This window comes from Pirellulaceae bacterium (assembly GCA_029243025.1).
In the GTDB taxonomy this organism is placed as follows: Bacteria; Planctomycetota; Planctomycetia; order Pirellulales; family Pirellulaceae.
In genome coordinates, this window is sequence record JAQWSU010000024.1 from 57672 (window position 1) to 115342 (window position 57671).

36 protein-coding genes (2 of these 36 cut by a window edge) are annotated in these 57671 nt (G+C 53.7%); 22 read left to right on the top strand and 14 right to left on the bottom strand.

The genetic code is table 11. The features are described 5' to 3' along the window. Positions 1-668, top strand: partial view of a CRTAC1 family protein gene (locus tag P8N76_11370; protein ID MDG2382261.1) — the end only. It extends 790 nt beyond the left edge of the window; 668 of the gene's 1458 nt are visible here — the last part of the coding sequence; its start codon lies beyond the left edge, outside the window; the stop codon is at positions 666-668. Between the two features lie 305 nt (positions 669-973). On the opposite strand, the gene P8N76_11375 is transcribed toward P8N76_11370, so the two are convergent. The 3 genes from P8N76_11375 to P8N76_11385 all read right to left on the bottom strand — a co-directional run bounded on the left by P8N76_11375 (position 974) and on the right by P8N76_11385 (position 6193). Beyond that, positions 974-2578, bottom strand: coding sequence for an alkaline phosphatase D family protein (locus tag P8N76_11375; GenBank protein ID MDG2382262.1), 1605 nt, complete (start codon positions 2576-2578; stop codon positions 974-976). A gap of 509 nt (positions 2579-3087) precedes the next feature. Further along, a complete protein-coding gene (locus P8N76_11380; GenBank protein MDG2382263.1) occupies positions 3088-4488 on the bottom strand; it encodes a serine hydrolase in 1401 nt (466 codons plus the stop codon). A 70-nt stretch (positions 4489-4558) separates the two neighbouring features. Beyond that, positions 4559-6193: a hypothetical protein gene (locus P8N76_11385; GenBank protein MDG2382264.1), complete on the bottom strand. Its 1635-nt coding sequence runs from the start codon at positions 6191-6193 to the stop codon at positions 4559-4561. A 304-nt stretch (positions 6194-6497) separates the two neighbouring features. Here P8N76_11385 and P8N76_11390 point away from each other — a divergent pair, with 304 nt between their 5' ends. Next, positions 6498-7007, top strand: a complete 510-nt coding sequence (locus tag P8N76_11390; protein MDG2382265.1) for a hypothetical protein — start codon at positions 6498-6500, stop codon at positions 7005-7007. A gap of 258 nt (positions 7008-7265) precedes the next feature. On the opposite strand, the gene P8N76_11395 is transcribed toward P8N76_11390, so the two are convergent. The 4 genes from P8N76_11395 to P8N76_11410 form a co-directional block, all read right to left on the bottom strand. Beyond that, positions 7266-8231 (bottom strand): hypothetical protein, encoded by a 966-nt coding sequence (locus P8N76_11395; protein MDG2382266.1) that lies wholly within the window; start codon positions 8229-8231, stop codon positions 7266-7268. Next, positions 8228-9604, bottom strand: a complete 1377-nt coding sequence (locus P8N76_11400; GenBank protein ID MDG2382267.1) for a DUF1501 domain-containing protein — start codon at positions 9602-9604, stop codon at positions 8228-8230. The genes P8N76_11395 and P8N76_11400 overlap by 4 nt, the downstream gene beginning before the upstream one ends. A gap of 83 nt (positions 9605-9687) precedes the next feature. Then, a complete protein-coding gene (locus tag P8N76_11405; GenBank protein ID MDG2382268.1) occupies positions 9688-11892 on the bottom strand; it encodes a DUF1553 domain-containing protein in 2205 nt (734 codons plus the stop codon). A gap of 64 nt (positions 11893-11956) precedes the next feature. Next, the gene (locus P8N76_11410) at positions 11957-13489 is read right to left on the bottom strand and encodes a hypothetical protein (GenBank protein MDG2382269.1); all 1533 of its coding nucleotides are present in this window, start codon (positions 13487-13489) and stop codon (positions 11957-11959) included. 904 nt (positions 13490-14393) lie between these two features. On the opposite strand from P8N76_11410, the gene P8N76_11415 reads away from it, so the two are divergent. Beyond that, positions 14394-15824 carry an arylsulfatase gene (locus P8N76_11415; protein MDG2382270.1) on the top strand — a complete coding sequence of 477 codons (1431 nt, stop codon included), beginning with the start codon at positions 14394-14396 and terminating at the stop codon, positions 15822-15824. Between the two features lie 41 nt (positions 15825-15865). On the opposite strand, the gene P8N76_11420 is transcribed toward P8N76_11415, so the two are convergent. From P8N76_11420 to P8N76_11435, 4 genes are all read right to left on the bottom strand, one after another. Then, a complete protein-coding gene (locus P8N76_11420; protein ID MDG2382271.1) occupies positions 15866-16651 on the bottom strand; it encodes a ZIP family metal transporter in 786 nt (261 codons plus the stop codon). A gap of 327 nt (positions 16652-16978) precedes the next feature. Continuing rightward, positions 16979-17458 (bottom strand): 6-carboxytetrahydropterin synthase, encoded by a 480-nt coding sequence (locus tag P8N76_11425; protein MDG2382272.1) that lies wholly within the window; start codon positions 17456-17458, stop codon positions 16979-16981. Between the two features lie 230 nt (positions 17459-17688). Further along, entirely contained in the window at positions 17689-19353 is a 1665-nt protein-coding gene (locus P8N76_11430) for a formylmethanofuran dehydrogenase subunit A (protein ID MDG2382273.1), read from the bottom strand. Between the two features lie 684 nt (positions 19354-20037). After that, positions 20038-22338 (bottom strand): CRTAC1 family protein, encoded by a 2301-nt coding sequence (locus tag P8N76_11435; GenBank protein ID MDG2382274.1) that lies wholly within the window; start codon positions 22336-22338, stop codon positions 20038-20040. Positions 22339-22675: 337 nt separating this feature from the next. On the opposite strand from P8N76_11435, the gene P8N76_11440 reads away from it, so the two are divergent. From P8N76_11440 to P8N76_11490, 11 genes are all read left to right on the top strand, one after another. After that, entirely contained in the window at positions 22676-22858 is a 183-nt protein-coding gene (locus tag P8N76_11440) for a hypothetical protein (protein MDG2382275.1), read from the top strand. Positions 22859-23001: 143 nt separating this feature from the next. Then, positions 23002-23412, top strand: coding sequence for a hypothetical protein (locus P8N76_11445; protein ID MDG2382276.1), 411 nt, complete (start codon positions 23002-23004; stop codon positions 23410-23412). Between the two features lie 37 nt (positions 23413-23449). Further along, positions 23450-23908: a hypothetical protein gene (locus P8N76_11450; protein ID MDG2382277.1), complete on the top strand. Its 459-nt coding sequence runs from the start codon at positions 23450-23452 to the stop codon at positions 23906-23908. Positions 23909-24253: 345 nt separating this feature from the next. After that, the gene (locus P8N76_11455) at positions 24254-24595 is read left to right on the top strand and encodes a hypothetical protein (protein MDG2382278.1); all 342 of its coding nucleotides are present in this window, start codon (positions 24254-24256) and stop codon (positions 24593-24595) included. A gap of 23 nt (positions 24596-24618) precedes the next feature. Beyond that, complete coding sequence (locus P8N76_11460; GenBank protein MDG2382279.1) at positions 24619-29166, top strand: HEAT repeat domain-containing protein; 4548 nt, start codon at positions 24619-24621, stop codon at positions 29164-29166. 452 nt (positions 29167-29618) lie between these two features. Beyond that, entirely contained in the window at positions 29619-30203 is a 585-nt protein-coding gene (locus tag P8N76_11465; GenBank protein ID MDG2382280.1) for a lamin tail domain-containing protein, read from the top strand. Between the two features lie 3 nt (positions 30204-30206). After that, complete coding sequence (locus P8N76_11470; GenBank protein MDG2382281.1) at positions 30207-30836, top strand: hypothetical protein; 630 nt, start codon at positions 30207-30209, stop codon at positions 30834-30836. Positions 30837-30913: 77 nt separating this feature from the next. Next, positions 30914-34483, top strand: a complete 3570-nt coding sequence (locus P8N76_11475) for a CotH kinase family protein (GenBank protein MDG2382282.1) — start codon at positions 30914-30916, stop codon at positions 34481-34483. A 184-nt stretch (positions 34484-34667) separates the two neighbouring features. Next, positions 34668-35741 (top strand): homocysteine S-methyltransferase family protein, encoded by a 1074-nt coding sequence (locus tag P8N76_11480; GenBank protein MDG2382283.1) that lies wholly within the window; start codon positions 34668-34670, stop codon positions 35739-35741. A gap of 83 nt (positions 35742-35824) precedes the next feature. Next, a complete protein-coding gene (solA, locus tag P8N76_11485) occupies positions 35825-37012 on the top strand; it encodes an N-methyl-L-tryptophan oxidase (GenBank protein ID MDG2382284.1) in 1188 nt (395 codons plus the stop codon). Between the two features lie 34 nt (positions 37013-37046). Next, a complete protein-coding gene (locus tag P8N76_11490) occupies positions 37047-38324 on the top strand; it encodes an MFS transporter (protein ID MDG2382285.1) in 1278 nt (425 codons plus the stop codon). Between the two features lie 90 nt (positions 38325-38414). Here the strand turns inward: P8N76_11490 and P8N76_11495 are convergent, their stop codons facing one another. Beyond that, positions 38415-44015: a lamin tail domain-containing protein gene (locus P8N76_11495; protein ID MDG2382286.1), complete on the bottom strand. Its 5601-nt coding sequence runs from the start codon at positions 44013-44015 to the stop codon at positions 38415-38417. Positions 44016-44256: 241 nt separating this feature from the next. Between P8N76_11495 and P8N76_11500 the strand changes: the two genes are divergently transcribed. From P8N76_11500 to P8N76_11510, 3 genes are all read left to right on the top strand, one after another. Then, positions 44257-44496, top strand: a complete 240-nt coding sequence (locus tag P8N76_11500; GenBank protein MDG2382287.1) for a hypothetical protein — start codon at positions 44257-44259, stop codon at positions 44494-44496. A gap of 18 nt (positions 44497-44514) precedes the next feature. After that, entirely contained in the window at positions 44515-44712 is a 198-nt protein-coding gene (locus tag P8N76_11505) for a hypothetical protein (protein ID MDG2382288.1), read from the top strand. 209 nt (positions 44713-44921) lie between these two features. Continuing rightward, positions 44922-46550: a hypothetical protein gene (locus P8N76_11510; GenBank protein MDG2382289.1), complete on the top strand. Its 1629-nt coding sequence runs from the start codon at positions 44922-44924 to the stop codon at positions 46548-46550. A 107-nt stretch (positions 46551-46657) separates the two neighbouring features. Here P8N76_11510 and P8N76_11515 read toward each other — a convergent pair whose 3' ends face one another. After that, positions 46658-48106, bottom strand: a complete 1449-nt coding sequence (locus tag P8N76_11515) for a DUF1501 domain-containing protein (GenBank protein ID MDG2382290.1) — start codon at positions 48104-48106, stop codon at positions 46658-46660. Further along, on the bottom strand, positions 48084-50531 hold the full coding sequence (locus tag P8N76_11520; GenBank protein MDG2382291.1) for a PSD1 and planctomycete cytochrome C domain-containing protein: 2448 nt from the start codon (positions 50529-50531) through the stop codon (positions 48084-48086). The genes P8N76_11515 and P8N76_11520 overlap by 23 nt, the downstream gene beginning before the upstream one ends. Before the next feature lie 367 nt (positions 50532-50898). On the opposite strand from P8N76_11520, the gene P8N76_11525 reads away from it, so the two are divergent. The 5 genes from P8N76_11525 to P8N76_11545 all read left to right on the top strand — a co-directional run. After that, a complete protein-coding gene (locus tag P8N76_11525) occupies positions 50899-51318 on the top strand; it encodes a hypothetical protein (GenBank protein MDG2382292.1) in 420 nt (139 codons plus the stop codon). A 343-nt stretch (positions 51319-51661) separates the two neighbouring features. Next, positions 51662-51865, top strand: a complete 204-nt coding sequence (locus P8N76_11530) for a hypothetical protein (protein ID MDG2382293.1) — start codon at positions 51662-51664, stop codon at positions 51863-51865. 307 nt (positions 51866-52172) lie between these two features. Then, the gene (locus P8N76_11535) at positions 52173-54257 is read left to right on the top strand and encodes a hypothetical protein (protein MDG2382294.1); all 2085 of its coding nucleotides are present in this window, start codon (positions 52173-52175) and stop codon (positions 54255-54257) included. A gap of 447 nt (positions 54258-54704) precedes the next feature. After that, on the top strand, positions 54705-55220 hold the full coding sequence (locus P8N76_11540; GenBank protein MDG2382295.1) for a hypothetical protein: 516 nt from the start codon (positions 54705-54707) through the stop codon (positions 55218-55220). 84 nt (positions 55221-55304) lie between these two features. After that, positions 55305-57671: the 5' portion of a PQQ-dependent sugar dehydrogenase gene (locus P8N76_11545; GenBank protein MDG2382296.1), read on the top strand. It continues 363 nt past the right edge of the window; the window shows 2367 of its 2730 coding nt (coding positions 1-2367); its start codon is at positions 55305-55307; its stop codon lies beyond the right edge, outside the window.

Below are 57671 nucleotides of genomic sequence, written 5' to 3' on the forward strand. Positions count from 1 at the left end.
GGAACTTCAGTCATCCACGGGCAGGTCAAGACCACCCGCAGTTTTTGCAGAACGGTGGAGCTGACAAAGCGTTTGTCTTTGAGGACAAATCGAAATCAGCCGGTTTAGCATGGCAGGAATCTTACGCGTCGCCCACGTTCGGTGATTTCAATAACGATGGTGTGCAAGACCTTTTCTTTACGACGGTCTATGGCGTGGGAAGCGGGAATATTCGGAACTACCCTGTCTTGTATCAAGGTCGAGGCGATTGGATGTTTGAAGACGTGACAGCGATCCAGAAGGTCAGCGATTTGCCACCGACCTACCAGGCAGCATGGGCAGATATCGACAACGATGGCGACCTCGACCTGTGCACGGCCGGAAAGATTTTTCGTAATGATAATCAGCTCACCGGTAAATGGTTGAAGATAAAGTTGTCGGGTGATGGAAAGAAAACGGGCAAGTCGGGAATCGGTTCTGCCGTCCGTATCAAGGTCGGTGACGAACTCATCACTCGCCACGTTGAAAGCGGAACAGGAGAAGGCAACCAGAACGATTTGACGCTGCATTTTGGCTTTGGGGAACTGGAAGCCGATGCAGTTTCCGCCGAAGTGACCTGGCCGGGCAATTACAAACAGACCGTGGATGGACTGAAACTGAATGCTGCACACACGATTGCGTTTGAATGAGTGTCGAGCATGACTCTCGCCGTCGTTGCTTTGAAACGGGTTCTAATTCGGTGCTGCGTTCCCCTGATTTTCAGCGAGAATGCTCCGATGGAAATTGCCGACCACGCGCATTTGCCAGTTGATTCGATGAGCATCTTTCCATCGAAGTTTAGGCCTTGGTGAATCGTGTTTCTGTCGAGGAGGCAAGCACTCATCGTCACGCGATTGGCTGATCTGTGAAGGCTTTCTGGAGGATTGCCCCGTGTCGAAGTCCGCAGCCCAAAAATCGTATGCGTCAGTGTTCCCTTAACCTGCAAGTACGCCGCTTATGCGTTGTTGATTTTCGGGTTGCCTGCCTCGACGACGAATGCCGCACGCGAGAAGGTATTGCCACCCGGTTTCAACACGTCATCCACCACCATGTAGTCGGACCGCCAGGAGTCCTGTGTGACGTTGCACAAAATGTAGCCGCGTTCGGCATTGTGGAATTTCACGCAGGCGTTCGTGGCCAGAATCGAATCAAGGTTCTTTGGTTTTTCAACGCCGTTCCCTCCGCTGCACAAAGACGTTGCGACGAATTCGGAGGCGACTAAAGGCTGATCCTCGCGGCGATCATCAACGCGCAATTCGTTGGCCCAATTCGTGTGAATGTCTCCTGTGAGCACGACGGGGTTGGCGATTTTTCTGTCTGCTAAAAATCGCATCAGTTGGATTCTCTCGGCCGCGTAGCCCGGCCACTGATCCATTGAATACCGACCGACGTCGTCGATAACGGATCGCTTGACCAAACCCATCATGACTTGTTGTGCCAGGACGTTCCACTTTGCCTTGGATGATATCAGCTTTTGGCAAAGCCAGTTCTTCTGGCGACGACCTAGCATCGTGTTGGCGGTGTTCAGCGCGGCATCGTTTAGCGGACTGCGCTTGTCGTTGTTGGGCTGGTCGGTGCGGTATTGGCGAGTGTCCAACACTAAGAGTTCGGCAAGCTGGCCATAGGAAGCACGTCGGTAGATTTTCATGTCGCTGCCGGTGGGCAAGCATGCGCGACGCAACGGCATCATTTCGTAATAGGCCTGATACGCGTTGGCTCGGCGCTCGAGAAAGGCAATCGGGTCGATCCCTTCTTCTTCGGAAATTTCATTGGCACAGTTGTTGTCGAATTCATGATCGTCCCATGTGACGAACCAGGGGCAATTCGCGTGCATTCCCTGCAAGAGCTGGTCACCCCGATACTGTGCATACCTTGCGCGGTAGTTATCAAGAGTTTGGATTTCATTTCCCTGATGCGTGCGGACGCTGCCGCCTCGTCCGGCTTCGTATTCATAGATGTAGTCGCCAAGGTGAAAGACCAGGTCAACGTTGTCACGAAGCATTTGTTCGTAGCCCGTGAACAAACCTTGTTCGAAGTTCTGGCAAGAGGTTACCGCGAATCGCAGTTGATTAGCCATCGCGTCGGGGGCCGGTAGGGTTCGCGTGCGACCGATCGGACTTTCCGCATCTCCAGCGCGAAAGCGGTACCAGTACCAACGGTCCGACGGTAAGCCAGTCGGTTCAACGTGAACCGAGTGGCCGAGCTGAGGTGTTGCCGTGGTCACTCCCGACGCCACGATCGTTTTCATCGACTCGTCACTCGCGAGTTCCCAGCTCACAGCGACATTCTGGGTTGGCATGCCACCACGGGGCTGCAACGGTTGGGGTGCCAATCGAGTCCACAACACGACGCTCCGGTGATCTGGGTCGCCTGAAGCGACGCCAAGTGAAAACGGATCACTTTCAAATGACGGTGCCGTATCAGCCGATGCCGACTGGCCCAGGAACGGGATCGAACTCAGGGCGCCGCCATACGCGAGAAAGAGCCTGCGTGAAAATCCGCGTTCATATCGTACAGCGCGCCGAAGTTGATTATTCTCTAACAGGTTAGATTTCTTCATGGAAGCTTCCAATGTGCGGATGCATGGCTATCGAAAATAGAGCGTAGTAACAAAGTATTACTAGAGCGACGGGGCCGATGATCTACTCATCGAGATCGCTCCGCCACCCTTGAAAGACGGGTGTGCTGGCCATTAAGAGCGCCGATGAAGTCGAGCGATGTTGTCCACGCATGCGCTAGTGTTGAATATTCACTTCGCCGTTTGTGCAACCTGCATCGTACCATTTCCAGCCTAGAATGCGATGTTTTTTAGTCGAATCTGAATGTGTTGACTCGCCTGCTTTATTCCAAGGCACCAAGAAGTCGTCGGGCAGCGTCGTTGATTATCTGGTGGTGACCGCACGTACTATCGGCTCTGGATTAAAAAAGATTCAGGGCAGAATCGGCCCCCGTTTTTCCTCATGGCCAAAACATAAACAAAAACACGGTAGTGAACCCAACAGCACCGCGTGGTATTGTCAAAATCAACTCTGCCGGCTCATCACCGGGAGAGTGACGGGTGCGTTATCATCAACGATCGTTCGGCACGGGAAGCATCTTGTCGACTTGTTGAACAAGACCGTTCTTCAGTTCTGCAACCTGAACGGCCGTTTGATGGACGAGGAACACGCACACGAGTTCACGGCTCCGGTCAACTCGCAGATGGGCTCCCATCGCGCCGCCGTGGAAAACGAGGTAGGCGAGTCCGGATTCGGAGACGTCGTCTCGAAACCATCCCAACCCGTAAGTTCTTGCTTCTCTATCCGGTGACTGAAGACGCCTCATCTCGGCAATCGACGACGGTGAAAGAATGCGTTTGCCGTTGTGGACGCCATCGTTCAGGTGCATCTGAGCGAACACGGCCATCTCGTCCATCGTTGTAAAAAGTGATCCGCCCGGCAGGATGAAGCGGAGTTCTCGCTGAGCTCGGGACGGTTGTTTCTGCAGTTTCTCGCCTTGTCTCAGATAGGCCGTCGGCACCGTTTTTCGAATTTCTTTCGAAGGCAAATAGGTCGTGCGATTCAGACCCAGAGGCCGGAACAGAGCGGCCTGCGCAATTTTCTCAAGCGACTGGCCGAGAGCCACTTCTGCGACGCGCCCTGCAACGCAATATCCGGAGCCGGAGTAAAGGAATTTCGTTCCCGGTTCGTACACCAGATCGTATTCCGCGATACCGATGACCGCTGCGGCGAGAGGCCGCTGGAAATTGCGGATCAGATCCAGCTTCTCGCGACTGATGCCCTTGTTCCCCCAGAAGCCTCCCGTGTGTGAAAGCAGTTGGCGAACAGTCATCGGCTTTGCTGGCGACCGACTGCCGTTAACCTTCACTCCCTTGAATTCCGGCAGGTATTTCTCAACCGGATCGTCCAGTTGCAATTTCCCCTGTTCAACTAGAACCATCAACAGGCTTGCCAGAAATGGCTTGGAGACGGAAGCGATTGGAACCAATTCGTCCGTTGTGAACGGCCGCTTCGATTCGATATCGGCATATCCGCACGCCTTTCGGAAAATGGTTTTTCCCTTGTGGACAACTAAAAAGGAGCACCCGGCGATCTGCTGTTGCTGGACGGCGCGGTTCATGATTGCGGTCAACGACTCCGTCAAATCCTGTGCCGCAATGGGCGAAGCTGCCTCCGGTATGCCTTGGTCAGCTGTCCGCTTTGCTCTGTTCGCAGCCATGCGAAGCAGTGTTTGCTTTTCTTTGCGGGAAAGAACGCCGTCTCCATCCTGATCGACTTTGGGGAATCTCTTCAGAATCCGCCGGGTCACAGCCGCTGCTTCGGCATTGGAGAGAACGCCGTCTCCGTCGGCGTCAGTCTTCGGATAGAGTTCGACTACCTTTTTTTTGAACGCGTCGTTGACCTGAGCAGAGGCCGGAAGGGTCGACACGCTGATCGAGCAGGTAAATAGAAGAGCAATGAATTTTTTCATCGTTTTGCCACTAGGTACCGAACAGCGGAAGTTAGACGCATTCTTTGGCAGGATTTTTGACAGCGATAGGTTAGGCATTTTTGGCGATGATTCGCCGCATTAAGTTGTGGGTGATTTGCTGGACGCGTTTGTCCGGACCTTGTTGAGTGACTCCGTGCCTGGAGGGATTCACATGTCCCGGAGGGCTGGACAGCCCGTTGGCCCACCAGATGGTGGCGGCGTTGAAAACGACATTGTCCTTGGGACCATTGTAGAGTGTTGAGCTGTAGTGACCGACGGTCTTTCCATTAAGGGTGGCATCGCCTTCGGCTACGATGCTCATCCCGGGCAGATCCATGGCCGGGGCTCCATGCCACTCCCAGCCGAGAAGTCCTTTGATCGAGTCGCCCTTCTTCATTCCGGTGTTCTCAAAGAGCCAGTGTTGGGGCAGTGCGCAGGTCCAATTCCCTGATCCCATCCCGCGACCGCTTGATTGCTGGTTGTCTAGTCGTCCACCCATCAAGAGCGCACTGTCCGGCCCCATGTTGGGTTCAAAGCTTTTCTCGTTGAGCATTCGTTCTAGCAGTTTGCCTCGCTTCGCTTCAGATAGATTTTCAGGAAGAGGTATGAACCAGCCTTCGCGTCGCGTGGCTCGGTTGGGCGTCCCGTTGCTGGAGGGTAGCATCGGAACAACACAGAGAACGGAATTGCCACCAAAGAAGGCTAGGCTGACTCCTTCCTCTCGGGCTCTGAGGACGTTGTTGTACATGTCCAACGTCCAGTACTCGTCGTGGCCCACCGAGATGAAACCTTGGGTGCGGAGCAAACCGGCCGGGTCGGCGTGGGTGTCGATATTGGAGATGTAGGAAACATCGTAACCGTGTTGCTCCAACCAGAACGAAAGAGGGAATTCCCAGGGTAGGTATTCTCCGGAGCCGCCTGATTTCTTGACCTTGTTCACGGGATGGGTGAACAAGGCATAGGGTCGATCGAAGCTCACCGTCGCGCTGGGCACGCCCGTGCTGGAAAACCCTTCATGGGTCGTGTAAATCGAGTAATCGGCGGGCCAGCGGTTGTAGGCGGACCAGGTCAGGTCGCTGCACTGAAAAAGCAAATCGCAGGGACGGTCATCGCGGACAATAAAAATGACATAGCTTTGTAGTCCGGTTTTCTCTGCCGTCAGCTTCCCCAGATAAACACCGCTCAGCCAATTGTCGGGGATTTCGAATTCCACGGTGGGCTTCCATTGGCATTCACGCAGATAGTTTTCACCAACGGTTGGGTCGGGCTGCGTAACGCCATTGAGCGAATCAAAACGTTTCACCAGTCTGGCCCCATCCCCGTTGTAGTAGCCCGTACGGAAGATCTCCAACTTGAAAGCAGACACCGGATCCGTGCTCACCATGATCTGCAACTTCTCGCCGACCCGCACGCTGTTGGCGGAACAGTAGCCCTCGATAACCTGGCTGCGCCCGTTGAGTAAGTTGGGGTTGATCTTCCCGGGTACGGTGCGAGTCTTGGTGAGCAGCCAGTCTCGCGTGCCGGGTTTGGCGTTCTCACGCTTGATCAAATTGCTTGGAGCCGATTTGTTCTCAGCCGCATTCACAAGAGGGTGTGATCCAGTTGCAGCAATCAGTCCGGCCGCCGCTGCCCCTTTGATTAATTCGCGACGACGCAAACCTTCGGTGCGAGCATCTGAGTCATCCTGATTGTGTTGACGAGTCATTGAATGTCTTTCTTGCCGACTTGGATTTGTTTTAACGTTGCGTATAATCCTCGGGGCGTCGTTTTTTCGAACGTCGCCAGGTAGGATCGGGCCCCACAGAATGTTGGCTCCGATTATAGCGGAATTCAGCAATTTTTTGTTTGGAAAGGCTTGGCCAAAGCCTTGGCGGTTTGCGTGTGCGCAGTGATTGATCGGCCAATACTCGCACAAAATTTTTTGGAGTAGGGCTGTAACCTTCGAAAGAGAACGGCTCAGGAACAAGGTATGTTACAGGTTGCAGGATCACTTCACCGGAGCCAAAGCAATGAGATTAATCCACCCAGTAGTCAGTGTTGCAGCACTATTCCTGTGTACGCCTGAAGTCTTGGCGGATGATTCGTTTCGACCGCTGGATACGAGAACACGCTGTATCGTGCTATTCCGAGAATGTCTCGTCCTGATTGACAAGAAGGACGTAAATGGCATCTTCGAGATCATCGCGGATGGTGGCCCATCGGACTCCTTCAAGCTGTATCCCGATCCCGATTCACTTTCTCCGAAGTTGAAGCAAGAACTTCAGGATGTGGACAGATTCTTCAGTCGCAATTTCAGGAACGCTTCGTTGATCAAACGCACATTCAATACGATTCAGTATTCCGAACTGGTAACGGCCAAGGAGTTCGTATCTGTCACGGACACGGTGAATAACAAGAAAGCTGAAGCAAGGCTTCATTCGATCAAGATCAGGGTTCCAGATACGGATCGCCACGAAGTCGGCGAACTGCGCTTCGTTGAGATCGCGAACAACATTTATTGGATTCCCTTTGGTTGGTAGGCTAAGAGAGTAATCAAACAAACGTATGCACCGCATGGCCTTTGTTCCAAGTGTGTCCTGGGCGCAGCAGTCAACGGTCCAGACACCGCGCCCGAACCGTCTTCGCTCTGGGAATGCTTCGCTGGCCTGTGGTTAACTGGCGCCAGCGGCGCCGTTTGGCGTAGGACGGTACGGCGCGTCCCCAGTCCCCAAGGCCCAGTGAGCTTTTAGGAAGTTGCTCCACGACGTTGACTGCTGGAGTTGGGGCGTCCAACCGCATCATTTTGATTCTTGAAATCCAACTCGATGAAGTTGACCGCCACTGCCGGCAATGGCGATGGTTCCGTCGTTCGGATGGGCGGCGACTGCATAGGCCCAGCCCTTCATCACAGGAATCGTCTCGATAACTTTCACCTTTTCGGTATCCACTCGACGCGCTTGGCCGTCAACACAGCTGGCGACAATCTCAGATTCACTGATCCAAGCGATATCGAGTGGTTCCGACTTGAGCCGGACATAACGCACCATTCGACCAATCGTGGGTTGCCAAAAACGAATGGTGCGATCGCCGGCAGCCGTCGCAACCATGGGCCTGTCCGCAATAGCAGGGCAAACCGCGATTGAATGAACGGGCTTTGAATGTTGATTCAAACTGCGGATCAAAGCTTCCGTATCGCCATTCCAAACGCGAACCGATTGATCGTGGCCGGCAGTCACCAATTCTCCATTTTGGAGAATGCATGCCGAGCTAACGCCACGCGAGTGACCTCGATAGGTTTTTACCGTTTTTTCCGCATCCAAATCCCATTGGATCAACAAACGATCCAGACTTGCGGAAATCAAATTCGTATTGCCCTTCCAAACGACTGAAATGACGGAATCATCGTGGTCGGACAACTTCATCAGTGACGCGCATGCAGGCCAAGAGAAAATCTCAACGACGCCTTCCTCCGACGGATTTCCTCCTCCGATCGCGAGCCGTTTTCCATCTGGCGAAAATTCGAGGCAGTGCAGATTGGCAAATGAAACCCGTACCGTCTTTTGCAAGTTTAAATCCGGCCAGCTGAAAACCTGCAGGCCTTTTTGCGAACAGCTGATCAGAGACTTGCCATCGGGTGCGAATGCGATGTCCGTGATGGGTGGGATTTGCCCCCAAAGCGTGGATGTCGCAAACAGCGAGACCGTCACGATGGAAAGTACGCCGCGGGATAACTTGAAAAGGCAATGATTCATACCGTTAGTCATCCCAATAACTCCTTAATCACTTTCGACTCTTGAGGTGCGACCCGAATGGGTCGACCGTCAGGCGTATGCAATTCATGTGCAGGGTCGATACCAAGGAGCGTAAACACGGTTGCTGAAAGATCGGCAGGGGTGATGGGTCGATCTTTGACGAATTCACCCAAAGCGTCACTTTCGCCGATCACCTGCCCACCTTTCACTCCACCACCCGCCATGGCCACACTGAAACAGTTGGGCCAATGGTCTCGTCCCCCGGTGCTGTTGATTTTTGGCGTTCGGCCGAAATCTGTCATGACTAAAATCAATGTTTCATCGAGCATTCCACGTTCTGAAAGATCTCCAATCAACGCGACAAGTGCTTTGTCCAGACCCGGAATCAGCGCGTGCGACGCGGAGCGAGGATCGCCTGGATGACGGTTTGCATAAGTCTCTAAATCGAGATGGTTGTCCCAGCCTGTGTTGTTCACGGTGACAAACGGAACTCCTCGTTCGACAAGTCGCCGCGCCAGCAGGCATTGTTGACCGATGTTATTAGAGTCTTGGACGTTGGCCCGAGGATCCATGGTGTAGCGTTCACGCATCTCCGTCGGTTCCTCTTCCAGGTTGAAGGCCGCTTTGGCCTGCTTGGATGCGATCAGGTTGTAGGCACGCTCTAAATCAGGATCACTGAGACCTTTGGCATTTAGGTTGCCGAACTCGTTCATCGCATTGACGATTTTGCGACGTCGGTCGAGCCGCGAGATATCAAGCCCCTGGTAAAAATTCAGGTCGCGAACCTGGTAGCTCGACTTACCAGGGTCGCTGCCTAACGAAAAACTTTTGCTGCTGTTAGGAAGAAACCCGTTTCCGATCGTGGCGGCGTCACGCGAAATCAAATTGGGAATCGCGATGTTGGATGGCAAAACACCGGTTTGTGATCGCAGATGGGCAACCACGGACGCAATGCTCGGATACTCAAGTGCCGGAGTGGGTTTGTACCCAGTCATCAAGTACTGTAACGCGAAGTTGTGCACTCCAAACGGCGAGGTGACGCTGCGAACTAAAGCCAGCTTGTCCATGATCTTCGCCGTTTGAGGCATATGCTCACTGATCCGGATACCGCTCAGGTTGGTGTTGATCGAGTCAAAAGGTCCTCGGACTTCGGAGGGTGCCTTGGGTTTGGGATCAAAGGTGTCGAGGTGGCTCGCTCCGCCGTCAAGCCAAATCAGAATGCACGATTTGGCCCTGGCGGACCTTTTTGAATTTGCGAGTGGGCTGGCTGCCATCGCTCGTTGCAATTGGAAGAAATTACACATGCCCAGGCCCAAGGCCGTAAGTCCTCCGACACGGACAAAATGGCGACGAGTGACCCCGTCACAGCGTTTGAAAATGTTCATCAATTCTCTTTGCTTATTTGGTTTTGGTGTCTCAGCGGCAAACTTGAACCCTCGAACAGTTTTCTGGTGTTCTGTCGTCCGTCTTAATGATTCATGACAAATTCTTGGCAAGTGACGATGCTCCAGACAAAATCTTCCAGCGCTTGATATTGCTGAGCAGAAGGCTTGTCGTCGAACAATTGTGAAAGGAATTGGATTTCTTGCTTGTTTGGCTGTCGATTCAACGCGACCTGGTAAAACTCACGCACAATTTCCAAGGGCGTCCTGTTGGACTTGATCAGTTTGTCGAGTCGCCCACCTTCGGCACCGATTCTGCTGTTCAATAGTTCCCCGTTGAATAGGTGAAGTTTTTGCGCCAACGGTCCGGTTGGCGAGGGTGCTCCTTCACAGGAGTTGGTTCGGTTACAACGACCAAGGATGTCGAGCGCATCAGATTGAATCGCGCCATCTCGCAATTCCACAGCTCGCGTGCCTAGGGTTTCATTGCCATATTGGCCTGCCACGCCGAGTACGTCAGAGATTGCATCCGCCAATACGGCGGGTTCCAGGGGCTTCTGCATGATGTGCGAATAAAACCGATCACTCGTCTGATTTCCTTCGACGGGAATCGAACTGCGCGCATAGGTCGAGCTCATCGCGATGACTTTCAACGTATGGCGAATGTCAAAGCCATGCTCGATGAAATCGTCAGCCAACTGATCGAGCAACGCCGGGTGGGTTGCGGGATTGGTGGAACGGAAATCGTCGACAGGTTCTACCAGGCCGCGACCCATCATCGATTTCCAAAGCCGGTTAACGATCGCCTTGGCGAAGTATGGATTTTCGTGGTCTGTAAGCCAATCCGCGAATGCTCCACGCCCATCTCTCGTATTCGCCGGCAGGAATTCGCCGTCGGGAATTTTCATCGGCGCAGCTTCTCCCGTGTTGGGGTGGATGTTTTTGCCAATGGGGTTGATCCGAATGACTTGGCTTCGCGTGAGCTTGGAGAACATCGCCGTGAGGCCATGGAAGTCGTCTTGTGTCCATTTATCGAGCGGGTGGTTGTGGCAGTTAGCGCACTTCATTCGACTTCCCATGAAAACTTCGGTGACGAATTCCGTTTGCAGCCTCGCATCCTCCACGGCGGTGTAAAACGTCGCTGGACCATACTTGGACGAGTCCCCAGTGGCCGTGATGATTTCTCGGACCATCTGGTCGTAGCCTGCGCTGTCACGCAACTGCTTCGCAAGCCAATCGTGAAAGGCACGTGCTGCTTGCGGAGTTGTTGCAACACGGTTTTTGTCGATCTTGGATTGAATTCGCAACAGCTTGGCTAATTTCAAAGTGTAGAAATCGACAAACTCCTCCGAGGCGAGCAAGCGATCGACGACTACTTCTCGATTCAAACCACCTGAACCGGTTTCGCCTTTGTATTTAGGTAACCGTCCCGTGAGGTCCAGGGTGAGTCGACGAAAAAATGTTGCATCGTCAACCAGAGGTGAGACGGGTAGACGAAGTTCCCCAAGTGCGCGGAGAATTTCCTGGTCCACGTCGTTGTTGCGAGGTTCCGAGGAGAGGTTGACAGCCGACTCGGTAAATGGGACCACCAATTCGATTGGAATGACTTCGGTGGAGTACCTGGCAATCACGATATGTCGGCCGCTTCGTGCGACTTTGGCAGTTGCCGAATGGTTGTTGACGCTGACCGCGGATGAATCATCCGCTACGAATTGCGTCAGGTTCGTGACCTCACGCTTTGTCCCGTCGTCATAATGAGCCACGACTTTCAGCGGAGTTGCATCACCGATTTGAGTCGCGATGAACCTGCCGGGAGTTACTTCGACGCGTTTCAACTTGCGATGCTCGACGTATTTGGCTCCCTGTTCAATCCACTTGATTAACCGCTGAGCATTTTGATCGTCATCGGCGATTACTGCACCACCGCCATGCTCTACCAGCTCGGCAGGCTTCATGAAAAGGAGACTCGACTCGGCATCGGTCAAATTAATCCTGCGTCCGCCGAGTTGATGCACAATCTCGTCGTAGTCTGTTTCTGGCGTTCCGCCATAGAGTGACAACTTGAATTCACCGCGTCCGATTGCCGAGCCATGGCACTTCCCAGCATTGCATCCCAACTTCGTAAACATGGGAATCAAATCGTTCTTGAAATCGATCGTTTTGTCGGTTTGAAGTTTTGAAGTTTCGACGTTGATAATGCTATCTGGCGTCGATGTTTCGATCGACACCACCGGTGACCAGATGCAAAGACAGAGCGAAGCAGTCGTCAAGAATGCAATTAACGTTTTCATGATTCAGTTGGTGCTAATGCGTCGCGGTGGATTAGATTGGCAAAAGAAAGCTGGATCCAATGCATTAACGATTGCGTTGTCCCTGTTCATTTTCCCCGTTGCCAGGAGCCAGAAGTTCCTTGGCTTCGGTACGAGTGAGTTTTTCCGCTTTTACGAGTTCCTCAAGCTTGTTGCGTAGTGCCCTTTTATTACCCGAAGTCTGAAGCAATTCGCCTGCTTCCGCACGCGTGATCTGTCCGCCAACCACCAATGGGGCAAGTTTTTTGCGAAACCCTTGCTTTGGTGGGACGGCGGACTGATTGCCCGTTCTGCGACGACTAGAAGCTTGGGTTGCTGCATCCCCGGGGGTATCGCTAATGTATTTGCGAAGCGTATCGTGATCGACTTCCATGGCTTTGGCGATGGCGCCAAGAATATGAGGTTGTGTGTAAAACGCGTTGCCCACATAAGGAAGGTTGTGTGTGACCTTGCCCTGTTTTGCCACGATCACGGTGGCGGTGAGATTTCTGTCCAGACCATAGGCAGGAGGGCCAGCCGATCCATCCTTCGACAAACCCACGACAAGGTTTTTGGGGTAACGTTGGTCAAGCACCGCAAAACTTTTCTCAGCCTCGTTTGCGTCGTCCGTGCAAACAATGACTGACATCGCCCAGGAATGTTTGGAGTTTTCTTCAATGGCCTGAAGTTGGCGCCGGAGCTGTCCAAGGAAACGACCGAAGGTGCGAGATTCACTGACAAAGAACATGAGATGAAGCTTGTCACCCGCCAGTTCCACGGGATCAAACTCTTGGCCAGCCGTTTCTCCGCGCAGATTGATGGCAGTCAACGATGGAATTTTTTCGCCCGGCTGCGGGCCAGAGTAGATTGGTTTTTCGAGATTCTTGATCCATTCAGTTGGATCGGTGATCTTGAGATCCGTCGAACCATAACCATTACGCTTGCTGCGATTACGCTGCATGCGAGCGTTTTGCAGAACGCGACCCTGAGAACCGCTTTGGGCGATTCGCGGGTTTAACGTACCTCGGTAGATGGCGACTTCTTCGGCAGAAGCCTTTTCCGGAATGAATCCAGCATAAAGCTGCTTCATGATTGAAGCGACATCATAGTCATGCATCTGTCCGCTTTGATTGGCGGCGATCAGCCGCTGGTAGACTGCAGCACGATTTTTTGCAGTCACTTCGCCTGCTTGGAATTCGCCATCTTTCAGGGTTTTGGGCTGCCCAAAACGCCCGTGCTTGCTTTCAAGATAGGTCATCTTCGCGTCGACCAAGGGAAGCAATCGATCAGCTTGATTCTGAGTTAATTCTTTGGCCGCAACTGCTTCGCCAAGAACTTTCTTGACAGCCTCTTTGTCTGACTGGATGCGTTTCCAAATGTTGTAGCCTTGCTGTTGAGAGATTTTTCCATCTTTGACGAGCTTCGTGATACGCTTGAATCGGAAATCTTCGCACATGTCAAAGTCTTTGTTGGATCCGATGCGGTCGTCATATTTGATCTCTTGGGCAAGAGTGGAGTTAAGCGAAATGCCGGTCAAGACGCAAACAGTAAAGGATGCCAGCCATCGTCGGACCCTAGTTCGTGTTAGCTGATTCGTCATCAGATCTGGATTCTCCAATGGAAAGTTGTGGGTGGATCGAGGTTCAATTCCACACCGGAATGTTTAAGCTTAGCAGTTGCATTGTAGGCGGGCAAAATTAGGCAAAACCTCCATTCTTATTGTCGAGCCGTCTTCACGAAGCCCACGAGTGGGTTGAAATTGGTCGACGAGAATTTCTTCGTCAAAGTTTCCGGCTACGTTTCGTGATGCAAGAAAACGATCTGCACTGGATCGGTTCATTGTTACCAGATTTATCCCAAAGCGAGACGGAGCATTCTCGCAAAATATCACGAAGATCGGACCGGTTCGGTACCGCGACCAGAATGCATTACCTTAGTTCTGGTTCGGGTTGTATTAACAATCGGGTGAATCGCTCTTTTTTTCCACGTCCAGAACCGTACTCCGTTATTTGCGAGCTGAATTCGGAGACGATTTTGGAAAAAGACAGGAAGTTTTCTTTTTTGACTCAGCTGTAAACCTATGGGATTGACCTCCGATTATCAGCCTTTGTGGAAAGGGGATGAATTTTTTTCGGTGATTTTTAAGGGAAAGGCCACATGCAGAAGGTGTGCAATGTGCGATTGGAAGATAACAAAGAACCAGAAAGTAGTTCAACGTCGCGAGTTTTTTGGTCTCCTCCACTCTTTTGGGGTGTGCAACCGGTTTCGATGATGGGGTGTTCTTCAACTCCTGATCGATAGTTCGAGTGTCGCGGGTTTTGATCTCACAATTCTTCAACGCAATCTTGGATCGTGGCACTTGTTCCAATGAGCGCCATCATGAGAAGATCAGCTTCTCGTATTGTGAGAGTTTGCCCTGATCGCCTGCGCGGACGATGCAATGACGAATCACGGATGAACAAGCCAAAGAGAGAACCGTATTTGATGCGGAAGCAAGGGAAATTATGAAAACTGGCCATCCTCAGATCTCAATCGCCCGATTCGCCACGTGGGCAGTCGTGACCTCCCTGGTCATGATACAAACAACGCTTGAGGCGGAAACGACTCCTCCGCACGTTGTCGTACTTCTCGCTGATGACTTGGGTTGGGGCGACGTTGGATACCATGGCAGTCAGATTGCCACACCCAACATTGACAAGTTAGCACAAGTCGGTGTGCGACTCGAGCAGTTCTATGTTCAGCCAGTCTGTTCGCCCACGCGAGGCGCGTTGTTGACAGGTCGTTATCCAATGCGATTGGGTTTGCAATGCGGCGTTGTGCGTCCCTGGGCTGAGCATGGTTTACCGCAGGATGAGCGTACATTGCCTGCCGCGCTGAAAGAAAACGGTTATCAGACGGCGATCGTTGGTAAATGGCATTTGGGACATAACAAACCCGGGTTCCTACCCTTGCAGCGCGGATTCGACCAACAGTACGGCCACTATAATGGAGCCCTCGATTACTTCACTCACATTCGTGATGACGGGCACGATTGGCACAAGAACGACCAGCGCAATGACGACCAAGGTTACACAACCGAACTTATTGGCCGTGAAGCGACGCGGATTATCAAGGAACACGACAAGGAGAAGCCGCTCTTTCTGTATGTGCCTTTCAATGCGCCCCATACGCCCTTGCAGGCACCGCAAGGATTCATAGACCGATACGCAGATTGGCCGAACAAGCAACGCGCCATCTATGCTGCGATGGTCACTTGCATGGATCAGGCGATCGGTGATGTGGTTGGGGCGTTAGAAGAAAATGACTTTCCCAGTGATAACACGCTGATTTTCTTTTGTAGCGATAATGGAGGCATTCCACGGTTCGGCTCTAACCGCGAGCTGAGATCGGGTAAGGGAAGCCTCTACGAAGGAGGTGTGCGCGTTCCGGCGATCATCGTTTGGAAAGGTCAACTTGAATCGAGTCGCACCGTGGATCAGCCGTTACACATGGTTGACTTGTATCCCACGATTTTGAATCTCGCCGGTGTCAGCCTCCGGCAGCCCAAGGCGATGGACGGACGAGATGCTTGGCCGACTATTGCAGAGGGAGCGACATCACCTCACGAGTTCATTTTGCATAATGTGACGCCCTTTGGTGGAGCCCTTCGGATGGGAGATTGGAAGCTCATTCGAAACGGACACGTCGCCGCAAACCATAGATCAAAACCCAAGCGGCAGACTTGGGAGCTATTCAATATTGCCGACGACCCGTCCGAAAAGAACGACGTCAAGAAAGATCATCCCGATGTCTTTGACAAACTCAAGGCAAAGCTTGTGAAGTTGGCCGACGATTCCGTCCCACCCAATATTCCACCGAATCGACCGCCTCCCGGATTCAGAGTTCCGAAAGTTTGGGGAGAATCGGGAAGCAACGAGGGCGGGAGCCAATTTTGAAGTACAAGTCCATTTGAAATTGGACGTTCTTGATCAGGGTGTCACATCCAGATTGCCACGATCGCCATCAGGCCTGCGCCCACCAGTGCCCAGATGAGCCGGCTGCCGCGGTTGCTGCCACCGGGGAAGAACTCCTCACGCACGATGTCGAGCGTTGCGATGTAAAGGAAGGTCCCAGCGGCGACGGCCTTGAACCATGCTTCGGCGGCCCCACTCCCTTCGCCGAACAGATCGATTGCGATGCCGCCCAGGATGACACCCAAGGGGGTGCTACCGACGAAGACCAGGAGCGATGGAATCCGCTTGCGAGGTGGTACGGCAGCTTTTCGGAAGGTGGATCCAAGGGCGAAGCCGGCGGCTCCCTTGTGGGCGAGGATGGCGACTAGAAGCACGCCCGCTCCTGCGGCAGTCGAGATGCCTAGCGTCACCCCGGCAATCAGGCTGTGGATCGAGAGGGTCACAAGCAGCAGGTAGGGAGCGATCCCACTCTGGTTTCCGGCGTTCAGCAGGGCGGCGGATTCAGGATCCGTGCTCGTACTCCCGGCTTCCATTGATCTGGGGATCACCCGCTCAAGGCCAAGCACGAGGATGAAAGCCAGAGTCGCGATGCTGTAGGCGGCTGGGTATTCGAGCTGCGGATAAGCGGTTGAGAAGCCATGATTCGCATCGGCGAGGAGGTGGATGAGTCCCGCGGCGAGCAGCACGCCGCCAGCGAAACTGTTGCCGTAGGCGATCGTGCGTCCCTTGCCGCCGCGGCCAGCCAGCCAGGGGGCAAAGACGCCGGCGCTGCCAACGGTCGCAATCAATGCCGCCCAGAGCAGGATCATGAGGAGTCCGGTTGGGTCAGGGGTAGTGGTTGTCGAGAGCATATGTGGCTGCATTGTATATTTTCGCATTGAGTGAAGAAACGGGGACGCGAGTTGATTTTGACGTAGCTGAGACAGACTGAATAGAAAACCTATGGAAGCAAACAACCCAGTCTTGTTGACTGTGTCAACAAGTGGTCTGACGCGGAATTACCGAACGGTTCCAAATGCGAGGATCAATTTTGCTCCGGTGGCGGTGATGCTGAACCGGCGACTCGAGAAATGCGAGACCCCATTCGCACGGCTTACAACGGTTTGCTCGAGCAATGTCGGAATTCTCCTCCGCCGTCAATCTACTCCGACCCCGCCAGACTCAGCGACGCTTGCTGGAGAGCTCACTGACAGTAACCGCGCCTCGCCAAAGGCCTCTTCGGTCTCCCAAATCACGACGCGTGTTGCCTGCACATTGGTATCACTTAACACCTCCGGGCAAATGACTTCCAACAAGTAGCGAGCCATGTTTTCCGCGGTTGGATTGTAAGGCAATTCGTAGTACTTGCAGGGCTCAGTCAACTTAATGGCCTGAAGGCCATTTTCGTCAGCTTTATTGAGGATGAAACCATGATCCCAATGCTCATCCAACCAACCCTTAAACCGCGACTTGAGTTCGGCGAAGTCGATTATCCGGCCGACGGAGTCGACGCTATGGCTGGTGACGTAGAAGTCGGCAACATAGTTATGACCGTGAAGAAATTCACACTTACCACCGTGTTGGTAAAGACGATGTCCCGCACAAAACTTGATGCGACGCATAATCTCCAGGTTCATGATCGCCTCTCTGAAAGGAATTACGAAACTGCAAACTAGTTGGTTGCCTTAACCCGTATCGGCCTCATCCCAAAATACGAACATGAGTTCAGGAAGCGACGCGGGTTACTGTGGTGAATCTAATTGGCGTCCTGAATCGAGTGACCACATCGGCGAAAGTCTTGAATGCACTCCTGTAACGTCAATGGATTGTTGGCTGAGTTTTGTCATGGGGGCGGGGGATTCGCCATCTAAGTTCGCTCGCACATGACTTGCTCTGCGTTATGCAAATAATCAGCGGATACAGGATAATTGCGGAAGCGGATCGAGTAATATTGCTCGAACCATTCGCGAATGTCGCGTTCCGCACCTCGGTCGAACTCGGGGGCAACGTGAAACGTTTTGCCAAAGTGGTTGTGTCGGATGTCGCCTTGTTCGACGATGATGTTCCCCGATTTAATGACGTAGCGGGGTAATTCGAACATCGTTTGTTTGTTCTCGTGAGGCGTATAGATCGTGATATCCGCGTCGGCGCCCACGCCAAGGTGCCCTTTGTGTTTTAAGCCCAAAAGTTTTGCAGGACTTGCACGGGTAATGATGGCGATTTCGTTTAAGGTGTATTCACGGTCGAGGTCGGCCAATACGGAACCAGCACGGACCTTGGGGTGAATCGTCTTCATGAAGTCCTTGCGATAAGTCCGATCCATAAGCAGCCGAATCACCTGCGGGTATGCGAGGAAGGTTCCGCCGTTGGGGTGGTCGGTGCTCATGGCAATGCGCCATGGGTCATCGATCAGCAGGTACCATTCCAAGCCGACCGCCCATTGCCAAGCGTGAACCATACTCATGTTGCGGTACTTGATCGGTGCAATGCCACAGCCTGATTCCATCTCCGTGTCGGAACTGAACCACTTCGTACCGAAAACATTGTGTAAGAAGTAACCTAACGGTCCGTCACCGGTCATGCTGGTGGTATCGCCAAAAACAATGTGTCCAACATCAACGGTGATGTTATCGTGCGAGTTGACGTAGTCGACCAACGGTTGGACTCGCGAGCAGAAAGTGTCTTCATCGCCATCACCGCCGCCATAGCTATGGAACTGGATATGCGTGATGTGTCCCCGATGCCCCTCAAGGGCTTCCATCGTCCGCATCGTTGTTTCCCAGTTGCCTGGAAGCCCAAGATTGTTCGCATGGATATGAACGGGGTGCGGCATGTGTAATTCATCAACGGCTTGGGCCAGCCCGCGGATGATTTGTCGCGGCGTAACGCCAAAATGGTCGACCACTTCATCAACCGTGTGAACATTACCAGCAGCTCGATGCTTCCAAACTTCGACTCCACCTGGGTTCACTAACTTGATGGCGTAGGCTTTCGCGGCGCCCGTTAACCACCCGACAAAGGCTCTGAGTTTCTCAGGCTCCTTGTCCGCGATCGACTTCATCACGTAGTGATTGTTTCCCAGTAAGGTAAAAAAACCTTTGTCGATGCAGGGGGTGTCGGCGAGTTCCTCGTGAGCATGTCTCGCGGAAAGCGGTGGAACGGCGGCGTCAAAGGCTGTGGTGTAGCCAAGCCCCGCATATTTGTAGCCGGTAGCGAATGTGCTCGGCACGCTACCCATCGTGCCACTATGGGTGGTTGCCGTTCGGATGACCTTCTCCGAATTTCGCTTGTCCTCGGGCCGCATCTTCCGAGCCGCATTCACCTTCGGTCCGGCGAAATGACTGTGCATGTCGATCCCGCCCGGCATCACGACCATCCCGCTGGCGTTCAAGGTTCGGGTCGGACGCACCGAAGGATCGGAAGGTGGCGAAGTAATTTTGCCGTCTTGAATCCAAATGTCATGGACTTGACCGTCCAGATTATTGATCGGATCAAAAACATAACCACCGTCTATTTTGAAAAACTCAGACATTGATGTCGTCGGAGACCCCAAATTCAGCAGGCATGAAGTAAAGCAGAACAAACGACTCGTGAAGAGCTAGGCTCGAGACCTCACCCCTATAAAAGCAGTGTAATCGATATGCACCTGCAATATGATTGCAAAAACGATCTTTCATCCTAAACTTTACGACTCGGGTTGGCAATCACATACTTCGCTTCATTCATCCTGTGAAATGCGAATGGAACTTGATAGGCATGCCAGCTTCTTGAACTTCCTTGCAGGTTTGGGGTGACGCAAATTAGCACAAGTCAAAGACAAGTATCCGGTTTGCACCAAGTGCGGATCGAGATACCCAAGGAAATGGTCTTCGACGTTCGGGAAACAAAAGAGCGGTCATTCCGCAGGAAAATGTGAGACGCTGACCAATCAGCTGGTTTCAAGCTCGTCAGTTTGTCCGAGCCGGGCGACCATCAGGATGCACCGCCCGCCCAATAGAGCGATGAGACGAGCTGCTTCATCAATTGCGGTAGGCGGCGAACGTCAAGGACCTGATCGGACCTTCCGAGATCCGGATTGGCTCAGGCAGTTCAACGATCTTGCCTGGCTGGCGGCAAAAACGGCTCCCGTCCCCGTTTTCCCCCGACGGAAATGTTGACCGCCTTGACGGCAGCTTCGAGCTTAGCCCAGCCCGCATCCCACCCCTATCGGGTGGTTCTAGTGGAGCGACACGGGCGTCAGATTTTGGACCTGAAACTCGTCTTCATCCTCGACGATCCGAATTAGAACGTCCGCAGGTAGGTCGTGGAATTCTTGGGTTTTTCCAGAGGTCGGCCAAAATATTTCTAGCCGCTGCACATTCTCGGCTTTTCCTATGCCAATGGTTTGCCTCAACGGATTGGCGCCAAAGCTTCCTCCGCTATTCACCGTGCGGAAAATCTGCGAATCCCGACCATCGATCGTGACCTTGATTTGGGCGCCGATCGCTGATCGATTGCTTTGAGTACCAATTAGCCGAACGGCGATCCAGTGATTTGCTGATCCCGGATTTTCGAAGAGGGCGTCGCTAAATCGATCGCCCGGATAAGCGCCGCCCAATTGCGCGTACACATCCTGATCGCCGTCATTGTCCAAGTCGGCAAAGGCGATTCCGTGGCCCTTTTGAAGGTGCCCGAAACCTCCACTGAAGGTGATGTCTGCAAATCGCTCACCTCCTTGATTGTGGTACATCACGTTGGGCATCAATGCTTCGTAGTCCGGATAGCCGGTGCCGAGGTAGAAATCGAGATATCCGTCGTTGTCCAGGTCTCCGAAATTCACCCCCATTGGCAAAACGTGCTGTTCGAGATTCGCTTGCCGGGCGACATCGCGGAAGCGACCCGACCCGTTGCCTTGGTAAAGACGTGCTGTTTCGCCCTTGAACGAAACTCCCATGTAGCTGTCCACGACGTTGGCCAAAGATTTTGAGCCCCCCAGGTTCGTGGCGACGTAGATATCAAGATGGCCATCGTTGTTGTAGTCCCAAAACCAGGTTGGGAAGCTCGCCTTGGGTAGTGCTACGCCTGCCTGTTCGGCCACGTCGACAAATGTGCCATCACCCTGGTTGTGATAAAGGCGGTTCAGACCCAGCATATTCGAAACGTACAAATCTGGGAATCTATCGTGGTCGTAGTCGCCCCACGAAACTCCCTTAGCAAATCGCCAGTTCTCAACACCGGCGGATGCGGCCACATCGGTAAAGGTACCATCGCCATTGTTGTGAAACAGTTGGCTGGGAGCATGCACGTCGCCGTAGTGTTCATTGCCAACGTAAAGGTCCAGGTACCCATCGTTGTCGTAGTCGGCCCACGCGCCAGTTTGTGTCGGATGCGACTTTGACTCCAACCCCGCCGCGAACGTTACATCCGAGAAAGTCCCATCGCCATTATTGCGCAGAAGCGAGTTGGGATGTCGGCCTGATTCTCCGCACCAGGCACCGCGGAACACGAAAATATCGACATGTCCGTCGTTATTGTAGTCCGCTTGTTCCATGTTAATGCCGCCGAGTATCCCAGCCAATTGGGACTCTTCCGTGGCATCGTTAAAGGAGCCGTCCCCATTGCTCAGAAAGCAACGCATTTGCCCAGTAGGGTCGTATGTGGATGCCATGATATCCAGGTGCAAATCACCGTTGAAGTCGTCGACAATCACGCCACCTAGTAGGTTAAACGTTTCAAGGTCCATCTTCGGAGCCACATTGACAAACCGTGGCCAGGCCTCGTCGGAATTGAACACGTCGGGAGAGATGCGATATTCGTGCGGTACATCATGCGGATAGCCCTCGATCGTCATGTGTGCCAGGTTTAGCAGCCACTTTGACTTCAACCAAACCGGTGATGTCGTGGATGCATTTGCAAGGACTTCTTCGAAAAATTGAATGGCTTGTTTGGAACCCTGTCGCCGTCGGTGGATTCCCTCGCCGCGGATTGGCATGATGCAACTGTCAGCGGTATTTTGTGCGCAACAATTTTGCGATTCTCCCAGTCGCAGGTAGGCAAGCGCCAACCGGTAACGGAGTTCGTTCTCTGCCTCTAGAGGAATTTTTCCGGATAGTTTCGGTAGCAGTTCATAGGCTTTGGTGAGCGTATCAATCGCGTCTGCTTCGCTGCCTTGTTTTGCTTCTTCTCGCGCTAATCGAACATACCCGATGAGCCAATGCTTGAAGTTCGTCTGTGGATCCATGGCAGCCAAGCGGTTTTTCCAAACCTCAACGTTTTTGGATCCCAGCCAAGGATGCTCGGTGGGGGCCTTGTCTGCGATCTGCCGCAATCGCATTAGCATCTTGGTGTGGCTGGCAGGCTGAACCCGCGGCTCTTTGGAGACGGTTGCCGAAAGCACTTCTGTTGAATTTGCTTGCAGGGCCTCCTCGGAACTCTGCCGACAGCCCAAGCCCGCCGACAGCCCGATCGCCAAGAATACCATGACCCAGCAACCACCCGGTGGCTGAGAATTCATAACGGACCAATGTTTTTTAATCACGTGGCGAACCAACAAGCTGGCAGGACCTGATTGAGCAGCGGCGCGGAAAATGTTCTGCTTGGTTGTTCCAGTATAATCGTATCAAAGCCAATTTGCAGCAGACTGCCAGACTGGTCACCGTCTGGATGCCAAAGCTCGACCTGTCACGCAAGTGGTTTTTTGACGTGGAGCCGGTTGATGCTGTTTGTACGTCTGACCGGCCAGAAGTTAATTTGATCCGGTCTAATTCATATCGCCATTTTTGATAGGGACGAACACGCTACGTCAAAAAAAACTGGCATGGCCCAACTCTTCCTTCGCAATTAATTCTGAAAAAAAATGGTTGCTGGATACTGGCATGCGTGAAGCCGAAGCGGCATTCATTCGAATTGTTGCCGTGGCGACGATCGTCTTTGTCATGGCCTCGTACGCGGCGATGGCGGCTACCGACGAAAGCGAAACGGCCGAACGAAAAGAGTCCTTTATGCAGCCGGCTGAGGAATGGGCCTTTGAAGCTCACAAGCATGTGGCCATTTCCTAAGAGTCGTGTTCACCGATGCGAGTTTCGGAGGATGCGTCACCTCCGAGGTTGATGCATCCGACTGCAGTCCCAAGACTAATAGGAATTTTGATTTCCAGAACTCAAGGGGTCTTCCTTGTAGGCTGGTTGGAAGATCGGTTTCCATGATCGAGGACGCGGGCCTCTACCGAGCCATACTCCCTGAACAACTGGCAGGTGCCGTCGTGCAGTTCTATGTTGAGGGCCAAGATGACCACGGCAGAACTTCGAATTTCCCGGCCGCAGGACCCGATTCACGATCCCTATTTCAAGTACAAGACGACCGCGGCACGACGAATCCGATCGAAAACATTCCGATCATCATGCTCAGCGAAGATGCCGATCGCATCTACACGCCGACACAGTTCATGAGTAATCAGTTTGAGGGAGCAACGGTGATCGTCAACCAACGCGACGTGTTTTATGACATGAGTGTCCCTGGGAAAGACGGCAGTCGCGGTCGCCCGTTTCCGATTCTATTGGGGGAGTTATGCAATTCGTTTCCACCCCGATCAAATATTTCGTGGCGTGCATGAAACAATCGGCCTAGACAAATCGGGAGCAAGTGGCCTCGTGGCGGGCAGACAAGATGAGATTCTATTTGACCAGATTTCCAACCATGCAGCCGGTGGCTTGTTGAGCAATTACACGGACCTAGCGTATTCCGTTGGATCCGTACCCGAACACGATGGGACGGTCATGCGGGAGTTGGATCGTTACGACAGCATTTACTTGGACGAACGCTTTGAAAACGGAGAAAAAGCAACGGTCTTCGAACACGGTTTGATTTACTACCCAACACTGACCGACGACGGTACACCAGAGGGTCCCAAAATTGCCGTACCCAATGAAGTCCTTGGTGTACCTTCGGACGACTATGGTGACGACAAGGGATTCTATCGCTGGAATCTGCTGATCAAAAACAACCGCGTTCGGGATGACTACGATCGAGTCATTGAGATGAACAAAGTCTTAGGACTCCGTGACGATGCGTTTCTCGGTTCTGTGGAAGACGTGATCGATGTGGATTAATGGCTGCAGACCTTCGCTGTTGCCATGCTAGGTGGGGTGAGTGATTCGTATTTCCGACTGAATTGGCAATATACCACGGGCTTCATCGTACCGTCCTCCGGCCGCGGCATTTTGTTGGTGCCTTGGGACGCGGACGTCGTCTTTCCGGGGGTCGGCCTTTTCTCGGGTAATCTCGAATTCAACAGTCTAATGGACTTCCCAGAATACGAACGTACTTTCTACAGACATCCGCACGACATCCGCACGACATCCTGAACACCATATTCAAGGTCAAATATTTGACCCCATGGGCTGACCACTATGGTGAGCTAAGCAGACAAGATTTGTCAGGAATCACCGCACTTATTGCCACGCAAACCGCTTGCCACGCAAACCGCGGAGCTCAACGAACGATTTGAGAGTTGTGCGCCGGCCGCCGAATTCGTCGTCACCGACGCGGGGCCCTCGGATATTCAACCGGAGTCGATGATTACGCTCACTGGAGTCGCTTGGATCCACGTTCGCCAAATCCAATTTGCGGATAGCGACCTGCCCCTGGATGTGAGGTGGACGGATGTCACCACTTGGGAAATCGACGTTCCGGGGGTGACAGAATTAATCGTAGAAGCCGATGATTTTGACGGCGACGGAGATTTAACCAGCGAAGATCTCGTCATCGCATTTCAGTTCGGTCATTTTCAAGTTTAACTCCCTACTTCTGACTGCTACCGATGTCACAAACTCGCTTTACTGTTTACATCACGATCGTGCTCTGTCTTTGGACAACCGCCCATTCGTTGGCCAACGAATTAGCGCACGAACGTCCCACTGGACTTGTTTCGCATCCCCTCCAAAACCCACTGGGATTAGAGCTACATGAGGTAGCTTTTGGATGGCATGTTTCCGGTCCAACGGAAAATCAAATCGCTTACGAAATTCTCGTCGCCAGCAATCCGCAAAGACTGGCCGCCAACGTTGGCGATCTTTGGGAAAGTGGTTGGCGTCAATCGACGCGCCACACTCGCATCGTTTACCGAGGTACCGCACTACCAAGCAACGCGCAGATTGGGTGGAAAGTGCGAATCAAGACGAAAGACGGTAATGTGGGACCATTCAGCAACGCCGCCAGTTTTCACACAGCAAACCACAAACCGCGCGACGGAAACGCCAACCCTCTACCGCAAACCGTGCGTAGCCGCATTGTGTTCCTGGGCAATACGCTGATCTCACGGATGGATAAATACGGCTATTTGGAAACGGCTCTAACGGCTCGGTGGCCCCGCCACGACATTATTTTTCGAAACCTAGGCTGGCCAGCCGATGACGTGTTTGGAACCGCTCGTTCAGAATTTGGATCCGATCACAATACGCAATCCTGGGAGCCGCCCAAGGGAGAAGTAGGATTTGGGTACACGGTGCTGTTGCAACAGGTTCAGGAAGCTCGTCCGAGCACCATCTTCGTGGGCTACGGATCCGTGGCCGCATTCGCCGAGGACGACGCAAGCTTTCAACGTTTCGTCACCGGATACAAGCGATTGTTAACTGCCTTGGAAGCCACGGGGGCCACGATCGTTCTGCTCTCACCGCCACGTCAGGAATTCCTTGGCCCGCCGCTGTCCGATCCAGCGAAACGCAATGTGCGTCTGAAACGCGCCGCGAAGACAATCCATGAACTGGCGAGAAAACGAGATCACGGCTTTGTCGACCTCTACGAAAAGCTCATCGCTGAGAATCCGCAGGAACATCTGACGGAAAACGGAATTCATCTGAGTGAATTGGGCTATCGTCGCTTGGCCGACGTCATCGTGAACGAACTTGGACTTGAAAATCACGCGGCCGAGGTGGTTTGTCAAGATGATGGGAAAGTTTCGCTCGTTCGTCATGGGACGGTCAAGAATGTTGTGTCGACGAATCGTGGCTTTCGTTTCGACCTCACCGCGGATGCGTTAGAAACAAGCTCGCCTGTGGTAATCAAGGCAGAAGGCGACAACTCACTAAAGATCGATGGCCAAGTTCACACTCACGTGGACGATCTTCATTGGCACAATGGGTACGCGGTTGCAAAAAGTCCCGATGACGAACAGGCGGAAGAGCTGCGGCGCGTCATCATTGAGAAAAATCAACTTCATCGATATCGCATTCGTCCTCTCAATAAGACATACATCTTTCTCTTTCGTCGTCACGAGATGGGACACCTCGGCTACGAAAGAGAAGACCTCGACCGGTTGGTGGAAGAAAAAGAAGAGTTGATCGCTCGTCTGCGAGCGCCTCGGCTTCATCGTTACGAACTGGAACGGCTCGAACCGTGGACAGCGCCGAAAGACTATTCTGATCACTACGTGCCCGACCATATTCCGCCACCGGATGTCGTGGCGGAACAAAAGTCATTCCAGGTCGCCGAGGGCTTTCAGGTCAATCTGTTCGCCGCGAATCCCATGATCGCCAACCCAATCAACCTGAATTGGGATCGCCGTGGTCGCGCCTGGGTGTCTACAAGCTCAACCTACCCGCACCTTAAACCCGGGCATCAACCGAACGATCGCATCGTTATTCTCCAAGACACAAACCACGACGGCCGCGCGGATCAATCGACAGTATTCGCCGACGGGTTGCTGATACCTCATTCGGTGATGCCCGTTGAAGGGGGCGCCTATGTTTGCAGCGCAACGGAGCTTCTATTCCTGGCCGACCGCGATGGTGACGACCGAGCCGACGAGCGTCACGTTGTATATTCTGGCTTTGGCAACGCCGACGTCCATCACATGATTCATGGATTGCGGTCTGCTCCGTGGGGTGAACTGTATTTCCTTCAGTCGCTTTACACCAATAGCTTTATTGAAACCGCTTGGGGCAACCGCCGACTGAACGGTGGCGGAGTTTGGCGATTTCAACCGGCGCATAAAAAACTGGATGTCTTTGCGCGCGGCATGGTGAACCCCTGGGGGCTCACATTTGATGAGTGGGGTCAATCGTTCAGCACCGACGGCGCTTATTACGAAGGTCCAATTTACGTCTTCCCCGGCGCTGCCTTTGAGACCGCCGCGGGAGCTGAGCGTATCCTGCCCGGACTCGTTGCCGGAAAGCCCAAGTACACGGCAGCCGAATTCGTTTCCGGGCGACACATGCCCGAGCATTGGCAGGGTAGCCTCATCACCAACGACTTTCGCGGAAATCGTACGGTGCGGTACGAGATTCAGGAAAAAGGCAGTGGCTATTCTGCCATGGAAGTGGAAACGGTCTTGCAATCGAGCCACATTGCATTCCGTCCCGTCGACATCAAGATGGGACCAGACGGCGCCCTCTACGTCGTCGATTGGTACAACGCGATTCTCGGTCACGGCGAAGTCGATTTTTATCATCCGGACCGAGATAAATCACACGGTCGTATCTGGCGTCTTACCGCCAAGGACCGGCCTACGGTTCCTCCACCGCAAATCGCTGGCGCTAAGACCGCCGATTTGCTTGACATGCTGAAAGCTCCCGAAACATGGACGCGCGACCAAGCGCGGCGTGAATTAACAGCTCGCGACACAAGCAATCGAAATGTCAAGCGGTCGAGTGTTTCTCCGGCTCGGCCGAACGCTGCCCAAACCTCAGCTGATCAAATCCCGGATTGGTTGACATCGATCGATCCACACGACCCACGTGCCGAACATCACCGGCTAGAAGCACTCTGGTTAGCTCGAGCCGTTGACGTTCCCAACCCAGAGTTGCTCGATCAAGTGTTGGCATCTCCCGACCCTCGCGCTCGCGCTGCCGCGGTGCGAATGACATCCCACTGGTTTGCTAACTTACCCGACGCGTTCTCACAGCTCGCCAAGGCCGTAGAGGACGATCATCCGCGCGTCCGTCTAGAGGCCGTTAATGCGTTGCGCCAAGTCAACTCACTGGCAGCGGCGAACGTCGCTTTGAGATCACTCGATTATCCCGTCGATCGAGATCTCGACTACGCGATCTGGCTAACCGCCAGGACAACGCAAGACGAATGGCTACCGGCACTCCAGGCTGGAAAAACGGTATTCGACGGTAACATCGACCGCATGACGTTCGCACTGAGTGCCGTTAGGAATCGCCGCGCCATCAAACCACTCATTGATCTAATTCGTCAAGGAATCATCCAGGGGTCAGAACGTGAGAAAGCGATTCGAACGATTGCTGCCATGGGTGATGCGCAGGCTCTTGGACTGCTCCTGAATCTCACTACGGACGAGGTAAAACTTTTGCCTGCGATTGCGGACGGCGCAGCGACTAACCAGGAAGTCCCCGAGGATACCGCGCTCATCGTTGATTTGCTCGAACACGAACATGCGCAAATTCGCGAAGCCGCGATCCGACTTTCGGGTCACTGGATCATTGATGCCGCCAAAACTCGGCTGCTACGCATTCTCAGCGATGCTGACTTCTCATCAACGGACCGTTTTTTGGCGGCTGATGCGCTCGCTCGACTTGGCGAGTTCGCGACGCTAGAACAACTGGCGGTGGGAGACAAGTCGTTACCGATTCGTACAGCTGCAATCTGCGCCTGGGCGGGAATCGATCCGGCGAAATCGGCACCTGCAGCGGTTGCGTTACTTACAAATCTCGACTCGCCACAACTCGCGACTCTCGTCTATGAAGCGTTCGCCGCTCGTAAGGAAGGCCCCGAGATACTCGCCGATGCGATTTCCGGCAAGCAGCTCTCCGTCGAGATTGCGATGGAAGGGATCCGCGTCGCACAAGCCTCGGGACGTAATCTAAACACCTTGATCAACGCGCTCACGATCGCAGGTTCTCTGGAGCCCGTATCCAACGCCTTGACTGCCGATCAACGGCGCGGCTTACTCGCCCAAGTCATCACCATCGGCAACCCCACGCGCGGGAAAGCAATTTTTGAGCGCAAAAAAATGCAGTGTGTTACGTGTCACGCGATCGACAACGTCGGTGGCAAAGTCGGTCCCGACCTGACCTCCATTGGTGGCGCCATGCCCGCCGAAGCACTACTCGAGTCGCTGCTCAACCCAAGCAGTTCAATTAAGCAAGGTTATGAGACGGTGATTGTGACGCGGAACAGTGGTTCAATCGTCAGTGGCACCATGCAACGAACAACAGGTGACGCCATACTGATCCGAGATCAAGTCGGCAAGGTGATTTCTATTCCAAACGACGACATCGAGAGCGTCGATACCAGCCCCATCTCGCTGATGCCCCAAGGATTGACGTCGACGCTGCGGCGCGACGAACTGGTCGACTTGCTAAGGTATTTGACCACACTTGGAAAAGCAGATCAGAAAATCAAATAGGTGTCACCTGGCGATCCTTCGACCTCTTGTCTTGGTAACGATCGCAACCCAGAACATCGATGAGGCAATGCCCTCCAGATTCTCTGAGCATCTGCGGCAGGCGGGATGAGCGAGGGCCGCTGACGTACATTTCGCGCCCGATGCCGAACTTTGAGGAAGACCTCAGATTCCTCGGGCAAACGGCCAAGAAAAGGTTCGCAGGGGTCCTGAAACACGTAACACCAGCGAAAAATTCGCGTGTGATCGGCCAACGGATTACAGTCTAACCAGGATTCGACTTCCGCATTAGAAGTTGTCTAGACACTGCCCTTTCCTCTTTTCTGCGCTGGTCCAGCGATCACACGAAAAAGTCGAATCCGTACCCGTTTTCATGCGTTCTGTAAATCCTTGCGCAAGCGGCTTTAAAGAGGCACCTCGGCGGACGAACCAGCTTCAGGCTTTTCTCGTCATCGGTGGATTCTGTCAATTCTCGGGGAGTCGAAAAACCCTGGCAACGGTCGCGGAAGAGAAAACGAGCGAGACGCAACAACCGCGTCACGTTTGAGGCGTTAGAGCCACGTACGCTGTTGACGGGTGGGATCATTATCAGTGAAATTGCCGCCGACAATCACAACGAACTCTCGACTCGCATCCGAACTTCGGCAACCGATGAATTTGAAGGAACTTTGATCGAACCCGATCGGATCGAAATCTTCAATGCGTCAAGCCATACCGTGTCGCTAGCTGGAATGCATCTCACCGACGACGCTGACGAACCCCGCAAGTGGCCCTTTCCCAGCGATGCCAGTATCGACGCCGGAAAATTCCTGGTCGTGTTCGCATCAGAAGCCAACATCGATTCCACGGAACTCGATGAGCAAGGGTACTACCACACAAATTTTCGGCTCAGCGCTGAAGGTGAATTTCTCGCCCTAACCGACAGCGACGGCAACATTGCCGACGAATACAATCCCAATTTCCCTGCCACGGAAGGACTCACGTTTGGCGTGGCCATGCATGACAAATTTTTTGTCGGTGGTCAAACTTCGCTTGAGTAGCTCGTGCCGTCGGACGATTCTCAACAGACCGTATGGCACAATGCTGGGTTTGAGGATCCGAATTTAGTCACCTCCGACCCCGAGTCAGGCAATTCGTTATTAGGCCCCATCGGTTACCAATGCGAAGAGATGCTTGTCGAGAGTGAGACGATTGGGGCGCCAGTCATCAGTCGCCGATGGATCGACCGCAGCGAAGGTAGCATCCTCGTCTTGGAAAGTCATCGTTTTGCAGTCGATGGTGTGATCGATCGTTGGTCGATGTACTCCACCAGCGAGAATGCGGTCACGCCTTTGATCCTCAATGAGAAATTCGAGATCACAGGAATCGGACAAGCCAGAGTCAGTGATGGATCGGGACTGCAGGAATTGGATTTTAAAGTGGAAGACGGCAGTGCCGACATCTTGCCGGGATACCATCTTGGATTTTGGGATGGGGCGGATGGGAAAAAAACTCCGGATCCATTCCACGTTCAACAACCGACGAAACCGTGCTTTGGTTCCGCTCCGGTCATCAGGACGTCAGCGTTGGTCAAGCTTTATCGGGAGGCCGTGGACGAGCTCGAAGCTATTCGATTCAAGCATCAGCGTTTGAGAAGATCTCACTGGCCGTCGATACGAATATCGAATCGCTGACGTTCAACCAAGCTCCGTCAGACTACGTGCGATATCCATTCGAAGTCGACGAACCTCTCGACGCAATCAGCTCCTTGATGTTAGAGGTCAAATATGACGACGGTTTCGTGGCCTACTTGAATGGTACGGAAGTCACTCGCAGAAATTACACCGGCCTACCTCGAAGTCTTGGCACGGCCGACGAGAATCGTTCGAAACGCGACATTGCGAGACGAGTCGAGATTAACTTAGGTGGGCACATTGATGAGCTCGTGAACGGCTCTAACGTTCTGGCGTTCCATCTGTTCAATGACCGAGTTGACAGTCCCGAGTTACTACTCGATGTCAGTCTCGATTCCGTGATCGTGCTGGATCCCGACATGAAAGGGGAAATGGCAAGTCCCACAGCCGGATCGTCAAACACACGGTTACTGAAAGGCACGGTTGATGACGTTGTCTTCTCAGTGGGACGTGGCTTGTATGATTCCCCCTTCCAGTTGTCGTTATCAACACCCAACCACCAAGGGGCCACCATTTACTACACGCGCGACGGATCGCTGCCTGAACCCAACAATCCGTTCGCCGTCGTTTATCAAGATTCGATCGAAATTTCTGCGACAACGCCCCTTCGTGCAGCGGCATTCAAGGAAGACTATCAACCTTCCAATTCAGTGACTCATAGCTACTTGTTCTTGGAGGACGTCGTCGATCAAGCCAAACTTTCTCCGGTGATCACACAGGACGACGTGTGGGGTCCGCAACTGATTGACTCCTTGAAGGCCTTGCCAACGGTCTCATTAACCACCAGCCAAGAAGTCTCCTTCTTTGGCATCGGTTTGGCCGGGACGGAAGTCGAGACGTCGATCGAGCTGATCTTCCCAGATGGACAAGAGGGATTTCAGGTCAACGCCGGAGTTGAAAACTACGGTGGTCATAGTATTAACTATGACAAGAAATCAATGCGTTTGGATTTCAAGGACATCTACGGACCCTCCTTGTTAGCGTTCGATATCTTTGAGGAACCGGGAAACGCAGTAGAGTTCGACCAATTGCTGCTGCGCAGCGGCTCACACGACACGATGAACTGGGGCGGACCTCCCGGCGGCGGCAAAGGGTCTTACGTCAGGACTCGTTGGGCGTTCGAACGTCAAAGGGAAATGGGACACTTGTCACCTCGCGGCCGGTTCGTTCACCTCTATCTCAACGGTGAATACTGGGGTCAATGCAACCTCATGGAGCGCCCCAACGCCTCCTTCATGGAACATTACGCGGGCGAGAGCGTGGATGGGTACGACGTATTGAATGCGGGAAGCCCAGTGGATGGAGATCAAGATGCCTGGCAAGCTCTACGCGATTCGATCGACGACGGATTCGCCGAGGTAAGCAAATATCTCGACGTACAAAGCTATGTCGACTACATGTTGCTTCAATTCTTTGGCGGCAACAATTGGGACTGGAATCATATGCAAAACTGGATGGCCGCTCGGGAACGATCCGTTGGTTCCGGCTTTCAATTCTTTTCTTGGGATAATGATGTCATGTTGCGGACACCGGTCTATTCCAACGTGATTGAACAAGGAGGTCCGGGCAACCTTTGGAACCACAACCGGGGATGGAAGCAGTTTTCCGAAATCCAAAACCTGATGGTCGACCGGGCAGCCCTCTTTCTTCGCAATGAGGGCATGTTTACCCCCGAAAGACTACGCGACGACATCGATGCCATCGCTGACGAAATCCAACTATCAATCATCGCTGAAACGGCTCGCCGGGGGAGCACACAATACACCCCAGACGATTGGCAAGAATCCATTGATTGGATTAAAGACACTTACGCACCGCAAACTGGTTGGAAGCGGGCGGACTCTCTGCTCCATCAATTGAATCAGGCCGGACTTCTCCGTTGGGCAAAACCACCGACCTTCTGGCTCGGTGATCAGCTAACGACCGGTGGTTTCGTCGAGCAAGATCAGGCACTCGTAATGAGATTAGAAAGGGGCGAGATCTATTACACGCTTGATGAATCGGATCCCATGCGAAGTGCACCCGTGATTTCCTACGAGTCGCTGCTTGGCGAGTCTCCTCGGGTGCACGTACACGTCCCCGCGGATGACCGCTTGCAAGACACTTGGACGCAACTTGATTTTGACGATACGGGTTGGCTCGAAGGTCAGGGCGCCGTCGGCTTCGACAACCGCTCGGAGTTTGACATTGACCTGAATATCGACACGCAGATGCGTCGCGTCAACGCAACCGCCTACCTGCGATTTCCTTTCCACGTAGACGACCTGGCCGATCAGACGGTACTCAAATTGGGTGTCAGATACGATGACGGATTCGTCGCCCATCTGAATGGACATGAACTGGCCAGTGGTAATGCCCCGGCCAATCCCCCGTGGGATTCGGGTTCGATTCTACCAATGCAGCTATCTGATTCGTTCGAAGAATATGACTTGAGCGATTCATTGCATCTGTTAAGACCTGGAAAAAACGTATTGGCAATCCAGCTTCTCAACGAGTCACGAAACAACGCCAACGCCTTCCTGCTTCCTCGCTTGCAGCTGGGGAAACTTGCAAGCACAGGTGTTGCGCCGCAAGCCATCAGGTATGACGGACCGATCGATGACATCCGCGATCAGAATCTTCGAGCCCGTACTTTGTACCGCGATTCTTGGAGCACCTTGGCCACAGCCAGCTTTACCGATCGTCGTAACGCCGTTGTGATCAGTGAGATCATGTACCATCCGGCGCCACCGACGGAAGCGGAAATTGAGACTGGCTTTGATGACGCTGACGATTTTGAGTATTTGGAAATCACCAACGTCTCTTCGACACCGGTGGATCTCAGTCATGTGCAGCTCGTGCAACAGAACATCGAAAACGAAACCGAGGGAGTCGCCTTTGATTTCTCAACGGCAAACCGTTCTACGTTGTCGCCTGGCGAACGGCTGATTCTCGTCGAAGATACGGACGCCTTTGCATTCCGTTACGGTCAGGTTGAGGTCGCCGGTCAATGGTCCGGTAGATTGAGCAACCGTGGCGAAACAATCGCTCTCGCGATCGGCGGAGAAATCGTTCAGCAGGTCCGTTATGACGATGGTTGGTACCCGATTACTGACGGAAACGGCTATTCTCTGGAGTTACGCGATCGTTCGGACGACGTGGATGACTGGTCCCAAGCGTCGGTCTGGCAACCCAGCGGTTCCCACAACGGTACACCAGGCACGCTGCCCGTCCTGACCGGTGACGCTAACCTAGACGGCGTTTTCGACGAACGAGATCTATTGCAAGTCATGCAACGCGGAAAGTATCTGGACGGCATTCCGCAAAACGCGACCTGGCAGGACGGTGATTGGAATGGCGACGGAGAATTCGATGATCAAGACATCGTCGCCGCCTTTATGGCCGGACATTATCGAATCGAGCCGACCCCTTCAGCTTCCGCATTGCGCAGCGCCAGGGATGTCGTTTTCGCCGATCAGGAAGCCAAACGCAAGTGTCGTTGTCGCGGTAACCCAAGCGGCCATCCCAAACTTCCTCCCGGATTCGCAATCGGGCTCCCGATTTTCGGCCTGCAGGATGCTATACTATTCTCTCAGACAAGTAGCAACCAAACACGTTCTTACCTACCAAGGACAAGCACACCGGTAGTCGATCCGTTTGAAAGCTAATCCACTTTTAGCAAGCCCTTGGTGCACAACCATCTCACCGCTTCCGTTCCTAAGATTGTGGCGGTTGAAACCGTCGCAAATGTAGGTTATCCCAACTGCCTGGTACTCCAAGCCCAAACTGCACGGACACCCCGCTTATTCTGAAACAACACGTTGTCCAGCTGGATTCAATCCGGAGAAGAAAATGACTACCAACAATGAGCGACGATCGCTAACCGATCGATTGTCGGAAGGCCCGGTGCTGTGTGCAGAAGGTTACCTATTCGAGTTAGAGCGACGTGGGTACCTCCAGGCCGGCGCATTCGTACCTGAAGTGGTACTCGAACATCCGGCGGCAGTCGCGCAACTTCATCGTGAATTCCTCCGTGCTGGATCAGATGTCCTGGAGGCGTTCACATATTATGCTCACCGCGAAAAACTACGCCTGATCGGCAAGGAGGATCAGCTCGAGTCGCTTCAACGAAATGCCTTGGATATCGCGAACTCGGTTGCTGACGAGGCGGACTTCCGGCCACTCGTTGCAGGTAATATTTGCAATACAAACGTTTATTCGCCCGGGGACGCAAACGCGGAAGCAGAAGTCCGCAAGATGTTCGACGAGCAGATTGCTTGGGCTGCCGAGGCCAATGTGGACTTCATCATTGCCGAAACGATCCGGTATCACGGCGAAGCCGAATTGGCCCTTCGATCGATCAAGGCCGCCAACTTACCCGCCGCCGTGATGCTCGTCGTTGACGCCGACGAGCAAACGCGAGACGGACTTCCGATTGCCGAAGCATGCCAGAGACTCGAACAGGCTGGTGCGGACGTCGTGGGTATGAATTGCTCTCGCGGCCCACAGACGATGCTGCCGCTGATAGCGCGGATTCGCGACGCGGTGAGTTGCCACGTGGGTGGACTACCGGTCCCGTACCGCACAACTGCTGAATCTCCGACGTTTCAATCGTTATCTGACCCTGATTGTAGCTGTATCCCCGATGATCGGCCGTTTCCCACAGCACTCGATCCGTTTGTCTGCAATCGCTATGAGATGGGTGAATACGCCCAGCAGGCGGATGAGATGGGGGTTCGGTTTTTGGGAGCGTGTTGTGGTGCTGCGCCGCACCACATACGATCGATGGCAGAGGCACTCGGCCGACAACCCGAGGCAAGTCGTTACTCACCCGACATGACGAAGCATTGGGCTTTTGGAAAAAACGAACGCTTAAAATCAGCGAACTTGGATTACGCCGAAAAGTTGCGTCACAAAAAACCTTAACGGTCCGTTCTTAGAATCCCTTGGCCCACGACCGCATGGAGTGGCTCACGAGGCCGGCGAATTACCCCGCACGTTTAAATCCGATGAATTATCAGTACGAAACGATTGTCGTAGGGTGTGGTGGCATCGGTAGCGCCGCTTTGTACTGGCTGTCGCGACGCCTCGGTGCGAAAGTACTGGGCATCGAACAATTCGAACTTGGCCACATGCGAGGCAGCTCCCAGGATCATTCGCGTATCTTTCGCCTCGCACAACATCAGCCAGAATACGCAGACCTGGCACGCTCCGCTCTGGGCGTATGGCGCGAGGTTGAAGGCGAGTCTGGAGTCACGCTGTTGTTGAAAACCGGTGGCGTGGTCATCGAACAGATGGGATCGCGTGACGTCGACCAGCCCGGCGTGCGCGACTTGCGCGGCTACGTCCGTGCCATGACCGAACAAGGGATCGCTTTCGATAAACTGACCGGTCCCGAAGTCAATCAACGGTGGCCGCAGTTCCAATTGACGGACCGTGAGCAAGCCATTTATCAAGCCGACTCGGGGCTCATCGATGCGGCTAAGTCAAATGCCGTGCACACCGTACTGGCGCAAGCGCATGGTGCAACTGTCCTCGCCAATACGGCCGTCCGTGAAATCCGTCCGGTGGGTAATGGTGTTGAGATTGCCACCGACCGAGAATCGTTTCGCGCCGCCAGTGTTGTCATCGCCAGTGGTGCGTGGACGAATCGACTCTTGGACGGACTGAAAATCAACTTGCCCATCACCGTTTCGCAGGAGCAGGTCACGTACTATTCGACTCCGCATCTTCGTGAATTCGCGCCTGATCGATTTCCCGTTTGGATTTGGCACGGTGCACATTCGTTCTACGGCTTCCCAGTCTACGGTGAAGTCGCCACAAAGATGGGACAACACAATGGTGGCCCTGAAGTGACGGCCGATACACGGACTTTTGAACCGGATCCCACGCGACAACAACGCTATCGAAAATTTCTAGAGCAATATCTTCCGCGATTCCTGGGACCCGAACTTTACACGAAAACCTGCCTGTATACTGTCCCATACGATCAAAAGTTTGTGCTCAGCCAACTGCCAGAACACCCACAGATCTCCGTATTCATTGGAGCCGGAACAGCCTTCAAGTTTACGAGTTTGATGGGCAAGATTCTCTCTGAATTAGCTCTCGATCGCCGTACCAAACATGGGATCGACTCGTTTCGCTTTGACCGCCCGGCGATTCAAGACCCGACGTATCGGAAAGAAGTGCATTGTTAGCCCGACCAATAACGCAAACTAGCAGGTCGCTCACGTGAATGTTCGTACACGTCGCGGAATCATAATCTTTAGCTTGCTATTTGCTGGCGAAGCGGTATTCACACTTCCGTTTCACATCGCCCGCTATTTCCGCCCGACCTTCGTCGAAGTGCTGGACATCAGTCAGACGCAACTGGGGGAGCTCTTTACGACGTATGGGATTGTGGCAATGCTCTCCTACCTACTGGGAGGAGGCTTAGCGGATCGATTTTCGGCGCGTAAACTGCTTGTGTTTTCCCTCGTCGCGACGGCTTCGGCCGGTTTTTTTCTCGCATCGATCCCCGCGCTGGGCGAGCTGAGGTGGCTCTATGCGTTTTGGGGAGCCTCTACGATACTGCCGTTCTGGAGTGCACTGTTGCGAGCCACGCGTGAATGGGGCGGCGCCGATAAACAGGGTGAGGCATTTGGCATCCTCGACGGCGGCCGTGGCATCATCGCCGCCATCCTGGCATCATTGGCACTTTGGCTGATGTCGATCCAACTGCCGTTGGCAGACTCCGAATCCCAAGCGACGATATTGCAGCGAACGGTCGCTTTGCGAAGTATCATCTTTTTCTACACGGGAAGCACTCTACTGGCTGCCATCTTCGTCTGGTTCTGCCTTCCCGAATCTCAGCGTGCTGTTGCCGCCACGCGGACGACTAACTCATCCGGCAGGTTCAGCAACCTCAAACAGGTGATACGAATGCGGGCTGTCTGGCTGCACGGCGTGGTGATCATGGCTGCCTATTCCGCCTACAAAGGATTCGATTTCTTTTCTCAGTTCGCGCACGACGTTTGGGGATGGTCCGAAATCCACAGTGCGCAACTGAGTACAACGGCGGCTTGGATTCGTCCGGTTGCAGCGATTTCGGCCGGGCTGCTGGCTGACCGCTGGCGCAGCTCACGAGTCATCATGGTCGCGTTTCTGGTGACCGGCGCCGGGTTTTCGGTACTTCCTTGGATCTCTCCAGGTGAGGCGAAAGCATGGCTACTGTGGATGAACATCTCGATCGTCAGCGTGGGCATCTTCGCGCTACGCGGAATCTATTTTGCCTTACTCGAAGAAGAACAAATTCCGCGATCGATGACCGGAACCGCGATCGGTGTCGTATCGTTCGTCGGCTTCATTCCCGAAATCGTCATTAACTATTTGGGCGGCCGATTGATTGACCATTGGTCGGGTGAACTGACGGGATATCTTGTGTTTTTCACGCTGCTCGGTTGCGGTTGCCTGATTGGCCTCGCCGCCGCGTACCCGATCGGCGCGGCTGATCACGAACAATCCTCATAACGTCTTACGATCCGATCAGCAGTCAAAACAGACACCCCAACCGACTCCTTAATGAGTCCAGTACCGGTGTCCACCATGTGCCGCAATCGTCTAATTCAATCTGAGTTTCCTGGCAGCGTGAAGTTGATCTACCACGGCGGCCAATTCGCTAACCGTGAAGTGACCTTGGGTAAAGGCAAAGACGATGTCTTGCGAAGTAAAATCGCCATCGCCATCCCAATCCCCTTCCGCAAACGTCGCATTGTTTGCGATGCCGTCGTCATACTTTCCGGCGGCAAACACCTTGGTCAAATCGGCGATATCGAATACGCCATCCGCGTTTGAGTCTCCCGCCAATGGTTCGTCTGCCGCACCTGGTGACCCCATCGGAGACCGACTGGGCCGCCATTCCTCAGCACTGTTCCAGAGACTTAGATCAGCTGCCGCAGCGTCAATTGCTTGGAGAGACGGACCGTCGCCGTTGGTCGCGAGATGCCAAGCAGGATCGTACCTGAACCGTTGCAGCGTCTGCCCGTGATAGGTCACCACGACCGTTTCCCCACGATTGCTCAGGCCTCCAGACCACTGTCCAGCCACGGGTATGTGATCGCCATATCGCGAACGAAACGCGTCAATATCCTCGACCACCACCAACTGTTGTCCCGGACTCAAAATATCGATCGTGGCAGTCGCGAAATCAAACGCCAGCCCCTGCCGCTCGCCATCGATGGTCACTTGAGCCAACTGGACAAGGCTTAGATCGAGAGTCGTGTCGCCAACATTCACCAGTTCCAGGAATTCGAAGTCATCCGCGTCGGTATGCCCCGCTTCCATTTCGGCGGGCGTCGGACCGGCTGGATGGTAATGAATTTCGCTGACTCGCAGCGAATTAAACGCGGGCGATTGTACATCACTGACTACCGTCACTGTGTCGGACCCGATGAAATTTCCTTCGAAGTCAAATGCTTCGAGCGTTAGAACATTCTCCCCAAAGATCAGGGGAACCTCAGTCTCCCAAGTGTCGGTCTGCGGCCAATAAACGCTTAACGGTTGCTGGCGACCGGTGAGTCGAATCTGACGCACGTTCACCCAACCCTGTCCTTGAATTATTGCTGTCTGACCTGCATGCAAGCCATCAGGCGTACTAACTCGAAATTCGACTTGAGGAATCACAGCCTCAATTTCAGCCAGTGCATCTTGATTGCGTTGCCGAATCAATGGCACCACGTCGTTGAAATCACGAGCATTCGTTAGGGCTCCGTAGTGTGACGCCCACCGCGCGACATAGTCCTCGTTAAACGATCGGTTCATATAGTCGAGCATATGCCCCCAATACGTCCGTAAGTTATGAGGAATATCTCGGATCTCATCGAGTCGAGAAAACTTGTCGGACTCCATCAACAACGGCGCAGTGGAAATACCACACAAGTCACAGTCCCAAAAGAGCGGAATAAATTTGTCGTCCGATGGGCGAAGATAGAGACGCAGATTTTTCGCCCGGCCGAAGCCATAGGTGTCCCAATTCCCCAGATAGGCCTGGTTGGCGTAGTGCCGCATCCACAAATCAACATCCATGACCGCATTCGTGGCCGCGAACAACTCATCCCCTTCAAGATGGATCGCTTTTGCCAAATCGACGATCGGTTCAAAATCATCTTTCACACGACTGTTTTTGATCAACAATTGACCGCGATGAAACTCAGGATGATCACCTCGCTGCCTCATCACCTCGGTGTTCACCGCGATATCGACACGGGCGTTAACCACCGTATCCGACTTCACGCTTTCGCGGTCAACACATTCCCGCTGAGGATTATCGGGGCACGGAATTTTCTCTGATGGGCGGATGGGGTACGTTACGACGTCCAACTCCCATTTCGTGCCGTCGCTTCCGTTAACGAACTGTTCGTTCAAATAAAGCGACTCATAGCGGGCCAAATTCAATAGCATCCCGCCGGAATGCCTTGGAGAGATCAAGTACGCGATATCGTCATAAGCGCTGGTCTGGCTTCCACCAGCGCGGTTAATCATTTGTTTTTTAACGATCTCAGAAAGCCCATTGATATCAAACCGAACGGAATCGTGTACACCATAGAACGCTCGATCGGGATGGAGCTTGACCTTATAGCCACTATTGGGACGAATAAATCGACTCCCAACAAGCCGTACGTCTACGTCGTAAAAGACTTCGTCGTTGTGATACAATGTCAGCGGCACAAAACGATTTGAAACACGGTTAACGACCGCAAAAAGTTGCTCCGTGTCCTCACTCAACAACACCATCCGCAGACGGTCGATCGCAGCCACAGGCCGCTGTCCCTCGTCGACCTGATAGAGAGCGCGTGAGTCGGCACCGCCAGCGGGGAATGTGGTGGTCAGCCCTAACGTATCCTGCGCACGGACAAAGAACTGAACCACCGTTCCAGATGGTTGCGCCGGAATCGATGCTTCAAACTCATTCGTTGCAGACATTACCATGGGCGACATGAACCAATCGCCGCCGTCTTGCCCATCGATGCGCCAATGCAAATCGACGGTATTGACACCGTCGGGATCAGTCACGTCAACTGAAATAGAAACGTCTTGCGTTTCGGTAGGGATCTTGGGTTGATGCCCAAACTGACGATAGGTAGGCCCAATGTTCCTTTCCCTGACGGAGTTCGTTCGGCCGGGAGTTCCGGTCTTCTGCGGAACGTCTAGAATCGCCGTGCTGGCCACACGGTTGAAATACAGTCGACTGTTCAGCTGTGAATTCCCAGTCAACCATTTGGCGCGAAACGAAATCTCGTATTTTAAGCCGTCCCAAAGCGTCACATCGTTAACAAAGGTCGTCTCCAAGTGATCGTGAACATGTGCTTGCGGTCCAGTGGTAACCACATGCAGAGCCAAGTTGCCCGAGTCCTCCGGATCCTTAACGACACGCCCTTGATGATTGCCAATGATTCGCCATTTCGCGGGTGGTTTGCCCACGACATCGTTTTGGAAGGTTCCATTTTGAATAAGTTGAGTTGCACCATCCGGGCCATGACGCGTAACCGCAATGTCGTCAATGAGAAATTCCCCGGCGTCAAGCAAACCCACAAGGAATTCATTGAACGGGGCGGCCACATCGGTGACATCCGTAGCCGCTCGTTCACGATAGGAGTAACTCGTCCACGTCGATTGATATGACTCGTCACTGGCCGACCATGCCTCGGCACGAGCATTGTCCGACCGAGGATCGCGTAGTTCGAGACTCGATGCGCCTCCATCGGCGAATTCCGGCCACCGACCACCTTCGTAGTAGTGAACTTCGTCCACAAAGTTGTCGTTGTCGTCCAACAACTGGATGCGATCGTCGTGATTGCTAAGTGCCCCACGAAAGTTCCCCAGGATCTCGACGTCAGGATATTTCTCTGCGAGCGTCGCGGCATCTTTCGCCACCACCACGTATCCGCCCGGATCAATCACCGTCGGTCGTGGAAACTCGAAACGTACCGCATCTCTCAATTCCCACCCTCCCAAATCGACGGGAACTACGCCGCGATTATGGAACTCGATCCACTCCTCGTCGTTCTCCACAAACGGTTCGGCATCAGTCTTCGGACGAACCAAGTTAGCCACTGACATGGAGGCGCTAAACATGATGTCCCTGCTAAAGGCTGATCCAAGATGCAACTCAACAGACAGCACGTTCGTGCCTGGCACGAACGCCGACGCGGGAATCTGGAAGGGACCTTCGGCCGTGGCATGATTGACGAAACCGGACGACTTAGTGTCGGCATCGACGTCTCCGTCAGGCATTCGAATCCGATGAATCTCCACCCCATTGAGATAAAAAATGGCGCCCGTGTCGATGAAATACATGAGCTCCAAAGGCGCATCAAGGTCCAGCTCGGCCGGCACGTCGAACTCGGTCTGAAAATAGTAGGTAAGAAACCGCGGATTGTTTCGCCGAGGTGACGTCAAAAGAGTCTGCAAGGGGAACGGAAATTCAACCGTGTCGAACCCGATCAGCGCCTGTCCGACCGACCAATCATCCTCAGCTGTATAACTCAATTGAGCCCAGTCACGTTCCAGCTTCGCCCCACTGTCGTTGTAAACCCACTCGGAATCCATCGGCAACAGAGTCGTGTATTGGAACTCGGCCTGCCGGCGGTGAACCCTGGGCCGGGCTGCCGCATGATACATGATCTCGTTAATGACGATGTCCGTATTCCAGGCAAACTGATTTGCAGCAGACGGTGTGGCCACGCTGGGAAAATACCAGACGCCACCATGAACATCGGACCGACCCGTGAGTCGATCTGCGACCCGCTGTCCGTCGAAAAGTTCCCCGCCATCCGGTGAAGTCAACAACAGTAGATCGCCTGCCGCCGGTCGAAATCCCATTTCAGTATCGCGCACTACAATCATCCCGTCAGGCAGCAACGTTTGCGCAGAAAACGCGTAGGATTGACCGACTCCATCTGGCGACAACAACCGCACGCCCGCAAGGTCCACGGCATGGTCGCCAAGGTTGATAATCTCCACAAAAAAAGAATCACTGGTCGCGGCCGCGATTTCGTTGAGGACCAACGACGATCTGACGGTTGGCTGCTGACGCGCATGAGCGACGATTGAAGGTAGCATCACCAGATCAATGTTAGACACCGAACGATTAAGGCCGTGAATCGCCAACATGTTCTGGCCAGGCTGTATCAAGTCGCGAACGTGCGTGATGTCGAAACGAATCTGATGATTAGCCGAATGAGAACTGGTGGCGACCGATGACCAGTCCAAACGCTGCTCGTTGCCGTCACGGCCCGGAGCCCGGCCATGTGCAACCTCAATACCATTCAGATAGGCGACAAAGCCGTCGTCGTAGCTCATCAGCAGATCAATACTTTCAAACTGGGTGACATCCGTGGTCACTTCAAAAGTCACGCGCACGTACAGTGACGTACCGACACCTTGCATGGTGATCGCTGGCTGGTCATCCGGCGGCTGGTCAAGATCAAGACCCAGGTACGGTATGTCTTCATTTGTCTCATCAAAGCCCACACCGGTACTGCCACGTGTCCACGCCGAATCGTCAAAATCAGGCTTCGTCCAATCCAACCCCAGGCGACCGTCCTTGGGAACCCAAGCGCGAACCGGCGCGCCTTCTGCGAGCAGCGTTTCAATTCGGAAACTATCTGGCTCAATACGATTCATGCGGCCGGGCGTGCCACCCGGTTCGGAACTAAAGGACCAATTCTGCGGTGAGTGACTTGCCGCATTGGATCGTAGTTTTGCCAAACTGAACCCACTACCGTCGGGCGCAGCAGGCCAATCTCCTTGATCACCGTATTCGACGGTGTTCATCAATCGGTCGTCGTTGTTGAACAGCTGCAGTAACTCACCACCGTTGGCCAAGCGCCCTCTCCAAGGTCCTTCAACATGCGCCAAACCCGTTGTCGCTTTCATCTCTTCCGGACTGGCAGCCACAACAAGCTGACCGCGGCCCGGTACAATCGTGCCATCGGGAAACGCATAGTCGACGCCACCGGCTAGCCGCCAGTCGGAGATATCCATGTCAACCGCCAACTGGTTGTGTAATTCAATCCACTCCAATTGGCCGTCTTCATCCGCGGGCGGATGATACATGATTTCATTGAACACGACCGTACTATCGAGTACACGCCGATCCTCCAGCCGTTCGATTTGACCACGGTGAAACCTGCGCAGATGTCGGCGCGAAAAGTCGTGCATGTGCCAATTCGATCTATGAGAAAGTGTGAGTAGCAGAACGACGGCGAGAATTAGCCTAATCAATCGCTGGCCAATTGTCATGTTTTAAACGTTGTTCATCACCAACGTCTTTAGAAACCAACCCAAATGCCTGCTCCAAAGAGAAGATAATTGTACGTCAACGCGGGAAGACCGAATGTTCTGCAATGCCAAGAACGTTAGAATGGGCGATGCCAATTCGTGACATTCCTGGGAGCCTGACATGGCCGTATCAAATGGTCGTCTCATCACTGGTGCTATCCTAATTTCGACGATCGCCGTCGGTCCCGTTGCTTGGGGTCAAGATGCCGAGCAGAAGAACCAATACGAATCGGACGAGATCACGATCTCAGCGGCGACTGCAGATGAACCCAAACTCGAGCAAGTGTCTTTACAAGCGGCCGCAGACTCCATCGAAAAGGGTAATGCCGCTTGGTGGAACCGACGCAACTGTGTTGCCTGACATACAAGCGGTGCGTATGTGCTAAGTCGCCCCGCGTTAACGGAGCAACTTGGTCAACCTTCCGCTGAATTGCGGGACTTCTACGTCGAGGCATGCGACAAGTTGAAAGAAAAGGATCACGAAAAACGAATGAGCGGTATTTATCCCACGCAAATGGCCTACATCGCAGGAGGACTGGCCGAATGGGACTCACGTCACCAAAAAACTCTCACCTGATACCGACGCCGCACTTCGATTGATGTTCGAAATGCAAGGCGAGGACGGGTCGTGGGGCAAGACAGCGAGCGGGTAAAAAACTGATCACTTTTCATAAAACGACAAGATTTTTGGATCCCAAGCGAATAGCAAGTTCAGCAACAACTTTAGCCCGTTGAAAATTTGAGAGGTCACCTGTTTTGATTGAGGTGGATTGCAAGAAAATTCTGGTGTCGATTCGCAGCCTCACGGTTTTCGCTGCGATCGTGGTGATGGTTTGCGATTCGAACGGTCAGGTCCTGATTCGTCCCGACAAGCAGGTGACTCATATCACGGAGCCGCTGGATGAGTTGGGCCATGTTGATTATCTGGAGGCGATCAATCAGCGATATTCTCAAGGTGTGACCGCGGAGACAAACTGGACGGTCGCTCTACTTAAGGAGTTTGGTCCGCCACAGTCTCGCCACGATTTACTCACCGACTTTTGGCACCGCCTTGGTATCCAGCCGATCACGGCCGATCCAGAGCAGCCATTTCTGCAAGGCTATCGATCTGGGAACGAGTATTCTGAGTTAGAGCAGAAGGCATCTGAATCCTTCATGAATTCACGTGGCCCTTGGACGGTTAACAAGTTCCCCCACGAGGCGCGGTGGTTGGACATGCGCAAGATGGCGCTAGATCGATTAGTTGACGCTTCCAAACGACCGCACAACTACGTGCCGCAGGTGACCTCTGCTGAGGAACACGCGAGACGCATCCAAGAGATCCAGGACTTTTTTGATCAGCAGCTCCAATCCAAGGATCCTGGGGAGAAGCTGGGCGCAGCTGTTGGTGCGATGCTCACTTCGAATATGAGACTGAGCGTTGCTCCGCTGTCGCGCCTTCAGGGTACGGATTCCGCCCAGTACGGTCGAGAGCTGGCGCGGATGTTGTCACGAAGAGCTCTACTGCGAATTGGAGAGGCAGATATCAAGGCCGCCCAATCCGACCTGCAGGCGATTCATCGCATCGGTTCGCTGAGCGGCCAGGGTAATCTGATGCAATGGATCATGGGCATGGCCATCGGGGAAATGGCCAGCGTGGCCGACCTGGATATGGTGGAGTCTGGCAAATTAACGAAAGAGGAATGTGAACAGTACTTGCTCTTGCTGAAACAGCTTCCCGCGCCACGCCAGGCGATGGAGTTGCTGAACGTCGAGCTGCGTTACCAGGCGTTGGACGCGATTCAATTTGCGGCTCTTCATCATGAAGAGACGATTCGACAACTGTCCAAGCTCGCCGACCTCGACAAGCTTGCCTTATCGCGTATTCAAGAGCTTGACTGGTCCGAGGTGATGCGGCGAGTCAATCGCCTCTTCGACGAGCAACACGATCTTTACAACTCGCCCGAGCGAAGTCAGGAGCTGATCGCCTACGAGGATTCTGAGCTGCAGCTGGATCCGGAAAAGTATGCGACGATCTTGATTGAGCGGGCGAAGGAGGGGTCGGAGCAGCTGACGGAATTTATGGCCCAAATGTACTTCGAACAAATCTCATCCCGTTACTTGCGCCGTGTGGAGTCACGGCCAAAGACACGACGACGGGTGGTGCAGGCGGGATTGGCGGCCGAGCTCTATCGCTTCGAGCATGGGGCCTATCCGGAGTCGCTCGAACCCCTGAAGTCGCTGGTCAGTGAGCCCTTGGTTGACGCGTTTACTGGCAAACCGTTTCAGTTGAAGAGGCTCGAAAATGGCGTCCTGATCTACTCGCTTGGCTTCAATGGTACGGACGAAGGCGGTGTCGACATGGCCAAGCTCGACGGCTGGAGTGGAACCGGCCCGACTCCCGACGACATTTCGGTCCGTCTCGAGCGACCGTAAACGGTGGCGTGAACCAAGAGTTTGATAGGGGGTACGAGACTTGTTGCAAGGGATTTCAAATGTCTTTTCCGGCACATTCTCTCGGTCTTCGCGATTGATGAGCTACCTCAAGCAAATAGCTCATGCTTGACGTTGCCATGCACATCGGTCAGACGGAAGTCGCGGCCCTGGTAACGATAGGTGAGCCGGCTGTGGTCCATGCCGAGTGCATGCAGGATCGTGGCCTGAAGGTCATGCACATGCCATGATTCGGTCGTTGGCAGGAAACCGAGTTCGTCGGTACCGCCAATCGTTTGACCAGGTTTGACGCCGCCGCCGGCCATCCACATCGTGAAGGCGTCGATCTGATGGTCGCGACCTACGGCACCGTTGGGCATCGTTGCTTTTTGAGCCACCGGCGTGCGGCCGAGTTCGCCGCCCCAGATGACCAGTGTCTCGTCGAGCAGTCCGCGATTGGCCAAATCGGTGACGAGCGCCGCGGACGATTGATCGACTTGCCTGCATTGGTGCGGCAGACCGCCGGCGATGTTAGTGTGGTGATCCCAGTCACCATGGAAAAGCTGAACGAACCGCACACCTCGCTCCACCAACCGCCTCGCGAACAGGCAATTACGGGCAAACGACGATCGGCCGGGATCCTCGACGCCGTACATGTCGAGCGTTTCGGTTGTTTCTTGTGAAAGATCCAACAGCTCGGGTGCGGCAGTCTGCATTCGGAATGCAAGTTCGTAGGATGCGATTCGAGCGGCGATCTCATCGTCGCCCGTCGTTTGCAGGTTCAACAGATTGAGTCGATTGATGGCGTCGATGGATTCGCGTTGCTGGTCGGCAGAAAATCCGGGCGGGCTCGAAAGATTCAGAATTGGATCACCGGATGAACGCAAAGGAGTGCCCTGATAGCGTGACGGCAAAAAGCCGTTGTCGTAGTTGGCACTCTTCGAGCGCGGACGCATGCCCGTTCGTAAGACGGCAAAGGCAGGCAGGTCTTTGCTTTCGCTGCCTAGTCCGTAGGTCACCCAACTGCCGATGCTTGGGTTGCCGAACCGCCGCGAACCTGTGTTAATTTGCAGTTCGGCAAACATGTGGTTTGTGTCGTCGGTCTTGAGTGTTTTGACGAACGCGAGTTGGTCAACGATCGCGGCGGTGTGTGGCAACAATTCAGAGACGGTCGCGCCGCATTGGCCATGCTGAGCGAATCGCCAGGGTGAGCCCATTAAGCTGGGACGTTTCTCTTGGATCTGCGCAAACTGGCCCGGACGCAGATACGATTCGGGCATCGGCTCACCCGAACGACGGATCAATTCCTTTTTGGGGTCGAACAGATCGATCTGACTCGGCCCACCAATCATGAACAGAAAGATGACCGACTTAGCACGTGCGGGAAAGTGTGGCGCTCGGACGGTGTTGGATGATTCGTTGGCCTGGACTTCATTTCCTAGCAACGATGCAAGCGCCCACGGTGCGAGGCTCAGCCCGGTCGTACCGAAAAACTGACGGCGGCTTTGGCAGAATTCTTGCACGCTGATGCGGTCCTTACTGACGAGTAATCGTTTCATCCAGGTTCAATATGACGCGACACACGGCGATCCAAGCAGCCTGGCGGTATGGCAAGACACTTGGCAGCGCCGCTGACCCGACAACCTCCGCGACGTCTTCCGGTCTGGTCTCAAATGTGGCCACCTGTTCGGCGAGCAACTCTCTCGCGATGTCGAGCTCTTCGGTTTGGGGATTACGTGAGAGGCAGTGACGAAACAACGACACAAGCCGTTGGTCGTCCGACGGCGCGTCCTCTTCCAGCACGCGCGTGGCCAGCGCACGAGCACATTCGACAAACGCCGGGTCATTGAGCAGTGTGAGCGCCTGGACGGGAACATTCGACCGATCGCGACCCGCGCAGGCGGTGACCAGGTCCGGTGCGTCGAACAGCGGCAACATCGGATGTGGTGTCAGTCGCCAGACCCAGGTGTACAGGCCGCGTCGGTAGCGGTCCTCGCCTTCGCTGATCGTCCATGTCGCTGGCGTGGCCCGATTGTTGAGAATGCCGTCGGGTTGATAGGGAAAGACACTCGGCCCACCAATGCGGTGTTGTTGCAGACCGCTGACGGAAAGCGAAACGTCGCGAATGATCTCCGCTTCCAACCGCAACCGCCTTTGCCGGGCGAGCCGAAGATTACTTGGATCGACGAGAGCAAGATCAGGCCGACGGGCCGATGACTGGCGGTAAGTTGCCGATGTGACGATCAGGCGATGCAGATGTTTGAGGCTCCAGCCGCTGGAGATGAATTCACTGGCCAGCCAATCCAGTAGCTCGGGATGTGTCGGCGGCGGGGTCTGCATGCCAAAGTCAGTCACGGTGTCGACCAACCCTCGACCGAAGTACCGCTGCCAAACTCGATTCACAGTGACACGAGCCGTGAGTGGATTTTGCTCGTTAACGATCCATTCGGCCAGATCCATCCGGTCGTACGATTCGGCCTCTGGGAGCGAGTGCAAAAACTCCGGCACTGCCGGAGTGACCTGCTCACCCGATTGAGCGTGGTCGCCGCGCACGAAAATGTGTGTCGGTTGCGACGCCGTCTTCATTACCAGTGACGTAGGTATCTTTGGCATTTGTTCTTTGAGCTTGGTAATAGCCGCTTCGAGATCGGATCGCTCGGCGTCTTCGTCCGATGAGCTATTCTTGCCAAGCTGTTTTTCGAGTTGATCAATCTCGGCTTGAATCGAATCACGCTGCGCAATCTGCTCGGGGGGCCCTAAATCGAGTGGATGAACAGCTGCCTCGTTGAAAAACGCATAGAGCTGGTAATATTCGCGCTGCGTAAGGGGGTCGGTTTTGTGATCGTGGCATTGTCCGCATTCGAGCGTCAGACCAAGTAGCACGCTGCCGGTTGTGTTGACACGATCGATGACCGATTCCCAGCGAACACCGGGATCGAGCATCGCGTTGCAGTGGAACCCGGTGGCGATCTGTTGCTCGACACTGGCATTCCGGATGAGGTCGCCGGCGAGCTGTTCAACAACAAACTCGTCAAATGGCATGTCGCGATTCAGCGCACCGATCACCCAATCTCGGTAACGCCAGATCTCGCGCGGTCGGTCCAATTCGTAACCGCTGCTGTCAGCGTAACGAGCAAGATCGAGCCAGTGGCGCGCCCAACGTTCGCCATAGTGTGGCGACACCAAGAGCTGATCGACGAGACGCTTGTAGACGTTGGGGACGTCATCGGTGACGAATGATGCGACGTCGGCCCACGTTGGTGCGAGTCCGAGCAGATCCAACGACAGTCGACGGATCAAGGTTTCCGGTGCGGCCTCGGGCGAGGGTCTGAGTCCGTCGTGTTCTAAGCGAGCGAGAACAAAATGATCGATCGCGTTCTGTGGCCATGCCGCATTCTTGACCGCTGGAATCGCCGGTCGACTAATCGGCTGAAATGCCCAATGATCCGACGCGACCGGGGGCCTTTCAGGTTGTCCGGTGGCACCCTCGTCGATCCAACGTCGCAACAGCGCGAGCTCTTCGTCGCTGAGTGGGTGAGCCTCCGGCGGCATACGCTCGTCGTCGTCGGTTGATATCACACGGCGGATGAGTTCACTCTTGTCGGCGTCGCCCGGCAAGACGACTCGCTCGGAAACGCGAATATCCAGTCTCAGATCCGCCTCCTGGTTGTTGGAGCCGTGGCAGCGCAAACAACGGGAGATGAGGATCGGCCGAATGTGTTGCGCGTAGCTGATGCGACTGTTCGCTTTATCATGAGCAACGTCGTCGCAGATGGCCCGCCGCGATTGCCCGAACGACGTGAGACACAACAGCATCGTGACGATGGGCAGGTAGATTCGGACAGGGTGGTAAGTCGTCATCTTGTGAGGCCGCGGCAGGTAAATCGAGCCAAGGTTACCGATCAGCAGATACGGGGACTTATGCCCCGGCTCGCGCGCCGCCCATTGTAACCCGTTGTCTGGTGGATCGCGAAATCGTGACACGAAAAGGTGTCGGGAATCTTTTCTCGCTCGCCTGGCTTGCATAATCTGCGGGTATGCGAGGTGGCAATGACGGGTCGTAAGTGATTGCGGTTCCCTTGAGCAACCTTAAACGGCGCGGAATTTTAGATTTCGGTCGGTTTCTCGAGTGTCGGGAAGATTGACCTAGCCTCTCACCTCACGACCTAGGTGATTTTTGCCCGCCTCATGCTACCCCACTTGCAATCGCCTGAAGAAAATTGCTCAGCGATGGAACTTTCGAAGAGTGGCTGGCGTCCTAACGATGTTGAAAACATGCCTGCATGCACAGCAGTCTTTACAACCTAGAATTCACCGGACGAAACATCTCATTGCCCAGGAAAATCGGATCATGACCTATCGATATTTTTTATTGTCACTTGTTTGCTTGTCACTTGTGACAGTTGCTGCATCAGCGACTTCGATTCCGGAAGCCAAGCCGATTCAAGAGCTCACCGATGTGAAACCGACCCAAGCGGTGTTCAAAGACGCGGGCCGGGGCAAGCCACTGGTACTTCGCAAGCAGGAAGATCTGGCCAAGTATTTCGCAAAAGACGAACTCGAGAAGATTACGGCCAAGGTTGACCTGAAGAATCAAGTTGTGCTCGTTTTCGCCTGGCGTGGTTCCGGTGGCGATCGCCTTAGCTACGACGTTCTGGAGTCGTTCCCCGAGCAAATCGTCTTCCGAATCAAGCCAGGTCGTACGAAAGATCTTCGGCGACACGTGCGCCTGTTTGCACTGCGATCAAACGTCAAATGGAGCGTGAAGTAGTCGGTGCTCATAGATTTGTCACCGCAGGGGGAGGAAACACGCCGCCGCGGTGTGGTTATTAACTGCAGCGATTCATCGTCCTGTGATCCAAGAGGCCATTTCGGTTTGGGTGACCATGAAGGTGCGGATCGAGTCGTTGTTTATGCGTCTGATGAGATCAAGCGCACTTGAGCAAACGTGAAGGCGGAACAGGTTTGCATCGCGAAACACCCGGGGCACGATGGGTTCCGGCTCTTCCTGCGAAAAGTTAACCGAGTTTTACTCCAGGATGACAGCGGCCTACCGATTCGGGCTTGTTGCTAAGTGCGAACTCATGCCGTTTCAACGAGAATGACGTGAGTTGATGGTAGAGAGGGTTGAATCAGTCGTTGTCTCCTCCTACAACAGTTTTTTGGGGTTCAATGTGTCCCTTTATGTTTTCCCGGACGCGACTACGGGAGGCTCTTTGACGATTGTACCTGAGCCGGCGACCGTAGCGATTTGGTCGGTGTTAGCTCTCTGCGGTCTTGCTTATGGATTTCGCAACAAGACGATCAAGCGATCGTAGAGATAGCTCTCCTTGAGACTCAAAAAGCCGGTCCGCAGAGGATCGGTTTTTTTGTTGGAATGGCGGAGTCTCCTCGATTTGGGTGACTCTCTTCGCGATCTGGATCAAGCCTGATTTTAAAGGGTATTCGTCGAGTGGCTGCAGTTTCCGCCATCTGATTTTTTCAACAATGACTTTGTTTTTTCTATTTTCTTATTCAATCGTTCATCGAACGAAGATACGCTGATCGGGACTATTCAACCTGTCGTTGGTAGTCGCATGCCAGGCTCTCCTGTGAGTTTTGACCTTGAATGAAGGAGCTTGCGATATGACCTCCTGGATTCGCGTTTTGCTCGCCGTCAAGGTGATCGCTCTCGCACCTGTTGCTGTGGTGCACGCTGACTTGCCACCCGTTTCCTCCGCGAATCTGGTCGCCCACTTCGAAGCAAGTGATGCGACGCTCGAGCTCGACGCATTGGGTCAGGTGCTTAGCTGGACGGCCAATAATGATGCCAGCTTCATCCTCTCTGCAAATGGAACAGACCCAGCGAATATTCGCTTTAACGGTATTGAAATGGAAGGTCTCGGGGCGATTGAGGTCAACGATTTCTCCGGCGACAACCAGACCTTGCGAGGACCATTGCCCTCGGGGTTGACGGCGGCAACGATCTTTTGGGTGGGTTACTACGATCCCGGTCGTAATGGTTCACTCGGAAGTGGTTCGGGGCAATACGTTTATTCGATTGGGACGTCCGGTTCGCAAGGCTCGCAAATGGATCACCAGATCGACGACGGAAATTTTGAACTCTGGGGTGGCAGTGGAACCCAGGGTGGCAACAGCATTGACTACTTGAATGGCAGCTATTCCGTATTTCAGACGAACTACTTCCATGGTGAACCGGGACACGAAGCGTTTTCCAATGGGTTCAACCTGAACATTCCTTCGGACGGAGGTTACAACGTTCTGAGCGAACAAGTGCTTCAGCTGTTCGGGTGGCAGGATGGGAGTGGTAATTCTGGTGGGTACAACTTCGTTGGCAATCTTTCGGACTTGGTCATTTACGATGATGTTTTGAACGCCGCGGAGGCTGCCTCCGTTGGCTCCTACCTCACAAGTCGACTTCCAGCGACGCCGCCCGATCCGCCAGGACAGCCCGACCCAGTTACCCTTTATGCTCCGCTGAGTGGCAATCCAAACACGATGGTTCCAGGCTTTGTTCCTCATGGGAATCCCAAGGTATCGGGGCACGCAGAGTTCACGATCTATCCCAATAATACGATGGATTACAGCATCGTCGTGAATGGCAATGAATATGACGTGACTCAGGCTCACCTCTATAACATCACGAAAACCTCAGGCACATCGGGTAATCCTGCCCACGGTGATTCCATTATTTGTTGGGGTGGAATCTGGGCTAACGGTGGTGAATCGGATGACTTTCTACAGGGACTCGGTTACTCGAACGGTCGCCTGCGCGAGGTGTTGGCAAGTTCGGAAGACTGGATGCTCATCGTGCATACCGAAGGCGGTAAATTTGCAACCGATGAATCAGGTGGATTGGTCGTCTATGACGCAGCGATTCACGAGACCAATGAGCTGGGTGTTCCGGAAAGCGAACGGGCTACTCGATTCAACAACCGCGTCGGTAGAACCTTACTTGATCTCTCCCTTCGAGAAGAAAACACAAACGATTCACGTGCTCTCAAGCCGGATCCCAATCACCAGGTCAGCCAACCCTTTGCGGCCGCGAACGGCGTTAGTTGGGTCGAACTTGAAGAGGCGTCGGGTCAGTACGTATTGACTGCCGCAGCCATGGACGCTGGTTACGATCTCGACACGGAGTATCTGTTTTATCTCTACGACGACCAGGGTCCCCAATGGGACTTTGGCGGGCCCGAGGCGGCCTTCGGAGGATTTCTGACCACCGAACCTGTCGTGGTCACACCCAGCGGCGACTATAACCGAGACGGTATCGTCGACGTGTCAGATATTGATGCCCAGGCGATCGCAATGAAGACTCCGAACGACAGTCTGGCAACATTCGATGAGAACGGTGATCTCATCATCGATATCCAAGATCGCAGCATCTGGATCAATGTACACAAGAACACCTTTGCGGGAGATGCTAATCTCGACCTTGAATTCAACAGCAGTGATCTCGTCGAGGTCTTTGCGAGTGGCAAGTACGAGTCGGGTGCCATGGCGACCTGGTCGGAAGGTGACTGGGACGGGAGTATGCTATTTGATACGAGCGATATGGTTTACGCATTCGTCGGTGGCGGTTATGAGTTGGGTCCACGAACGGCTGCGGCCGGCGTTCCCGAGCCGTCCGGTCTGTTGCTCTTCGTTTTCGGTTTGACGATTGCCACGCTCGTGCGGTTATCACCTGTGAGTGCGTCGCTCGAGAATTAAAATTGGCCGACGTTCCAGTTGGTCGGTTCCATTCGCCATGCCTGATTGAATTTTGCCATCCAGCCGGTGCTTCGTAAATCAATGAAGCCCTCGCGAGGGGTTTCCTTTCTACCCTGAGTCATCCACGAACAGTTGCCCGACTCTTCCTTGACCAGGCGAGTGACTGGCCACGTTTTGCCGCCGTCGAAACTAGATTGGCACGCAGGGCGTTTCGTTCTGTGTCACGCAAGACATGATACCCGTGTCCCTCGATCTCAACAGGGAAGCTTTTGAACCTGGCTTGGTAGAGGTGTTACGTCCCGACCGTCCCGTAGCGTTGGTGGTATCGCTGCGTATGCGTCATTGTCATCCAATGCATGAAGTGTCACACCAGGCTGTCCTCTTTCTTGGGAGGCCAAACAATCGCATGTCAGTGATTGGGCATTTAGCAGTAGCCCAGCAAAGGTAGTGGATGAAGAAGCGTGGCTTCTCGCCAAACACGCTCGAACACCAAATAATCTTCCGGCTTATGAAAAATCGGTTGACGAGCATTGGCTCGGTTCAGAACGTGGTACACATGACCACCAATGGCATAAATGGCTGGAACGAAATGGCCGCCGCACCCACGGAGCATCTTTTCCTTTTAAAACGCTACACAATCGAGCAAGTTTTTTTGAAAATGTTTTCAACGCGCCTTTACGGCATCATCCAGCCGAGAGCAGCCTGGCGGCGATGGCAGGTATAATGGCTCACGGCTTCGGAATTGAAGTAAATGAAGAGTTGGTTCGTCAAGCACGGTTGGTACCCATCGTCCATGACCTGATCGGAGTTGTCGCGACTGGGATTCGCTCAGGTAGTTTAGCTGCCCTGCCTAGCTTGCGGCAAAAGTGGCTCCCGTCCCCGTTTTCAACGCCCCTGTTTTCAAAGACTTGTAGACGCAAACATTTGCAGTACCATGCGAGAGATGTCGACTGGATATTTTGACCCTGTGCGGCATCGACGTACCAAGCATTGCTATCGGCAAACTTGAATTTATCGAAGATGTGCTGAGCAGAAACAAAGAGCCTTATGTCTCGTTACGACATGTCAAAGATCGTCGTGAATCGGTCAGCATCACAAAGATGTCTTGCCGTTGCTGGTGTTGTTTGTGCATTGATGCTTACTCTTTCGACTGTCGCGGTTGCCGACGAAGACGAGCAAGAACGACCGTTCGGATTGAGTTCGCGGATTGCTTGGATGAATTCGCGGTTGGTGGGGTCGCCCGATCCGCCACGTCCCTATGTGGCAACGAAGATGTTTGCCGGCATCCAATGGGATCGTCCCATCTACCTCAAGCCGGAACCCGACGGGAAACATCTGTTCGTGATTGAACAGGGCGGTGAAGAGAATAGACCGTCAAAACTGTTGCGTGTTGTTGATCGTACTGAGGTGACAGAAAAAACACTCCTCCTGTCGGTGCCTCGCCGATTGGTGTACGGAATGGAGTTCCATCCGAACTACTTGGAAAACGGTTACATCTATTTGTTTAGTAACGGGTCGACCGGTGAATCGGAGCGGCTCAATCGTGTGACTCGGTACACGGTGCGACGAGAAGGGGAGCAGGTTACTTGCGATCCTAGTTCTGCCGTCGACATGATTCAGTGGCGGTCGATGGGGCATGACGGAGGTGACTTGGTGTTTGGCAACGATGGCTTTCTCTACATCACGTCCGGCGATGGCACTGGTGATTCTGACCAGTGGCTTTCTGCTCAGGATGTCACCAACCTGCTGGGAGGCGTTTTGCGGATCGACGTCGACTGTCCATCGGATGACAAACCTTACTCGGTTCCAGCTGATAATCCATTCGTCGACATTCCCCATGCGCGCGGCGAATTGTGGGCGATCGGCCTGCGTAATCCATGGCGGATGTCGATCAACAGGAAGACGGGACAGATCTGGGTTGGAAACAATGGACAGGATCTATGGGAGACCGCCCACTTGCTTCGCAAAGGTGAAAACTACGGTTGGAGCGTTTACGAAGGTAGTCACCCGTTTTATGCACACAGGGAACTGGGGCCAGGGAATTTGGTAGCTCCCACATTCGAACACCATCACACGGAATCCCGTTCGCTCACAGGCGGCGTTACCTACAACGGCGACCGATTGGAGGATCTGGTGGGAGCCTATATCTATGGTGACTATTCCACCGGAAAAATTTGGGCCGGCCGACATGATGGTCAGCAGGTAACCTACCATCAGGAAATTGCCGACACGTCTTTGAGTATCGTTGCGTTCTCCAATTCACATCGCGGTGACCTGATGGTTGTCGATTCGGTACAGGGAATGTATCGTCTGGAACCGAACCCAGATGTTGATCGACTCGATGAGCTGCCAGTATTTCCAACGAAATTGTCCGACACTGGGTTGTTTGAATCGACCGATAATCACAAGGTTGCCGCTGGTGTGATTCCGTACGATGTTGTTTCTCCAGGTTGGGCAGACGGTGCGAAGGCTGATCGATTCATCGCTCTCCCCGAAGAACTGCAGATCGCCTATTCGCCGGATCGCGGCTGGAATTTTCCTGATCGGTCCGTCCTTGTTCAGACGCTATCGATTGACGAAACCCACCAGGGTGAAATTCGAAAACGTCGGCTGGAAACGCGAGTTCTTCTCAAGCAGCAAAACGAATGGCAGGCTTATTCGTATTTGTGGAATGAAGAGCAATCCGAGGCGGAACTCGTTGCGAGTGATGGGAAAGACATTTCTCTGGCAGATGGTCATGTCTGGCGTGTTCCGTCGAGGGCCGAGTGCATTTCATGTCACGCCAGAGCGGTGAACTATGTGCTGGGACTCAGCGACTTGCAGATGAATCGTGACTTCAATTATTCTGGCACGGTCGACAATCAACTGCGTACATTCGCTCATATTGGCTTGCTTGCCGGCTATGCTCCAAAGCCCGAAGCCAAGCGACTCAAACTGGTAAATCCTCATGACCCCTCGGCTTCCTTAACGGATCGAGCTCGATCGTATCTCCATACGAATTGCGCATGTTGTCATGTGGCCGCAGGCGGTGGGAACGCTCGAATGGAGTTGGAGTTTACGACAAAAACGGAATCGATGCGGATTCTTGACGAGTACCCTCAGCACGCAACGTTTGGGCTCACACAGCCTCGCATTGTTGCCTTAGGGGATCCGAGTCAGTCCGTCTTGCTGGCTCGGATATCTCGGCGAGGACGCGGCCAGATGCCGCCCTTGGTTTCGAATCAAGTCGATGAATCGGCGGTCCGTTTACTCGGCGAATGGATTGCGTCGATGCCTTCCCAGCGGCAGTTTGTTCGTGATTGGTCCGTGGCGGATTTGACAGAAGATCTGTCGACACTCCAAGAGGATCGATCATTGGTTCGTGGAAAAGCACTGTTTCGATCATCGGGCTGCGGGCATTGTCATCGAATTGAA

What these genes read in the sequence shown, in the direction of transcription:
- P8N76_11405 (MDG2382268.1), bottom strand. Translation starts at nt 11,892, where the DNA reads ATGAAAACGTTAATTGCATTCTTGACGACTGCTTCGCTCTGTCTTTGC.
- P8N76_11430 (MDG2382273.1), bottom strand. Translation starts at nt 19,353, where the DNA reads ATGTCTGAGTTTTTCAAAATAGACGGTGGTTATGTTTTTGATCCGATC.
- P8N76_11420 (MDG2382271.1), bottom strand. Translation starts at nt 16,651, where the DNA reads ATGATCCTGCTCTGGGCGGCATTGATTGCGACCGTTGGCAGCGCCGGC.
- P8N76_11500 (MDG2382287.1), top strand. Translation starts at nt 44,257, where the DNA reads ATGGCCGTATCAAATGGTCGTCTCATCACTGGTGCTATCCTAATTTCG.
- P8N76_11415 (MDG2382270.1), top strand. Translation starts at nt 14,394, where the DNA reads ATGAAAACTGGCCATCCTCAGATCTCAATCGCCCGATTCGCCACGTGG.
- P8N76_11475 (MDG2382282.1), top strand. Translation starts at nt 30,914, where the DNA reads ATGTTAGAGGTCAAATATGACGACGGTTTCGTGGCCTACTTGAATGGT.
- P8N76_11385 (MDG2382264.1), bottom strand. Translation starts at nt 6,193, where the DNA reads ATGACTCGTCAACACAATCAGGATGACTCAGATGCTCGCACCGAAGGT.
- P8N76_11400 (MDG2382267.1), bottom strand. Translation starts at nt 9,604, where the DNA reads ATGAACATTTTCAAACGCTGTGACGGGGTCACTCGTCGCCATTTTGTC.
- P8N76_11380 (MDG2382263.1), bottom strand. Translation starts at nt 4,488, where the DNA reads ATGAAAAAATTCATTGCTCTTCTATTTACCTGCTCGATCAGCGTGTCG.
- P8N76_11530 (MDG2382293.1), top strand. Translation starts at nt 51,662, where the DNA reads ATGGTAGAGAGGGTTGAATCAGTCGTTGTCTCCTCCTACAACAGTTTT.
- P8N76_11425 (MDG2382272.1), bottom strand. Translation starts at nt 17,458, where the DNA reads ATGAACCTGGAGATTATGCGTCGCATCAAGTTTTGTGCGGGACATCGT.
- P8N76_11410 (MDG2382269.1), bottom strand. Translation starts at nt 13,489, where the DNA reads ATGACGAATCAGCTAACACGAACTAGGGTCCGACGATGGCTGGCATCC.
- P8N76_11480 (MDG2382283.1), top strand. Translation starts at nt 34,668, where the DNA reads ATGACTACCAACAATGAGCGACGATCGCTAACCGATCGATTGTCGGAA.
- P8N76_11515 (MDG2382290.1), bottom strand. Translation starts at nt 48,106, where the DNA reads ATGAAACGATTACTCGTCAGTAAGGACCGCATCAGCGTGCAAGAATTC.
- P8N76_11390 (MDG2382265.1), top strand. Translation starts at nt 6,498, where the DNA reads ATGAGATTAATCCACCCAGTAGTCAGTGTTGCAGCACTATTCCTGTGT.
- P8N76_11525 (MDG2382292.1), top strand. Translation starts at nt 50,899, where the DNA reads ATGACCTATCGATATTTTTTATTGTCACTTGTTTGCTTGTCACTTGTG.
- P8N76_11535 (MDG2382294.1), top strand. Translation starts at nt 52,173, where the DNA reads ATGACCTCCTGGATTCGCGTTTTGCTCGCCGTCAAGGTGATCGCTCTC.
- P8N76_11495 (MDG2382286.1), bottom strand. Translation starts at nt 44,015, where the DNA reads ATGCACGACTTTTCGCGCCGACATCTGCGCAGGTTTCACCGTGGTCAA.
- P8N76_11445 (MDG2382276.1), top strand. Translation starts at nt 23,002, where the DNA reads ATGATCGAGGACGCGGGCCTCTACCGAGCCATACTCCCTGAACAACTG.
- P8N76_11395 (MDG2382266.1), bottom strand. Translation starts at nt 8,231, where the DNA reads ATGACTAACGGTATGAATCATTGCCTTTTCAAGTTATCCCGCGGCGTA.
- P8N76_11375 (MDG2382262.1), bottom strand. Translation starts at nt 2,578, where the DNA reads ATGAAGAAATCTAACCTGTTAGAGAATAATCAACTTCGGCGCGCTGTA.
- P8N76_11460 (MDG2382279.1), top strand. Translation starts at nt 24,619, where the DNA reads ATGTCACAAACTCGCTTTACTGTTTACATCACGATCGTGCTCTGTCTT.
- P8N76_11440 (MDG2382275.1), top strand. Translation starts at nt 22,676, where the DNA reads ATGCGTGAAGCCGAAGCGGCATTCATTCGAATTGTTGCCGTGGCGACG.
- solA (MDG2382284.1), top strand. Translation starts at nt 35,825, where the DNA reads ATGAATTATCAGTACGAAACGATTGTCGTAGGGTGTGGTGGCATCGGT.